The organism is Microbacterium hydrothermale, from assembly GCF_004854025.1.
In the GTDB taxonomy this organism is placed as follows: Bacteria; Actinomycetota; Actinomycetes; order Actinomycetales; family Microbacteriaceae; genus Microbacterium; species Microbacterium hydrothermale.
Genome location: NZ_STGM01000003.1, coordinates 1 through 56,774, shown reverse-complemented (window position 1 = coordinate 56,774; position 56,774 = coordinate 1). Strand labels below are relative to the sequence as shown.

General features: G+C 71.3%; 48 protein-coding genes, 1 tRNA gene and 1 pseudogene (1 of these 50 running past the window's edge). 30 read left to right on the top strand and 20 right to left on the bottom strand.

Annotated elements, in window-relative coordinates; all coding sequences use genetic code 11:
- Positions 1–532, bottom strand: partial view of an AAA family ATPase gene (locus FB047_RS07120; RefSeq protein WP_136586518.1) — the 5' portion only. The gene continues 230 nt to the left of window position 1, outside the view; the window shows 532 of its 762 coding nt (coding positions 1–532); its start codon is at positions 530–532; its stop codon lies off the left edge, out of view.
- A gap of 31 nt (positions 533–563) precedes the next feature.
- Positions 564–2,135 carry a dolichyl-phosphate-mannose--protein mannosyltransferase gene (locus FB047_RS07115; RefSeq protein WP_205822749.1) on the bottom strand — a complete coding sequence of 524 codons (1,572 nt, stop codon included), beginning with the start codon at positions 2,133–2,135 and terminating at the stop codon, positions 564–566.
- A gap of 23 nt (positions 2,136–2,158) precedes the next feature.
- On the opposite strand from FB047_RS07115, the gene rsmI reads away from it, so the two are divergent.
- Positions 2,159–2,977 carry a 16S rRNA (cytidine(1402)-2'-O)-methyltransferase gene (rsmI, locus tag FB047_RS07110; RefSeq protein WP_136586517.1) on the top strand — a complete coding sequence of 273 codons (819 nt, stop codon included), beginning with the start codon at positions 2,159–2,161 and terminating at the stop codon, positions 2,975–2,977.
- Positions 2,978–3,060: 83 nt separating this feature from the next.
- On the opposite strand, the gene FB047_RS07105 is transcribed toward rsmI, so the two are convergent.
- The 5 genes from FB047_RS07105 to FB047_RS07085 all read right to left on the bottom strand — a co-directional run bounded on the left by FB047_RS07105 (position 3,061) and on the right by FB047_RS07085 (position 11,336).
- Positions 3,061–5,286 (bottom strand): glycosyl hydrolase 53 family protein, encoded by a 2,226-nt coding sequence (locus FB047_RS07105; protein ID WP_136586516.1) that lies wholly within the window; start codon positions 5,284–5,286, stop codon positions 3,061–3,063.
- Positions 5,287–5,322: 36 nt separating this feature from the next.
- Entirely contained in the window at positions 5,323–6,222 is a 900-nt protein-coding gene (locus FB047_RS07100; protein ID WP_136586515.1) for a sugar ABC transporter permease, read from the bottom strand.
- Positions 6,219–7,853: an ABC transporter permease subunit gene (locus tag FB047_RS07095; protein ID WP_205822739.1), complete on the bottom strand. Its 1,635-nt coding sequence runs from the start codon at positions 7,851–7,853 to the stop codon at positions 6,219–6,221. Before FB047_RS07095 ends, FB047_RS07100 begins: the two co-directional genes overlap by 4 nt.
- Before the next feature lie 113 nt (positions 7,854–7,966).
- A complete protein-coding gene (locus tag FB047_RS07090; RefSeq protein ID WP_136586514.1) occupies positions 7,967–9,202 on the bottom strand; it encodes a sugar ABC transporter substrate-binding protein in 1,236 nt (411 codons plus the stop codon).
- Positions 9,203–9,311: 109 nt separating this feature from the next.
- Positions 9,312–11,336: a beta-galactosidase gene (locus tag FB047_RS07085; protein WP_136586513.1), complete on the bottom strand. Its 2,025-nt coding sequence runs from the start codon at positions 11,334–11,336 to the stop codon at positions 9,312–9,314.
- Positions 11,337–11,505: 169 nt separating this feature from the next.
- On the opposite strand from FB047_RS07085, the pseudogene FB047_RS07080 reads away from it, so the two are divergent.
- From FB047_RS07080 to FB047_RS07070, 3 genes and pseudogenes are all read left to right on the top strand, one after another.
- Positions 11,506–12,523, top strand: a pseudogene (locus FB047_RS07080) (LacI family DNA-binding transcriptional regulator).
- Between the two features lie 49 nt (positions 12,524–12,572).
- On the top strand, positions 12,573–14,147 hold the full coding sequence (gene metG, locus FB047_RS07075) for a methionine--tRNA ligase (RefSeq protein ID WP_136586512.1): 1,575 nt from the start codon (positions 12,573–12,575) through the stop codon (positions 14,145–14,147).
- A gap of 80 nt (positions 14,148–14,227) precedes the next feature.
- Positions 14,228–15,118, top strand: coding sequence for a TatD family hydrolase (locus FB047_RS07070; RefSeq protein ID WP_136586861.1), 891 nt, complete (start codon positions 14,228–14,230; stop codon positions 15,116–15,118).
- Between the two features lie 355 nt (positions 15,119–15,473).
- On the opposite strand, the gene FB047_RS07065 is transcribed toward FB047_RS07070, so the two are convergent.
- The gene (locus tag FB047_RS07065; RefSeq protein WP_136586511.1) at positions 15,474–16,934 is read right to left on the bottom strand and encodes a sugar porter family MFS transporter; all 1,461 of its coding nucleotides are present in this window, start codon (positions 16,932–16,934) and stop codon (positions 15,474–15,476) included.
- 66 nt (positions 16,935–17,000) lie between these two features.
- Here FB047_RS07065 and rsmA point away from each other — a divergent pair, with 66 nt between their 5' ends.
- Positions 17,001–17,840, top strand: a complete 840-nt coding sequence (gene rsmA / locus FB047_RS07060; RefSeq protein WP_136586510.1) for a 16S rRNA (adenine(1518)-N(6)/adenine(1519)-N(6))-dimethyltransferase RsmA — start codon at positions 17,001–17,003, stop codon at positions 17,838–17,840.
- 263 nt (positions 17,841–18,103) lie between these two features.
- Positions 18,104–19,042: a phosphodiesterase gene (locus FB047_RS07055; protein ID WP_136586509.1), complete on the top strand. Its 939-nt coding sequence runs from the start codon at positions 18,104–18,106 to the stop codon at positions 19,040–19,042.
- Here FB047_RS07055 and FB047_RS07050 read toward each other — a convergent pair.
- Entirely contained in the window at positions 18,993–20,573 is a 1,581-nt protein-coding gene (locus tag FB047_RS07050; protein ID WP_136586508.1) for a stealth conserved region 3 domain-containing protein, read from the bottom strand. The genes FB047_RS07055 and FB047_RS07050 overlap by 50 nt on opposite strands.
- Positions 20,574–20,814: 241 nt before the next feature.
- Here FB047_RS07050 and FB047_RS07045 point away from each other — a divergent pair, with 241 nt between their 5' ends.
- The 7 genes from FB047_RS07045 (at position 20,815) to FB047_RS07015 (ending at position 27,813) form a co-directional block, all read left to right on the top strand.
- A complete protein-coding gene (locus tag FB047_RS07045; RefSeq protein WP_136586507.1) occupies positions 20,815–21,747 on the top strand; it encodes a 4-(cytidine 5'-diphospho)-2-C-methyl-D-erythritol kinase in 933 nt (310 codons plus the stop codon).
- A 336-nt stretch (positions 21,748–22,083) separates the two neighbouring features.
- Entirely contained in the window at positions 22,084–22,386 is a 303-nt protein-coding gene (locus FB047_RS07040; RefSeq protein WP_136586506.1) for a DUF427 domain-containing protein, read from the top strand.
- 13 nt (positions 22,387–22,399) lie between these two features.
- Positions 22,400–23,224 (top strand): ABC transporter ATP-binding protein, encoded by an 825-nt coding sequence (locus FB047_RS07035; RefSeq protein WP_136586505.1) that lies wholly within the window; start codon positions 22,400–22,402, stop codon positions 23,222–23,224.
- Positions 23,221–23,904, top strand: a complete 684-nt coding sequence (locus FB047_RS07030) for an ABC transporter permease (RefSeq protein ID WP_136586504.1) — start codon at positions 23,221–23,223, stop codon at positions 23,902–23,904. Before FB047_RS07035 ends, FB047_RS07030 begins: the two co-directional genes overlap by 4 nt.
- Positions 23,901–24,662 carry an ABC transporter permease gene (locus FB047_RS07025; RefSeq protein ID WP_136586503.1) on the top strand — a complete coding sequence of 254 codons (762 nt, stop codon included), beginning with the start codon at positions 23,901–23,903 and terminating at the stop codon, positions 24,660–24,662. The genes FB047_RS07030 and FB047_RS07025 overlap by 4 nt, the downstream gene beginning before the upstream one ends.
- A 38-nt stretch (positions 24,663–24,700) precedes the next feature.
- Positions 24,701–25,618 (top strand): ABC transporter substrate-binding protein, encoded by a 918-nt coding sequence (locus FB047_RS07020; protein WP_136586502.1) that lies wholly within the window; start codon positions 24,701–24,703, stop codon positions 25,616–25,618.
- A gap of 401 nt (positions 25,619–26,019) precedes the next feature.
- Positions 26,020–27,813, top strand: coding sequence for an ABC-F family ATP-binding cassette domain-containing protein (locus FB047_RS07015; RefSeq protein WP_136586501.1), 1,794 nt, complete (start codon positions 26,020–26,022; stop codon positions 27,811–27,813).
- 58 nt (positions 27,814–27,871) lie between these two features.
- On the opposite strand, the gene FB047_RS07010 is transcribed toward FB047_RS07015, so the two are convergent.
- Together FB047_RS07010 and FB047_RS07005 are read right to left on the bottom strand one after the other, a co-directional pair.
- Entirely contained in the window at positions 27,872–28,384 is a 513-nt protein-coding gene (locus FB047_RS07010) for a hypothetical protein (RefSeq protein WP_136586500.1), read from the bottom strand.
- Positions 28,381–28,833, bottom strand: coding sequence for a MarR family winged helix-turn-helix transcriptional regulator (locus tag FB047_RS07005; protein WP_205822837.1), 453 nt, complete (start codon positions 28,831–28,833; stop codon positions 28,381–28,383). The genes FB047_RS07010 and FB047_RS07005 overlap by 4 nt, the downstream gene beginning before the upstream one ends.
- Before the next feature lie 128 nt (positions 28,834–28,961).
- On the opposite strand from FB047_RS07005, the gene FB047_RS07000 reads away from it, so the two are divergent.
- The 7 genes from FB047_RS07000 (at position 28,962) to FB047_RS06970 (ending at position 35,847) form a co-directional block, all read left to right on the top strand.
- Positions 28,962–29,033, top strand: a tRNA-Gln gene (locus FB047_RS07000).
- A gap of 1 nt (position 29,034) precedes the next feature.
- The gene (gene glmU, locus FB047_RS06995) at positions 29,035–30,483 is read left to right on the top strand and encodes a bifunctional UDP-N-acetylglucosamine diphosphorylase/glucosamine-1-phosphate N-acetyltransferase GlmU (protein WP_136586498.1); all 1,449 of its coding nucleotides are present in this window, start codon (positions 29,035–29,037) and stop codon (positions 30,481–30,483) included.
- On the top strand, positions 30,473–31,507 hold the full coding sequence (locus FB047_RS06990) for a ribose-phosphate diphosphokinase (protein ID WP_058624431.1): 1,035 nt from the start codon (positions 30,473–30,475) through the stop codon (positions 31,505–31,507). The genes glmU and FB047_RS06990 overlap by 11 nt, the downstream gene beginning before the upstream one ends.
- Before the next feature lie 301 nt (positions 31,508–31,808).
- Positions 31,809–32,306: an FMN-binding protein gene (locus FB047_RS06985; protein WP_136586497.1), complete on the top strand. Its 498-nt coding sequence runs from the start codon at positions 31,809–31,811 to the stop codon at positions 32,304–32,306.
- Between the two features lie 5 nt (positions 32,307–32,311).
- Entirely contained in the window at positions 32,312–33,208 is an 897-nt protein-coding gene (locus FB047_RS06980; RefSeq protein ID WP_136586496.1) for an FAD:protein FMN transferase, read from the top strand.
- A gap of 31 nt (positions 33,209–33,239) precedes the next feature.
- Positions 33,240–34,793 carry an FAD-dependent oxidoreductase gene (locus tag FB047_RS06975; RefSeq protein WP_136586495.1) on the top strand — a complete coding sequence of 518 codons (1,554 nt, stop codon included), beginning with the start codon at positions 33,240–33,242 and terminating at the stop codon, positions 34,791–34,793.
- Between the two features lie 43 nt (positions 34,794–34,836).
- Positions 34,837–35,847, top strand: a complete 1,011-nt coding sequence (locus tag FB047_RS06970; protein ID WP_136586494.1) for a S41 family peptidase — start codon at positions 34,837–34,839, stop codon at positions 35,845–35,847.
- A 4-nt stretch (positions 35,848–35,851) separates the two neighbouring features.
- Here FB047_RS06970 and FB047_RS06965 read toward each other — a convergent pair whose 3' ends face one another.
- The 6 genes from FB047_RS06965 to FB047_RS06940 form a co-directional block, all read right to left on the bottom strand.
- On the bottom strand, positions 35,852–37,291 hold the full coding sequence (locus FB047_RS06965) for a sensor histidine kinase (protein WP_136586860.1): 1,440 nt from the start codon (positions 37,289–37,291) through the stop codon (positions 35,852–35,854).
- 110 nt (positions 37,292–37,401) lie between these two features.
- Positions 37,402–38,136 carry a response regulator transcription factor gene (locus FB047_RS06960; protein WP_136586493.1) on the bottom strand — a complete coding sequence of 245 codons (735 nt, stop codon included), beginning with the start codon at positions 38,134–38,136 and terminating at the stop codon, positions 37,402–37,404.
- A 5-nt stretch (positions 38,137–38,141) separates the two neighbouring features.
- Complete coding sequence (locus tag FB047_RS06955; RefSeq protein WP_276606272.1) at positions 38,142–38,567, bottom strand: VanZ family protein; 426 nt, start codon at positions 38,565–38,567, stop codon at positions 38,142–38,144.
- Positions 38,568–38,617: 50 nt separating this feature from the next.
- The gene (gene gndA / locus FB047_RS06950; protein ID WP_136586491.1) at positions 38,618–40,213 is read right to left on the bottom strand and encodes an NADP-dependent phosphogluconate dehydrogenase; all 1,596 of its coding nucleotides are present in this window, start codon (positions 40,211–40,213) and stop codon (positions 38,618–38,620) included.
- A gap of 86 nt (positions 40,214–40,299) precedes the next feature.
- On the bottom strand, positions 40,300–40,818 hold the full coding sequence (locus FB047_RS06945) for a gluconokinase (protein ID WP_136586490.1): 519 nt from the start codon (positions 40,816–40,818) through the stop codon (positions 40,300–40,302).
- A gap of 27 nt (positions 40,819–40,845) precedes the next feature.
- On the bottom strand, positions 40,846–41,541 hold the full coding sequence (locus FB047_RS06940; RefSeq protein ID WP_136586489.1) for a FadR/GntR family transcriptional regulator: 696 nt from the start codon (positions 41,539–41,541) through the stop codon (positions 40,846–40,848).
- A gap of 144 nt (positions 41,542–41,685) precedes the next feature.
- On the opposite strand from FB047_RS06940, the gene FB047_RS06935 reads away from it, so the two are divergent.
- From FB047_RS06935 to FB047_RS06925, 3 genes are read left to right on the top strand one after another with little or no spacing between them, the layout of a single operon-like run.
- Complete coding sequence (locus FB047_RS06935) at positions 41,686–43,074, top strand: GntP family permease (RefSeq protein WP_136586488.1); 1,389 nt, start codon at positions 41,686–41,688, stop codon at positions 43,072–43,074.
- Complete coding sequence (locus tag FB047_RS06930; RefSeq protein WP_136586487.1) at positions 43,071–43,850, top strand: SDR family oxidoreductase; 780 nt, start codon at positions 43,071–43,073, stop codon at positions 43,848–43,850. Before FB047_RS06935 ends, FB047_RS06930 begins: the two co-directional genes overlap by 4 nt.
- Before the next feature lie 19 nt (positions 43,851–43,869).
- Positions 43,870–44,871, top strand: a complete 1,002-nt coding sequence (locus FB047_RS06925; protein WP_136586486.1) for a zinc-binding dehydrogenase — start codon at positions 43,870–43,872, stop codon at positions 44,869–44,871.
- A gap of 53 nt (positions 44,872–44,924) precedes the next feature.
- Here the strand turns inward: FB047_RS06925 and FB047_RS06920 are convergent, their stop codons facing one another.
- Positions 44,925–45,836, bottom strand: a complete 912-nt coding sequence (locus FB047_RS06920; protein ID WP_136586485.1) for an NAD(P)-dependent oxidoreductase — start codon at positions 45,834–45,836, stop codon at positions 44,925–44,927.
- 99 nt (positions 45,837–45,935) lie between these two features.
- Here FB047_RS06920 and FB047_RS06915 point away from each other — a divergent pair, with 99 nt between their 5' ends.
- The 4 genes from FB047_RS06915 (at position 45,936) to FB047_RS06900 (ending at position 50,354) form a co-directional block, all read left to right on the top strand.
- Positions 45,936–46,991 (top strand): D-2-hydroxyacid dehydrogenase, encoded by a 1,056-nt coding sequence (locus FB047_RS06915; protein ID WP_136586484.1) that lies wholly within the window; start codon positions 45,936–45,938, stop codon positions 46,989–46,991.
- A 37-nt stretch (positions 46,992–47,028) separates the two neighbouring features.
- Positions 47,029–47,823 carry an IclR family transcriptional regulator gene (locus tag FB047_RS06910; protein WP_136586483.1) on the top strand — a complete coding sequence of 265 codons (795 nt, stop codon included), beginning with the start codon at positions 47,029–47,031 and terminating at the stop codon, positions 47,821–47,823.
- Positions 47,824–48,166: 343 nt separating this feature from the next.
- Complete coding sequence (locus FB047_RS06905; protein WP_136586482.1) at positions 48,167–49,582, top strand: MFS transporter; 1,416 nt, start codon at positions 48,167–48,169, stop codon at positions 49,580–49,582.
- 37 nt (positions 49,583–49,619) lie between these two features.
- Positions 49,620–50,354: a fumarylacetoacetate hydrolase family protein gene (locus FB047_RS06900; protein WP_136586481.1), complete on the top strand. Its 735-nt coding sequence runs from the start codon at positions 49,620–49,622 to the stop codon at positions 50,352–50,354.
- A gap of 70 nt (positions 50,355–50,424) precedes the next feature.
- On the opposite strand, the gene FB047_RS17365 is transcribed toward FB047_RS06900, so the two are convergent.
- Positions 50,425–50,550, bottom strand: a complete 126-nt coding sequence (locus tag FB047_RS17365; protein ID WP_264631692.1) for a hypothetical protein — start codon at positions 50,548–50,550, stop codon at positions 50,425–50,427.
- Positions 50,551–50,846: 296 nt separating this feature from the next.
- Between FB047_RS17365 and FB047_RS06895 the strand changes: the two genes are divergently transcribed.
- Both FB047_RS06895 and pth read left to right on the top strand, forming a co-directional pair.
- The gene (locus FB047_RS06895) at positions 50,847–51,494 is read left to right on the top strand and encodes a 50S ribosomal protein L25/general stress protein Ctc (RefSeq protein ID WP_136586480.1); all 648 of its coding nucleotides are present in this window, start codon (positions 50,847–50,849) and stop codon (positions 51,492–51,494) included.
- 108 nt (positions 51,495–51,602) lie between these two features.
- Positions 51,603–52,187, top strand: a complete 585-nt coding sequence (gene pth, locus FB047_RS06890; protein ID WP_136586479.1) for an aminoacyl-tRNA hydrolase — start codon at positions 51,603–51,605, stop codon at positions 52,185–52,187.
- Positions 52,188–52,242: 55 nt separating this feature from the next.
- On the opposite strand, the gene FB047_RS06885 is transcribed toward pth, so the two are convergent.
- Positions 52,243–52,731: a hypothetical protein gene (locus FB047_RS06885; RefSeq protein WP_136586478.1), complete on the bottom strand. Its 489-nt coding sequence runs from the start codon at positions 52,729–52,731 to the stop codon at positions 52,243–52,245.
- Between the two features lie 98 nt (positions 52,732–52,829).
- Here FB047_RS06885 and mfd point away from each other — a divergent pair, with 98 nt between their 5' ends.
- Complete coding sequence (gene mfd / locus FB047_RS06880; RefSeq protein ID WP_136586477.1) at positions 52,830–56,417, top strand: transcription-repair coupling factor; 3,588 nt, start codon at positions 52,830–52,832, stop codon at positions 56,415–56,417.
- Positions 56,418–56,774: the final 357 nt, after the last annotated feature.

Below are 56,774 nucleotides of genomic sequence, written 5' to 3'. Positions count from 1 at the left end.
ACGACAGGGCGGCCTCGGGTTCGTCGAGGCAGGCCAGCCCCGCGACGTAGCGTTCGTGGTCGAGGGCCTCGTCGAGCAGGCTGTTGAACGACTCTCCGTGGCTCATCGCGTGCAGATCGCGGGCGCCGTCGCGCAGGTCCTCCCGCCACGAGTAGTAGCCGTGCATGGTCTCGGCGCGGAGGAAGAACCCCCAGCGCGGAGCGCGGGGGCTGCGCTCGATGCGCAACCACTCGCTCAGCGGACTCTCGGTGCGACGGGTCTCGCCGCCGCCATTGGTCGATCCGCCCTCGGCGGGCAGTCCCGCGGCCTCCGCGATGCCCTCGATGAGCGTCGACTTGCCCGACCCGTTCTCCCCGACGAGGAAGGTCACGCCGGGGCCGAACTCCCATCCGTCTCCGGCGGCGACGTCGAGGAACTGCGCCACCGCGGGGACGGTCGCCGGCCACGCGTCGCGATCGACCGGGGCGTCGGAGAAGAGCCTGACCCGCTGCACCGGCCGCGGGTCGTGCAGCCAGTCGTCGCCTCGTGTCACGCTCGCCCCCTCGGCATCCGTCCCGATCCGGTCAGATCCAGGTGGGCAGCCAGTTGTGCAGGCGCCAGAACTCGTACGGCACGGGAAGTCCCGCCCAGACCGGGTACCAGAACGCCGAGACGACGACGCACAGCGCGAGGAAGGCCAGCACGACGGTCTGCCCACCGGCGCGCGAGCCGCCCCTCACCCCCCGCGCGATCTCTCGCAGCGCGAAAGCCAGCGCGAGCACGAGGAAGGGCAGCATCGCGACCGTGTAGAACTGGAAGATCGTGCGCTCGGGGTACAGCAGCCACGGCACGTAGGTCGCCGCGAGGCCCGTCAGAATGAGGGCGTACCGCCAGTCGCGCACCATGACGAAGCGCACGAGCAGGAAGAGGGATGCCGCGATCCCCGCCCACCAGATGATCGGGTTCGCGATGCTCGAGATCGCCTCGGTGCACCCGGTGGGAAGCGTGCAGCCGTTGACGCCCGCGTCGTCCTGATGCCAGTACATCGAGGTGGGACGGATGAGCAGCGGCCACTGCCACGCGGGGCTCGCGTAGCTGTGCGGGGTGACGAGCCCGACGTGGAAGTTGTACATCTCCTGGTGGTACGCCCACAGCTGTCGGAGCGGCTCGGGCACCCACCCCCAGATGCCCGTCGCGGCGACCGGGGTGCCGCGCATCCACCCGCCGTTCGTGAACAGCCAGCCCGACCAGCTCGACACGTACGCGACGACAGCGACCGGCACGAGCAGCACGAACGACGCGAGGCCCTGGCGCACGGCATCCATCGGCCACTGGACCACGCCCGCCCGGCGGCGCGCGAGGGCGTCGGAGACGACGGCGTAGATGCCGACGGCGGCGATCACGTACAGTCCCGACCACTTCACGGCGGTGGCGGCTCCCACGGCGACGCCGGCGGCGAGCAGCCACGGGCGGTTCCACAGGATCGGTCCCCACATCGGGGGCTCGTCCCCGCGCGCGGCGACGAGGGCCGTGAGCCGATCGTTCGAGCGCCGGTGGTCGAGGGCGACGAACCAGAACGTCAGCACGACGAAGAACGTCAAGAAGATGTCGAGCAACGCGATGCGGCTGAGCACGATCCCGAGGCCGTCGATGGCGAAGAGTCCGGATGCCACGGTGGCCAACGGGAGGGAACCCGTGAGCGTGCGCGCGAAGAGGTAGATCACCAGCACGGTCAGCGTGCCGAAGACGGCGGCCGAGATGCGCCAGCCGGTGGCGGAGTCGGGTCCCAGGAGGGCCATGCCCGCCCCGATGAGGATGCGACCGAGCGGGGGATGCACGACGTAGCTGCCGATGCCGGTGAACACGTCGGTGTCGCCCGCTGCGAAGCTCGCGTCGGCGCCATCGGGCCACGTGGAGGGGAAGCCGAGCACCCACTGGCTCCACGCGTCTTTGACGTAGTAGGTCTCGTCGAAGACGAGCTGGTGCGGATTGCCGATGTCGATGAGACGGAGCACCGCGGCGAGGAGGGTGACGAGGGTCGGAGCGAGCCAACGCCACAACCTCATGCCCCGCGGGGTCGCGAGCAGCGCGTCGCGCCAGCGATCGAGTCGCGTCCGCTCGGCGGCGGGGAGCAACGGAGGGACGGCGGTGGTCACGGCCCCCAGCCTAAGGTGGAACGGTGATCATCCTCGCGGCGACTCCCATCGGCAACCTGGGCGACGCCTCGAAGCGTCTGATCGAGGCCCTCGAGAACGCCACGGTGGTCGCCGCCGAGGACACCCGCACGACGCAGCGCCTGCTCGCGGGTCTCGGCGTCGAGAACCGCCCGCGCCTGATCGCCCTGCACGACCACAACGAGAAGGACCGGGCGGCCGAACTCGTCGAGCTCGCCCGCGAGGACGACCTGCTCGTCTTGAGCGACGCCGGGATGCCGACCGTCAGCGACCCCGGCTTCGGGCTCGTCGCCGCAGCCGCCGCCGCGGGGGTCACGGTCACCGCGATCCCCGGGCCGAGCGCGGTCGTGACGGCGCTGGCCGTCGCGGGTCTCCCCACGGACCGGTTCGCCTTCGAGGGCTTCCCCCGTCGGAAGCCCGGCGAGCGTCGCAAGGCTTTCGCGCAGCTCGCCTCGGAGGAGCGGACCCTCGTGTTCTTCGAGTCGCCGTCTCGGCTGGCATCCACTCTCGACGACCTCGCCGCGGCCTTCGGCGCCGACCGTCCCGCCGCGGTCTGCCGCGAGTTGACGAAGCTCTACGAAGAGGTCAAACGCGGAACGCTCGCCGACCTCGCGGCCTGGGCGGCCGAGGGCGTGCGCGGGGAGATCGCGATCGTGGTGGGCGGTGCGTCGGCGCGCGAGGTGGCGTTCCCGGATGCCGTGACCCAGACCCTCGAACTCGTGCGCAGCGGGACGCGGCTGAAGGAAGCCGCCGCCGAGGTGTCTTCTCAGACCGGGCACTCGTCGCGCGAGCTCTACCAGGCGGCACTCGCGGTCAAGCGCTGAGCGTGCCGCCGGTGTGAGGGGCCGGGGAGCGTCGCCGCGTGCGCGGCGCGGCGACGTCGTCCGACCCCTCACCCGAGCGGCCCTCAGGAGCGGCGGCGACGTCGCCGCAGCACGGCGCCGGTCGCGAGCGCGAGCACCCCCGCGGCGAGCAGACCGAGCGGAACGCTCGTTCCGGTCTCGGCGAGCCCCGGTCCCGCAGCCGATCCCGGGGCGGTCGTGGCGCTCGGCGCGGCGGGAGCGGGTGCCGGACCGCTCGGCAGGGGAGTGGGGGCGGGCTCCGTCGGTGCGGGCGTCGGAGCCGGGGTGGGCTCTCCGGGCGTCGGCTCACCGGGCGTCGGCTCACCGGGCGTCGGCTCTCCGGGGTCGCCCGGGGCGGGGATGGGGTCGCCGATCCGCTCGAGCACGAGGTCGTCGATGGTCCCCCACGCTCCGGCGGGGAGGTCGGCATCCACGCGAACCGTCAGGGCCTCGCCCTCGGCGATCTCGATCTCCGCCGTGCGCGGCTCCGACCACACGCGCCAGCCGGCCGCGGTGAACGGCGCCGTGGCGCTGTCGTCGTCCGAGGTCAGCGAGAGGGTCGCCGAGCCGTCGCCGAACGCGCCGCCCTGCAGAGCCCCCGCCGCGACGTAACGGCCGGCGGGCAGGCCCTCGACCCGCTGCGCGAGCGAGAAGGTCGCGGCGGCGGCGGCGAAGAAGTGCGCGGAGCGTTCCCCGGAGCGCGGGTCGTCGGTCGCCCGCAGCGACAGGGGGCCCTCGACCGACCACATCGAGACGTCGTCCTGCTCGAAGCCGGGGTTCGTCAGCAGGTTGACCGCCGAGACGGTCACGACGGCGAGGGCGTCCGCCCCGGCGTCGGTGGTACCGGCGATCTCGAAGACGCCCGGCACCGAGAGATCGGGCAGGGGCGACCAGGTCACACGCTGCTGCTCGCTCGTCCCGTCGCTGAAGCGGACGGTGACCTGCGCGGGCAGCACGACCGCGTCGCCGACGGTCACGGACAGCCGCACGGTGTCGACGCCGGTCACCTCGCGGGGCGCCACGGCGCCGGTGCGGACGTAGGCGAAGGTGCGCAACGACTCCAGCGGTGTGCCGTCCACGTCGAAGAGCGACTGGTTGTCCCACGCCGATCCGCCGAAGTACTCCCCGGCGTCTTCGGGGTCGTACTCGCCCGCGAAGCTCGTCGCCCAGCCCGAACCGTCGCGCTCCCACAGCACGCGGTTCTGCGCGAGCTGCTCGGGCGAGCCGACGGGCAGCCACGCGGGCTCCCAGTAGTAGGCGCCGATACCGGCGTCGCCCACGTCGGCGACGGCTTGGACGACGTCGTGCAGCGCCGTGGCCTGACCCTGCACGCTCACCGGGTAGGCCTCGGCCTCGGAGGCCGTGTCGATCACGTCGGGGTGACCGTCGGCGTCGTCGAGAGTGCGCACCCACGACGTCTCGGCGACCATGACTTTCTTGTCGTAGGTGTCGGCGACCTGGCGCAGCACCGCGGTGAGGTTCTCGGTCGTGCCGTGCCAGAACGGGTAGTACGACGATGCGAACACGTCGTAGTCGACGTCGTTCGCCGCCAGCTCCGCGGCGTACGCGGCGTAGTGTCCGGGCCGCTCGGGGTTCGTGACGTGCACGGCGACGAGCGCGTCGGGCGTCACCGCGCGCACCGCGGCGGCTCCCGCCGAGAACACCTGCGCCATGTCGGGCCAGCCGGTCACCCCGGCCACCCCGCCGTTGGTCTCGTTGCCCACCTGCACGAGCTGCACGTCGACGCCCGCGGCGACGAAGGCCGACAGCGCGTCGCGCGTGAAGTCCCCGACCGCGGCGGCGGTCTCGGCGGCATCCATCCCGGCCCACGCCTTCGGGGCCTTCTGCTTGACGGGGTCGGCCCAGAAGTCGGAGTAGTGGAAGTCGACGGCGACGCCCAGACCCGCGGCGGTCGCGCGCTCGCCGATCTCGACGGCCCGGTCGACGTCGACGCTTCCGCCGCCGTACCCCCGGCCTCGGGCGTCGAACGGGTCGTTCCACACGCGCACGCGCACGTCGGTCACGCCGTGCTCGGCGAGCACCTCGAACAGGTCGGCGGGGGAGCCGTCGTCGTCACGGAAGACGACCCCCGACGCCTCGAGGGAGAGCACCGATGACACGTCGACGCCGAGGGCGAAGTCGGATGCCAGGCCCTCGACGCGCGGGACGGTGATCCCCGCCTCGACCGGCTCGTCAGCGGGTGCGGCCTGGGCCGCCGTGAGGGGCGCCACCGCGAGGGCGGCGCCGAGGGTCATGGCCGCGAGGGCCGTGGGGCGGGGGTGTTTCGGCATCCGGATCTCCATCGATCGGGGCGGGGCGGTCGGGGCTCAGCCCTTGACCGACCCCTGGGTGAGGCCGCCGACGATGTAGCGCTGCAGCGACAGGAACAGGGCGAGGACGGGGATCGAGGCGAGCACCGAGCCCGCCGCGAACAGGCCCCACCGGGAGGTGAGCTGATTCGAGACCCACTGGTACATGCCGACGGCGAGCGTCCAGTTGTCCTCGGAGACGAGGATGATGCGCGCGAGGATGTAATCGCCGAAGGCGGCGATGAAGGCGAGCAGGGCCACGACCGCGAGGATCGGCGTCACGAGCGGCATGATGAGCCGCCAGAAGATCTGCGCGTGGGTCGCGCCGTCGATCTTGGCGGATTCGTCGATCTCGATCGGGATCGTGTTGAAGAAGCCGTACATGAGGAAGGTGTTCGCGCCGAGCGCGCCGCCGAGGTAGACGCAGATGAGCGCGAGCTTCGAGTTGATGCCGAGCGCGGGGACGACCTCGCCGATGGTCAGCAGCATGAGGAAGATCGCCACGAAGGCCAGCGCCTGGGGGAACATCTGCACGATCAGCAGTCCGGTGAGGCTCGCCCGCCGACCCGAGAAGCGGAAGCGCGAGAACGCGTAGGCCCCCGCGGCTCCCATCAGCACCGCGCCGACCGAGGCGACGCCGCCGACGAGGAGGGTGTTGCCGACCCACGTCCAGTAGCTCGTGCCCGAGAGGGCGGCGTAGTTGGAGAAGTCGACCGCCGAGAAGAGGGCGCTCGACGACGCGAGGCTGCCGCGCGGGTTCAGCGAGGCCGACACGACGTAGACGAGGGGGAACAGTGCGTAGAAGGCCACGAGAGTGGCGACGGGGTACTTCCAGCCGACCTCGGCGAGCCAGCGGCGCTTCTTCGCGGGGGTGGCGCGAGCGGTGTCGCGCCCGGTGCCGCGTGCGGTGACGGTCATGCGAACTCCTCCAGCTTGCGGGTCTGACGGAAGGCCAGCGCAGAGATGGCGCCGACGACGACGAACACGACGATCGACAGGGCGCTGGCGAGGCCGTAGTCGGCGGCTCCGCCCGAGACGCCGGAGATGTCGTAGATGGCCGAGATGAGGATGTCGGTCGAGCCCAGCGCGTAGGGCGCGCCGGGTATCGCCGGCCCGCCGTTGTTGAACATGTAGATGACGGTGAAGTTGTTGAAACTGAACGCGAACGACGAGATCGCCAGCGGCGCGGTCGAGACCAGCAGCAGCGGCAGCACGATCGACCGGAACGAGCGCCAGCGCCCGGCGCCGTCGAGCTGCGCCGCCTCGAGAGTGTCGGAGGGGAGGGCCTGCAGAGCTCCCGTGCACACGAGGAACCAGTACGGGTAGCTGAGCCACACGTTCACCCACAGCACGGCGAGCTTGGCCAGGACGGGGTCGCCGAGCCAGTTGATCGGCAAGCCGAAGAAGAAGACGTCGTTGATGACGCCGAACTCGGAGTTGAACATGCCGCGGAACAGTAGCGCCGACATGAACGCGGGGAACGCGTACGGGAGGATGAACAGGGTCCGCAGGAACTTGCGCGCCCGCACGCGCGGGTCGTTGAAGATCAGCGCGAAGAGGAGTCCGAGCCCGAAGCTCAGGGCCACCGACAGGATCGCGAACGCGAAGGTCCACCCCGTCACCGACAGCAGCGGAGCGACGAGAGCCGTGTCGGTGAAGACGCGCAGGAAGTTTTCGAATCCCACGTTGACGTACCAGCCGGTCGGCAGGCTCTGCCCGTCCGCCGACGTGAAGGTGCCCCGGTCGGTCGCGGCGTAGACGGTGCCGGTCGAGGTGTCGGTGATGGTCTGGGCGTCCTCGTCCCAGACGAGGGTCGAGGTGTACACGGTCGCGGTCGACCCGTCGCGCGTGCGCAGGGCCCCGTCGTTGGGGTCGTCCGACAGGGGGACCCGCAGCGCGGCGGCCGTGCTCTGCAGCTCGGGATCGGTGAGCAGCTCGGCGCGGGGGACCACGGTCCACCCCGCGACCTCGGTCGGCGCTCCATTGCGTCCGACGGCGCCGTCGACGGTGGTGAGCGGTTCGTCGGGGGTTCCCACGCGCACGACGTCGTCGTCGGCGATGGCGAGGCCGTACTGGCCGAGGCGCTCGACCACGACCATGGGGTAGCTGGGCGAGTCGTCGACCCGGCGCTCGCCCTGGATGAGGGTGGCATCCACCGCCTGCGACTGCGAGCCGGCGTGACCGGTGCCGTAGTTGGTGAAGGCGATGTACGCGGTGTAGCCGAAGATGAAGACCTGGAACGCGAAGAGGAAGATCAGCCCGGGCAGCAGGTACTTCAGCGGCAGGGCGCGACGCGTGAAGTAGACGACGTCGGCGGCGACGAGCAGGACGGCCGTGATCGTGGCCAGCAGCCACGAGTCCGCGCCGACGGCGGTGAGGATCGTCAGGATGCCGAAGGCGTTGACGATCGCCATGATCGCGAGCTTCACGAGGAAGCCGACGCCGATGCCCCGCCACGCGCGGGCGTGCGACTCGCGGCGGGGTGCCGGCAGGGGTGCGGGGGCGCTGGGGGCGGCGCCCGGGGGCGCGACGGGTGGGGTGGCCGACATGGATGCTCCGGATTCGTCGGGACGGTGCGGTGCGGGGCCGGAGGGGCCCTGCGGTGTGGTGCGGTGCGGTGCCGTGGGCGGTCGCGGAGGATCGCGACCGCCCACGACGATGGTCAGCCGGCCAGCGTTCCCTGCAGGTCGGTGATCATGCGGTTCCACGTCGAGACGGGCTCGGCGCCGGAGATGATCTGCGCCTCAGCGGCGTTCCACAGGTCCCAGACCGACCCCATCTCGGGGATCGAGGGCATGGGCACGCCGTTCTGCGCCGAGGCGAGGAAGCCCGCGATGACGGGGTCGCTCGCGACCTCCTCGCCGAGGGCGGTGTAGGCGGGGATGCGCGGGTCGGCCTCGTAGAGGGCGCGCTGGGCGTCCTCGGTGCCGAGGTAGTTGACGAGGAACTCGGTCGCCAGCAGCGCGTTCTCGCTCTGCGCGCTGAGGTAGAAGCCCTGCACGCCCACGAAGGGAGCCGCGGTCTGTCCGCCCGCGCTCGGGATCGGGTTGACCGCGACGTCGATGCCGTCGAAGGCGCTGATCGCCCACGGGCCCTGGATCGTGTAGGGCGCCTTGCCGGTCGCGAACAGCTCGTTGTTGATGTCGTAGTCGATCGTGGTCGAGAGGTACCCGGCCTGACCGTTGGTCGAGAGCCACTGCGCGAACGACTCGCCCGCGGCGCCGCCCATCCCGACCTCCGAGGTGTACGACCCGGTGGCGTCCTGCACGAAGACGGGGGCGCCGAACGAGGTCTGCAGTCCGTACATGGTGTATCCGTCGCCGGTCTCGCCGGCGGTGTTGATGACGAAGGGCCGCTCGGCGCCCGAGGCCTGGCCGCGCTGGATCATGTCGTCCCACGTCGCGGGGGCCTCGGTGCCGACGAGCGCCGTGTTCTGCACGAGCGCGACTGTCTCGAGCGAGTAGGGCAGGGCGTAGAGCTGACCGTCATAGGTCATCGCCTCGAGGGCGACCGGCTCGAAGTTCGCCGCGGTGTCGCCGAGGTCGATCGTGTCGACGACGCCCGCCGCCACGAGGGCACCGAGCCAGTCGTGCGCGCCCACGGTGATGTCGGGGCCTTCGCCGGTGGGCACCTGGGCGATGAAGTCGTTGCGGAGGTCCTCGAAGTTCTTCTGCACGAGGCGGACGGTCGCGCCCGTCTCCTCCTCGAAGGCCGCAGCCGCGTCGGTGATGGCCTGCTCGCGCTCGGCATCCGTCCAGACGACGATCTCCGGGCCGTCTCCGGCCGGGGCGGCGTCCGTGCCCGAGCCGCTTCCGGTGCAGCCGCTGAGAGCGAGGGCCGAGACGGCGAGGATGCCGGCCGATCCGAGCAGTGCACGTCCGTGTGCTGTCATGCGCATGGGAATCCCTTTCTGTGCGACCGCAGCCGTTGCGGTCGGGTTCGGTTCGCCCGCGAAGGTCGCGGTCGAGGGTGGTGCCCGGGATCCGCGTCGGCACGGATCCCGGGGGTCAACGGGTGGCTGCCTCCGGGAGTGCGGAGCGGACCACGGCGATTCCGCCGGCGGGAACCGTGACCACCCCGTCGGTGGCTGCTCCGGTGAGCAGTTCGACCCCGTCGAGGTCGAGGGTCACGGCGTCGTCGCGGTGGTTCACGACGAAGGTGAAGTCGTGCGCGGCGCCGCGGCGCACCACGACCTCGCATCCCGCCGGAACGGAGGATGCCGACACCCCGGCGTCCGCGTAGGCGGCGGCGAACGTCGCGGCGAGGCCCGCGGCGTCCAGGCTCGTCGAGACGTACCAGCCCGTGCCCTCGCCGTGACGGTGACGCGTGATCGCGGCCCGACCCGCGGCGGGGCCGTCGGTGTAACGGGCGACGGTCTCGGCGCCGGCGACCACGAGGTCCTCGGTCCACGACCGTGCCGTCAGGCGAGTGCCGTCGGCGCGCTCGAGCGAGACGGTCTCCCCCTCGCGCAGGGGCAGGAACTCCTCCACGCGCACCCCGAGCACCTCGGCCAGCGGCGCGAGGTAACCGCCCGCGTGGACGGCGTCGTTCTCGTCGACGATGCCCGAGAAGAACGACACCACCAGGGTGCCGCCGCCGGCGACGTAGGACGTGAGGTTCGCGGCATCCGCCGTCGTGAGGAGGTACTGGGCCGGGACGACCACGAGGCGGTACCCCGACAGATCGTGGCCGGGCAGGGCGAAGTCGGCGGTGACGCCGTCGCGCCAGAGCTGCTCGTACGCGGCGCGCACCTGGGCCTGGTGCGTCACCTCGATCGAGGGGCGCCATTCGAGGTCCTGTGCCCAGAACGACTCGAAGTCCCACAGCACCGCGGCCTCGGCCTGCACGCGCGCTCCGCGCACCTCTCCGAGGCGGCCGAGCGCCGCGCCGAGGTCGACGACCTCCCGCCAGACGCGGGACTCGGTGCCGGCGTGGGGAAGCATCGCGGAGTGGAACTTCTCGGCCCCCGAGCGCGAGGCGCGCCACTGGAAGAAGAGGATCGCGTCGGCGCCGCGGGCCAGGTGGGTGAGAGAGTTGCGGGCCATCTCGCCCGGGCGCTTCGCGACGTTGCGCGGCTGCCAGTTCACCGCCGAGGTGGAGTGCTCCATGAGGATCCACGGTGCGCCGCCGCCCACCGATCGCGAGAGGTCGGCGGCGATCGCGAGACCGACGTGGCCGTCCGGATCGGCGGCCCACAGGTAGTGGTCGTCGGAGACGATGTCGACCTCGCGGCCCCACGCCCACAGGTCGGTGGTCCAGCTCTGGTTGGCCATGAAGTTGGTGGTGATGGGCTGCGTGGCGTGCGCGCGGATCGCGTCGCGCTCGATGCGGAAGCACGCTCGCAGCTGCGCGTCGGTGAAGCGCGCGAAGTCCAGGCGCTGCGCGGGATTGACGACGCTGGGCGCGTCGGCGGGGGCGCCCACGTGCTCCCACGCGGTGTAGTGCTGGCCCCAGAACGCGGTGCCCCAGGCGGCGTTGAGGCCGTCGAGAGAGCCGTAGCGCTCCGCCAGCCAGGCGCGGAACGCGGCGACGGAGGCGGGGGAGTAGTCCTCGCCGACGGGGACGCCGTACTCGTTGTGCACGTGCCACAGCACCACGGCCGGGTGCGCGGCGTAGCGGGCCGCCAGGGCGTCCGCGATGCGGGCGATGGCCGCGCGGTACGCGGGGGACGAGTGGGAGGCCATCCCGCGCGAGCCGAAGCCCATGGTGCGCCCGTCCCGGGTCAGCACGCGCGCCTCGGGGTGGGCGTGGAAGAACCACGCGGGCGGCGACGCGGTGGGCGTGCCGAGGTCGACGTGGATGCCGTTGGCGTGCAGCAGATCGAGAAGATCGTCGAGCCACGCGAAGTCGAACACGCCCTCGGAACGCTCCAGCAGGGCCCACGAGAAGATGCCGACGCTGACGAGGTTCACGCCCGCCTCGCGCATGAGTCGGACGTCTTCGTCCCAGACCGCGCGGTCCCACTGCTCGGGGTTGTAGTCACCGCCGTAGGCGATGCCGTCGAGAGCGGGCCAGGGGGTAACGCGGGTCATGACACTCCATCGGATCGTGGGGCGGCCCAGACTGGGACCGGTCACAGCCTCCGTCGTCCGTGGTGGCGCCCGCAACGTCGGACGCGGCTTCGTTACGCAACTGTGACCGGTCCCAGTCCCGGGCGCGTTCCGGTGATCCGCCGCGCGCGCGGGCCGATAGCATTCCCGCATGGAGCAGACCCCGACCGTGCGTCGCAAGCCGACGATCCGCGACGTCGCGGCGGCCGCGGGGGTGTCGCGCGGCACCGTCTCGCGCGTCATCAACGGCGGGCACTGGGTGTCGCCCGACGCGCGGGCGGCCGTCGAGGACGCCATCGAACGCACCGGCTACACCGCCAACCACGCCGCGCGCAGCCTCGCCACCGGTCGCGCGGGATCCCTCGCGTTCCTCATGACCGAGCCGCAGCACCTGCTCTTCGACGATCCGACCTTCGCCCTCCTGCTGCGCGGCGCCGCCGAGGCGCTGTCCAAACGCCAGATGACCCTGGTGCTCCTCATCGCCGGCACCCCCCGCAGAGCGCGCGAATGTCGCGCACTACGTCAGCGCCGGGCACGTCGACGGCGTCCTGCTCATCTCCTCGCACGAGGCCGACCCCCTGCTCGAGTCGTTGCTGGATGCCGGCATCCCGACCGTCGCGTGCGGGGTGCCCCTGGGGCACCGCGCCGAGGTGCTCAGCGTCTCGGTCGACGAAGCCGGGTCGGCGCGCACGATGACGGCGCACCTGCGAGCGCAGGGGCACCGGCGCATCGCGATGATCGCCGGACCCGACGACACCCCCGGAGGACGATTCCGCCTGGTCGGGTTCCGCGACGAGATGGGCGACGACTTCGACCCCGCTCTCGTCGAGGTCGGGGACTACTCGCTCGATTCCGGCGCTCTCGCCATGGAGCGGCTGCTCGAGCGCGCCCCCGACGTCGAGGCCGTGTTCGCGGCATCCGATCTCATGGCCGCCGGGGCGGTGCAGACGCTGCGCCGCGCGGGGCGTCGGATTCCCCACGACGTCGCCGTCGCGGGCTTCGACGACTCGGGCCTCGCCGCGACGCACGAGCCTCCGCTCACGACGATGCGACAGCCCTGGGAGCAACTGAGCGAGCGCATGGTCACCCTGCTGCTCGACGCGATCGACGGGCGCGAGGTCGAACCGGTGGTGCTGCCGACGACCCTCGTCGTGCGCGGCTCGGCCTGAGCGCCGTCATGCGGTCGGCCGTGTCGGTGGCCGCCCGTAGAATCTCCAGGTGACTTCCGGCCGATCCTTCTACATCACGACGCCGATCTACTACCCCAGCGACCTGCCCCACATCGGGCACGGGTACACGACGGTGGCCGTCGACGCGCTCGCACGCTGGCACCGCCAGGCGGGCGACGACACCTGGATGCTGACCGGCACCGACGAGCACGGGCAGAAGATGCTGCGCGCCGCCGCGGCCAACGGCGTCACCCCGCAGGAGTGGGTCGACAAGCTGGTCACCGAGTCCTGGTTCCCTCTGCTCGAGACCCTCGACGTCGCCAACGACGACTTCATCCGCACGACGCAGCCGCGCCACGAAGAGCGCGTGCAGGAGTTCGTCAAGGCGCTCTACGACCGCGGGTACATCTACGCCGGCGAGTACGAGGCGCTGTACTGCGTCGGATGCGAGGAGTTCAAGCCCGAGGCCGAGATCGTCGACGGCACGGGCCCCTTCGAGGGGCTCAAGGTCTGCGCGATCCACTCCAAGCCCCTCGAACTGCTGCAGGAGAAGAACTACTTCTTCAAGCTCAGCGAGTTCCAGGACCGCCTGCTCGAGCTGTACAAGACCGAGCCCGACTTCGTGCGCCCCGAATCGGCGCGCAACGAGGTCGTGTCGTTCGTGCGCAGCGGTCTCAAAGACCTCTCGATCTCGCGCTCCGCGTTCGACTGGGGCATCACGGTGCCGTGGGATCCCTCGCACGTGATCTACGTGTGGGTCGACGCGCTGCTCAACTACGCCACCGCGGTCGGCTACGGCACCGATCCGGAGCAGTTCGCGCGCCGCTGGCCCGCGTTCCACGTGGTCGGCAAAGACATCCTCCGCTTCCACGCCGTCATCTGGCCCGCCATGCTCATGGCCGCGGGTCTCGACGTGCCGCGCGGGGTCTTCGCCCACGGGTGGCTGCTCGTCGGCGGCGAGAAGATGTCGAAGTCGAAGCTCACCGGCATCGCGCCCACCGAGATCACCGACGTGTTCGGCTCCGACGCCTACCGGTTCTACTTCCTGTCGGCGATCGCCTTCGGCCAGGACGGCTCCTTCTCGTGGGAAGACCTCTCCGCCCGCTACCAGGCCGAACTCGCCAACGGCTTCGGCAACCTGGCATCCCGCACCGTCGCGATGATCTCGAAGTACTTCGACGGCGTCGTCCCGCCGGCCGGGCCCTCCACCGACCTCGACGCGGCGATCCACAAGATCGTGGCGGATGCCGCGACCGCGGCCGACGCCGCCATCGAGCGGTTCCGCATCGACGAGGCCATCGCGGCGATCTGGACGATCGTCGACGCCCTCAACGGCTACATCACCGAGAACGAGCCGTGGGCGCTCGCGAAGGACGAGGCTCAGCGCGAGCGTCTCGGCACGGTGCTGTACACCGCGGCCGAGGGCCTGCGCGCCCTCGCCGTGCTGCTGTCGCCGGTCATGCCGGAGTCGACCGCGAAGCTCTGGGTCGCGCTCGGGGCTGAGGGCTCGATCGGTGCGCTCGCCGACCAGCCGATCCGCGACGCGGGCACCTGGGGCGTGCTGCGCCCGGGGTCGTCGGTCGAGGCGCTGACGCCGCTGTTCCCGCGCGTCGAGCAGGCGTGACCACGGCGGCCTCCGCACCGGGTGAGGGGTCGGTGCCCCGCCCGGCCGGCTCGACCCCCGTCGACCGCCCCCGAGACACGATCCAGGGCGGCGACCCGAGTCAGTACGTGCGCGAGCGCTCCGCCGACGGTCGCCGCGACGTCAGATATCCGCCGGCGCCCGAGCCCCTCGGCATCCCCGTCTACGACAACCACACGCACCTCGAGATCGAAGACGGCGAGACCGGACTCTCCCTCGACGAGCAGCTCGAACGCGCTCTCGCGGTGGGCGTGCACGGGGTCGTGCAGGCCGGCGGCGACGTCGACTCCTCGCGGTGGTCGGCGTGGGCGGCGCGCTCGCATCCGCGCGTGCTGGCGGCCGTGGCGATCCACCCGAACGAGGCTCCCGTCTACGAGCAGGCCGGAGAGCTGGATGCCGCGATCGCGGTGATCGACGAACTCGCGGCCGAGCCGCGGGTGCGGGCGATCGGCGAGACGGGTCTGGACTTCTTCCGCACCGAGGCCGACGGCATCCCCGCGCAGATCCGCTCGTTCGAGGCGCACATCGCCCTCGCGAAGAAGCACGACATCGCGATGCAGATCCACGACCGCGATGCACACGACGCCGTGCTCGAGACGCTCGAGCGCGTGGGGGCGCCCGAGAAGACGGTGTTCCACTGCTTCTCGGGAGACGCCGCCATGGCGCGCATCGCCGCCGACCGCGGGTACTACCTGTCGTTCGCCGGCAACGTCACCTTCAAGAACGCGCAGAACCTGCGTGACGCCCTCGCGGTCACCCCGCGCGAGCGCATCCTCGTCGAGACCGACGCCCCCTTCCTCACCCCGGTTCCCTACCGCGGACGCCCCAACGCGCCGTACCTCATCCCGGTGACGCTGCGCTTCCTCGCGGCGGAGCTCGGGACGGATGCCGACGAGCTCGCGGCCCAGGTCGCCGCGAACACGCTGCGCGTCTACGGCGCCTTCGAGGACTGAGCGCGCCCACGGCCGGCGCAGGTTCGCGGCCCCCGCGCGCCCGCGTCGTTCGCGCATCGTCGGTGATTCGCGCATCCTCAGCCGCGGGGCCCCGGATGCCGCTGAGGTTGTGCGGATCACGGAGGCTGTGTCGCGCGGCCCGCGGCGCCGCGGCGTTCGCACATCGTCAGTGATTCGCGCATCTTCAGCCGTGGGCCCCCGGATGCCGCGGAGGTTGTGCGGATCGCTGACGCTACGCCCCAGCCCGCCCGCCCCGGGAACGACGAAGGCCGGCACCCCGTGGGGCGCCGGCCTCTCGGCATCCGGGGACCTCGCCGGCCGGGACGCGCCCCGGCCGGCACGCATCCCGCCGGGATCAGGCCTTGGCCGCGTCCTTCGGCTTGCGGACGAACAGGGTCTCGGTCTGCTCGAGCTCCATGCCCTTGGTCTCGGGGATGCGCAGCAGCACGTAGAAGAACGACAGTGCGGCGAACAGGGCGTACATGCCGTAGGTGAGCGGCAGCGACCAGCTCGACATCGCCGGGAACGACACGGTGATGGCGAAGTTCGCGATCCACTGCGCTCCCGCGGCCACGCCGAGGGCCTTGCCGCGGATGCGGCTCGGGAAGATCTCGCCGAGCAGCACCCACACCAGCGGGCCCCACGAGGCGCCGAAGCCGACCACGAACACGTTCGCGGCGACGAGCGCGACCGAGCCCCACGGCGCGGGGAGCGAGACGTCCTGGCCCGAACCCGTGGCGAACGCGAACGACAGCGCCATCGCGCCGAGCGAGAGGGTCATCAGCAGCGAGCCGGTGATGAGGATGGGCTTGCGGCCCACCCGGTCGACCAGGAAGATCGCGACGAAGGTGACGACCACGTTCGTGACCGAGGTGATGACCGAGATCAGCAGCGAGTTGCTCTCGTCGAAGCCGACGGCCTTCCAGAGGGTCGTGGAGTAGTAGAAGATCACGTTGATGCCGACGAACTGCTGGAACATCGACAGCAGGATGCCGGTCCACACGATCCCCTGCAGACCCAGCACGGGCCCGCGCAGCGACACGTTCTTGTTCTTGCGGTCGGCCTCGATGGTGTTCGACAGCTCGTTCATCGTCTTGTCGAGATCCGCGGGCGGCACCAGACGCGCGAAGATCGCCTTCGCCTCGTCGCGCTTGCCCTTCGCGAGCAGATAGCGCGGCGATTCGGGAACGGTGAACGACAGGATGCCGTAGACGGCGGCGGGGATCACGCCCACGAGGAACATCCAGCGCCAGGCCTCCAGGCCGAGCCAGAACTGGTTCGCGGCCCCGCCGGCGGAGTTCGCCAGGAGCGCGTCGGAGAGCAGGGCGCCGAAGATGCCGAGCGTGATCGCGAGCTGCTGGAGCGACGCGAGCGAACCGCGGATCTGGCGGGGGGCGACCTCGGCGATGTAGGCGGGAGCGACCACCGAGGCGATGCCGATGCCCAGTCCGCTCAGCACGCGCCACAGGATCAGGTCGGGCACGCTGAAAGTGAGCGCCGCACCGATCGACGACACGAAGAAGAGCACCGCGCCGAGCAGCATGACCTTCAGGCGGCCCCAGCGGTCCGAGAGGGCGCCCGCGATGATGGCTCCCACCGCGCAGCCCAGCAGGGCGACGGCGACGACGAACCCGGTGAGGACCTGCCCCAGCTCGAAGTTGCCGTCGACCGCGTCGACCGCGCCGTTGATCACGGAGGAGTCGAATCCGAAGAGGAAGCCGCCCACCGCGGCCGCGACCGAGAGGCCGATGGCGCGGCGCCCGTAGGGGCTTCGCAGGGTGAAGGCGTTTGCGGGGATGGACTGCGTTTGACTCACCTGTCCACGCTACTCCCGGCGTGCTCGCAGCAAGGGTTCTGGCGGAGCCCTGACTACAGTGGAACAATGCCCGTTTCCCTCCTCGGTGCCGCCGAGATCCGTCGGCTCGCCGCCGACCTCGACGTGACCCCGACGAAGAAGCTCGGGCAGAACTTCGTCGTCGACGCCAACACCGTCCGCAAGATCGTGCACGCGGCCCGGGTCACGGCATCCGACCGGGTCGTCGAGATCGGGCCGGGGCTCGGATCCCTCACCCTGGCGATCCTCGAGACCGGCGCCTCGATGGTCGCGGTCGAGATCGACCACCGCCTCGCCGAGCGGCTTCCGTCGACCGTCGCGGCCCACGGCGTTCCCGCCGATCGCCTCACGGTCATCGACGCCGACGCGTTGCGCGTCACCGAGCTCCCCGGCGCGCCCGAGGTGCTCGTCGCGAACCTCCCGTACAACGTCTCGGTTCCCGTGCTGCTGCACTTCCTCGAGACCTTCCCGTCCTTGCACCGCGGCGTCGTCATGGTGCAGGCCGAGGTGGGGGAGCGGCTCGCCGCCCCTCCCGGGTCGAAGATCTACGGCGCCCCGAGCGTGAAGGCCGCCTGGTACGGGCCGTGGCGCCTGGCCGGAACCGTCTCGCGCCAGGTGTTCTGGCCCGTTCCGAACGTCGACAGCGTGCTGGTCGGCTTCGACCGCGACGCCGAGCCGCGCGGCACCGAGGAGCACCGGCTCCGCACGTTCGAGATCGTGGATGCCGCGTTCCAGCAGCGTCGCAAGATGCTGCGGCAGGCGCTCGCCGGCGTCCTGGGCGGCACGGCGGCGGAGGCGTCCGCGCGCCTGGAGGCGGCGGGCGTCGACCCCACCCTTCGCGGCGAACAGCTCACCGTCGACGACTACGCCCGCGTCGCGGCATCCTGACCCTCGCGCGTCCCGCCCACCGCCCACGCGAGTCGCCGCCCGTTCGCGTGAGTCGCTGCCCGTTCGCGTGAGTCGCCAAGAACTGTCGCTTCGGGCTGCGCTCGAGCGACAGTTCTTGGCGACTCGCGCTGATCGCCGTGTCGGGGCGGGCGAATTCTCGTCGTGTTCATCGTGCGTTCCTGAAACATGCCGGTAACATTTCGAGCCAACCGGGAGCATCACGCCGGTGACGAGGTCGTACCCGACGGCCCGAGAGGAACGAGATGCGTTACGCCGAGTACCCCCGTGCCGAGCGGGTGCTGCTGCACCTGAGCGACACCCACCTCCGTGCCGGCGGTGCGCCGCTGTACGACGACGTCGACTCCGAGGCCTACCTCGCCCGGGCCGTCGCGTCGATCGAGGCCTCCGGCATCCGTCCGAACGCCCTCGTCTTCACGGGCGACCTCGCCGACTTCGGCGAGACCGACGCGTACGACCGCGTGCGCGCCCTCGTCGAGCCGCTCGCGCAGCGACTCGCCACGCGCGTGGTCTGGGTCATGGGCAACCACGACGACCGTGCGGCCTTCCGCTCGCGGCTGCTGCCCGGTGACGACGCGACGGAGCCGACCGCCCCGGTCGACCGCGTCGACGAGTTCGACGGACTGCGCATCGTCACCCTCGACACCTCGGTTCCGGGAGCCCACCACGGCGAGGTCACCCCGGCGCAGCTGCGCTGGTTGGCCGAGGTGCTCTCCACCCCGGCGCCGCTGGGCACCATCCTCGCGATGCACCACCCGCCGGTGCCGAGCGTCCTCGACCTCGCCGCCTCGGTCGAGCTGCGCGACCAGCGCAGCCTCGCGCAGGTGCTGCGCGGCACCGACGTGCGCGCGATCCTCGCCGGGCACCTGCACTACTCGACCTTCGCGACGTTCGGCGGCATCCCCGTGTCGGTGGCCTCGGCCACCTGCTACACGCAGGACCTCATGGTCCCCGTGGGCGGGACGCGCCCTCAGGATGCCGCGCAGGGGTTCAACCTCGTGCACGTGTACGACGAGACCGTCGTCCACTCCGTGGTTCCCCTCGCGGCGAGCGCCGCGCTGCAGTACGTCGACGCCGAGGAGTCGCAGCGTCGCCTGCACGAGGCGGGGATCGCCGTCCCCGCGTCGCGCGAGCTCAGCGGACGGGTGTCGCCGCCGACGACGCCGCTGCCGATCCTGCGCTGACCGCCGGCTTCTCCCACGGCGCGGCGACCGGGAAGTACCGCTCGAGGCACGCGCGCAGGGCGGGAACGCGCACTTCCTCGGGGATCTCGGGGACGCTGCCGTCGTTGAGGCAGAACATGTCGGTGTCGCGGCGCGAGACCAGGCGCTCCATGGTGCGCAGCGAGTCGAGCTGCGTCGTCTGCACGTAGCGGGTGCGGGGCTCGGTGGTAACGATCGCGCGACCGGTGGCCAGCGCGTAGTAGTGGTAAAGGCTGTTGGTCACCGAGATGTCGGTCGCCGAGCGGAATCGGCTCGCCGCGGTGCGCGCGTAGTCGTCGGCGAACTCGCGCTCGAGCTCGAACGCGACGGAGCGGCGAAGCGGGGTCGCGCAGTGCTCGAGGTCGAGGGTGATGACTCGACCGAAGCGCTCCTTCAGCAGGGCGCGGTTCACGCGGAGGCCGTTGTCGTGGCCCGAGCGCTCGACGTGCGCGGGGCCGCTGCCGATGCGGACGCCGCTCTCGACGAACCGGCTGACCCCGCCGCCGCTGAAGAAGAGCTCGGGGGTCACGGGGCGGCCGAAGAACATGTCGTCGTTGCTGTAGAGGAAGTGCTCGGCCAGGCCCGGGATGCGGTGCAGCTGCGCCTCGACGGCGTGCGAGTTGTGCGTGGGCAGCACCGAGGGGTCGGCGAAGAACTCTTCGCTGCGCACGATCGTCACCTTCGGGTGGTCGGCGAGCCACTCGGGCGTGGGGGAGTCGGTCGCGATGAAGATGCGGCGCACCCACGGCGCGTACATGTGGACGCTGCGCAGGGCGTAGCGCAGCTCGTCGACCTGGCGGTAGCGGGCGGCGTTGTCGTCGCCGTCGCCGACGACGTAGCCCTTCATGCGGGCGGCGCGCTGCCGCTGGAACTCGCTCGAGGAGCCGTCGACCCACGAGAACACCATGTCGACCTCGGCGGTGAACTCGTTGGGGTGCGGGTCGAACATGCCCGACACGGTCGTCCAGCGACGGCCGTAGCGCTCGATCTCGACGAGGTCGAGGTCGGCCGCGGCGAAGCGGCGGCGGGTGAGGGCGCTGGGCCGCGGGGCCTCGATGGTCTTCTCGCCGAACCGCCAGAGCTCGAGGCGCGGCGCGAGCGCGGCGCCGTAGCGGTACGAGCCCTCGGTCGAGGTGCGCGGACGGAAGACCGCGTACGCCTGCACCGAACCGGTCGACGGGTGCACGCTGTGCGCGGGCACGGGGTCTTCGCCGCGCGCCTTGAGGTAGAACGGCCCCAGTTCGGGGTCGCGCAGCGCGGTGAGCGCGGCCTCCGCGTCGGCGGTGTCGACGACGAGCTTGGGACGGCGGTTGGCGTCGCGCACCAGGAGCACGCGGACGCCCGCTTCCTCGATGGCGGATGCCGCGGTCAGCAGGTCGTCGCTCTCGGCGATCGAGGGCGTCGAGTGGTCGTCGACCACGTGCAGGATGCCGTCGTGCATCCGGATATCGGAGCGGGAGAGCAGCGCGCGCCAGGGGTCGGTGTCGATCGACAGGGGGACCATCGGGCGCATACTGCCTCCTCGGGGGATAGGTGACGGGTTCCGGACACCGTAGGGTTCCGGGGTTACGAAGACGTTTCGGCGGCGGCGCCGAACGGCGGGGAGCGGAGCGCTACTGTCGAAGAGTGACTTTCATCGCTCGCTCCGGCCCGGTCTTTCCCGAACCGCCGTACGAGCGACGGCGGGAAGCGGGCCGACGTTCCAGTTTCGCACACGGCGGGGCGGGTCGGCGCACGAGCGGACGGGGCCGTCGATGAGCCTCGCGACGCCCGCGTCCGTGCGCGTGCGCGCGCCCGGGAAGATCAACGTCTTCCTCGAGGTCGGCGACGTCCAGGCCGACGGGTACCACGAGCTGGCCACGGCGTTCCAGGCCGTCTCGCTGTACGAGGAGATGGTGGCGACGCCGTCCGACGACATCACCCTGTCGGTGACGGCGAAGGGACCGGTCGACATCGAGGGCGTGCCCACCGATGACCGCAACCTGGCCGTCAGAGCAGCCCGTCTGCTCGCGCGCACGGCCGGCGTCGACCGCGGAGCGCATCTTGCGATCCGTAAGTCCGTACCGGTGGCGGGAGGCATGGGCGGGGGCTCCGCCGACGCCGCCGCCGCGCTCGTGGCGTGCGATGCGCTGTGGGGACTCGGAACGCCGACGTCCGAGCTCGCGCACCTGGCCGCGCAGCTCGGCGCCGACGTGCCCTTCGCCCTCCTCGGCGGAACGGCGGTGGGCACCGGTCGCGGAGACGAGCTCAGTCCGGCGCTGGCGCGCGGGCGCTTCGACTGGGTGCTGGTGCCGAACGAGGTCGGCATGTCGACGCCCGTGGTCTACGGCGAGCTCGACGCCCACCGCGAGCGGCACGCCGTCGACATCGGTCCGGCTCCGCGGGTGCCGGGGGTCGACCCCGCGGTGCTCCACGCGCTCCGACAGGGGGATGCCGAGATGCTGGCCCCCGCGCTCCGCAACGACCTGCAGGCACCCGCGCTGCACCTGCGCCCGGATCTCGCCCGCGTGCTCGAACGGGGCGAGAGCTCCGGAGCGCTGGCCGGGATCGTCTCAGGATCCGGCCCGACTCTGGCCTTCCTCGCCGCCGACGAGGCGTCGGCGATCGATCTGCAGGTGACGCTGAGCGCGGCGGGGCTCGTCGCCCTCCACGTCCACGGTCCCGTGCCCGGGGCGCGCGTCGTCTGAGGGCTCCGCGGCTCCCGGTCCCTTCGACGAGCTCAGGGACCTCGGATGCGGCGGAGGTGGCTGAGCCTGTCGACGCCACCGGTAGTCGTGCGCTCCCGGTCCTTTCGACAAGTTCAGGAACCTCGGATGCGGCGGAGGTGGCTGAGCTTGTCGAAGCCACCGGGGCGCGGCACGGCCACCGTCGCCGTCGCGGGCCCCGGCAGCCGCGGCACCATAGCCCAGGTCGACACACGGGGCAATCTTCGTTCCGCGGCGCCTCGCGATCGCTAGCCTCGACCGAGGTGGAGCGCCACCGCTGGGTGCCGTGCCCGCGGGGTTCCACGAAGGGGGTTTCCCATGAAGGCAGTGCTCGACGGCGTCGTGATCGCCGAAGCCGACCGCGACGACCTGGCCTCGATCGAGGGCAACTGGTACTTCCCGCCGCAGGCGGTGCGCGAGGGGGCCCTGCAGAAGAGCCCCACGGCCTACACCTGCCCGTGGAAGGGTGCCGCGCAGTACTGGAACGTCTCCCTCGACGGTGCGGAGCTCACGGACGGCGCCTGGTCGTACCCCGACCTGCGCGACGGCGCGGTCGAGCGGGTCGGAAAGGACTTCGCCGGCTACGTGGCCTTCGACCGCAAGGTCGTGGTCTCCGACTGAGGCGGCGATTCGTATGATCGAGTTCTCGGCCGTCTCCAAGGTCTTCCCCGACGGCACCCGGGCCGTCGACGATTTCCACCTCGTCATCCCCTCGCGCAAGACGACGGTGTTCGTCGGGTCGTCCGGATGCGGCAAGACCACCCTCCTCCGCATGATCAACCGCATGGTCGAGCCCTCGTCGGGCACGATCTCGATCGACGGCGACGACATCGGCGGCAAGCCCGCCGTGCAGCTGCGGCGCAGCATCGGCTACGTGATGCAGAACTCCGGACTCCTGCCGCACTTCACGGTGGCCGACAACATCGCGACCGTTCCCGTCCTGCAGGGGCAGAACCGCAAGACGGCGCGCACGCGCGCCCTCGAGCTCATGAAGACCGTCGGCCTCGACACCGCAATGGCAGACCGCTACCCGAGCCAGCTCTCGGGCGGCCAGCAGCAGCGCGTCGGCGTCGCCCGCGGTCTCGCCGCCGACCCGAACATCCTGCTGATGGACGAGCCGTTCGGCGCGGTCGACCCGATCGTGCGCGACGAACTGCAGCAGGAGCTGCTGCGCCTGCAGAGCGAGATCGGCAAGACCATCGTGTTCGTCACGCACGACATCGACGAGGCGTTCCTGCTCGGCGACCAGGTCGTGATCTTGGAGAAGGGCGCCAAGATCGCCCAGGTCGGCACGCCGAGCGAGATCGTGGAGAACCCCGCGAGCGACTTCGTGGCGAGCTTCATCGGCGCGGTCAAGGGCAAGCGCGCCCTCCACCTGAAGCAGACGGCGACCGGCACGGTCGTCGTGGACGCCGAGGGGCGCACGCAGGGCTCCCTCGTGGAGGACGCGCGCCCGTGAACTGGGTCGGCAACAACCTCGACCTGATCGGTCAGCTGACGCTGGTGCACCTGCGTCAGAGCCTGATCGCGCTCGTCGTGGGCTTCGTCATCAGCATCCCGCTCGGCTGGGTCGCCTGGCGCTACCGCCTCGTGCGCAGCGGCGTCATCACCATCACGGGACTGCTGTACACGATCCCCTCCCTCGCCCTGCTCATCCTCGTCCCCGTGGTGACCGGCTGGTACAGCATCGTCAGCGAGACCAACCTCATCGTCGCCCTCGCCATCTACGCGGTGGCGATCCTGGTGCGCGCGGTGGCCGACGGACTCGATTCGGTGGATGCCGGGGTGCGCCAGGCATCCACGGCGATCGGCTACGGCTCGTTCCGCCGCTTCGTCGCGGTGGAGTTCCCGCTTGCCGGACCCGTGGTGCTCGCGGGTCTGCGCGTGGCCTCGGCGAGCACGATCGCACTGGCCACGGTCGGCATCCTGGTCGGCATCCAGAACATCGGCTACCTGTTCACCAACGGTCTGCAGCGGCGCATCATCCCCGAGGTGTTCGCGGGGGTCGTCGCGGTGGTGGTGCTCGCGCTCGTCATCGACCTGGTGCTCGTGCTCGCGGGGCGCCTGCTCATGCCGTGGACCCGGCGCGTGTCGGCCGCGCCGTCGCGTCGGCGCGCACGGACGGCGGTGCCCGCATGAACCTCCTCGGAGACGCCATCGGGTGGATCTTCTCCGGCGACCCCGGTCGCGGATTCGACGCCATCCCGCTCGCCATCGGCGTGCAGCTGCTCTACACCCTGATCGCCGTCGTCATCGCGGGCGTCATCGCTATCCCGCTCGGGTGGTACATCGGCCACACCGGCAAGGGGCGCGAGATCGCGGTCGCCATCTCGGGTGCGGCGCGCGCCATCCCCTCGTTCGGCCTGCTCATCCTGCTCACCCTGCTGCTGGGCGTGCTGCACAAGCCCGAGGCCGCCGTCATCTCGTTCGTCGTCCTCGCGATCCCGTCCCTCCTCGCCGGTGCGTACACGGGGTTCGAGGCGATCGACCGCCGCGTCATCGACGCCGGCCGGTCGATGGGCATGACCGAGGCGCAGATCCTGTGGCGCATCGAGGTGCCGCTGGGCCTGCCGCTGCTGGTCGGCGGCATCCGTGCGGCGACGCTGCAGGTGCTGGCGACGGTGACCATCGCCGCCTACATCGGTCTCGGCGGGCTCGGGCAGTACATCATCGCCGCGATCCCGCTGCGCCGCTTCGACATCCTCATCGGCGGCGCGATCCTCGTGGCCGTGCTCGCCCTCGTCATCGACGGACTGTTCGCCCTGCTCCAGCACCTCGTCGTGCCCCGCGGCATCCGTGCCGCCGGTTCCGCGCAGCCGCAGCGGCGCTCCGCCCGCCAGCGCCGTGCCGAGGCCATCGCCGTCGGTGCGCCCGCCGCACCCGCCACGACTCCCTGACCCACCCGAATCCCGCATCACCAGAAAAGAGAGCACCCATGTTCACAGCACGAACCCGGAAGGGCCTCGGCGTCTTCGCCGGCCTCGCTGTCGCCTCCGTCGCCCTCGCCGGCTGCAGCGGCGGCTCCAGCGACCCGCTGAGCAACGGCGGCGGAGACGCGTCGGCGTCGTCCGACACCATCGTCGTCGGCTCGCAGGCCTACTACTCGAACGAGATCATCGCCGAGATCTACGCGCAGGCCCTCGAGGGCGCCGGCAAGACGGTGACCCGCCAGTTCCAGATCGGTCAGCGCGACGCGTACATCCCGCTGCTCGAGGACGGCACCGTCTCGGTGTTCCCCGAGTACACGGGCAACCTCCTGCAGTTCTTCGACGCCGAGACGACCGCCCGCACCGCGGACGACGTCTACGCGGCACTGCCCGCGGCACTGCCCGAGGGCCTCGAGGTCCTCGACCAGTCCGAGGCGACCGACCAGGACTCGTACACCGTGACGAAGGCCTTCGCCGACGCGAACGGCCTCACGAGCATCGCCGACCTGTCCAAGGTCACCTCGGGTCTGACCCTCGGCGGCAACGCCGAGCTCGCCGAGCGCCCCTACGGCCCCACCGGACTGCAGTCCACCTACGGCGTGAACGTGCAGTTCTCGCCCACCGGTGAGACCACGGTCGACGACCTCGTGGCCGGCACCATTCAGGTCGCCAACGTCTACACCGCCGACCCGCGCATCCAGACCGACAACCTCGTCACGCTGACCGACCCGAAGGGCCTGTTCCTCGCGTCGAACGTCGTGCCGGTGGTCAACTCGAGCATCGCGTCCGACGTGTCCGACGTGCTGAACAAGGTCAGCGCGGCGCTGACCCCCGAGGGCCTCGTCGAGCTGAACGTGAAGTCGACCGTCGACCAGGAGTCGACGCCCGACATCGCCAAGGAGTGGCTCGCCGCCAACGGCTTCTGAGCCCCTCCACCCGCCACGGGGCCGTCCGGTTCGCCGGGCGGCCCCGTCGTGGTTGCGGCGGAGTGCCGTCCGGTTCGCCGGGCGGTCCCGTCGTGGTTGCGGCGGTAGCGCCCGACGTGCGCGAGACGGCGTTCTGCTGACATTTCGGCGGCATTCTGCAACCGAGTTGTCGGGGCGATGCTGTTTCGCGGGCTGACTGCTCCGCCCCGCCCCGCCCCGCCCCGGCTGCGCCGAGCCCCGCCCCGCCCCGTCCTGCTCCGCCGAGCCCCGCCCCGCGCAGCTCCGCCACCGAGCCCCCCCGCCCCGCACCGCGCTCGCGCCCGCCGCACTGCGGACGGGGGAGCGGATGCCGCGACCGCGGCGCTCGGCCGGGCCCGCTGACCGCGTAGCCTGGGACGGATATGGCACATCTGCTCGGGGGCGAAGCCCTGCACCTGGAATACCCGACCAAGGTCGTCTTCGACTCCGTCTCGCTCGGCGTGAACGAGGGCGATCGCATCGGCATCGTCGGCCGCAACGGCGACGGCAAGTCGAGCCTGCTCGGCATGCTCGCCGGCATCCGCGAGCCCGACGGCGGGCGCGTGACGGTGCGCGGCGGGGTGACCGTGGGGGTGCTCGACCAGCAGGACACCCTCGACGACGACGACACGATCGGCCACGCGGTGGTCGGTGACCGGCCCGAGCACGAGTGGGCGGGCGACGCCCGCACGCGCGACGTGATCGCGGGGCTCCTCGGCGACCTGCCCTGGGACGCGCGCCTCGGAGACCTGTCGGGCGGCCAGCGCCGCCGCGTCGCGCTGGCGAAGCTGCTGTCGGGCGACTGGGACGTGCTGTTCCTCGACGAGCCGACCAACCACCTCGACGTCGAGGCCATCACGTGGCTCGCCGGACACCTCAAGAAGCGGTGGGCGCCGTCCGCGGGCGGGCTGCTGGTCGTCACGCACGACCGGTGGTTCCTCGACGAGATCTGCACCGCCACCTGGGAGGTGCACGACCGCATCGTCGAACCCTTCGAGGGCGGGTACGCGGCGTACATCCTGCAGCGTGTCGAGCGCGACCGTCAGGCGGCATCCATCGAACAGCGCCGACAGAACCTCGCCCGCAAAGAGCTCGCGTGGCTTCGCCGCGGAGCCCCGGCGCGCACGTCGAAGCCGAAGTTCCGCATCGACGCGGCCAACGAACTCATCGCCGACGTGCCCGAGATCCGCGACAAGGTCGCCCTGCAGTCCCTCGCGGTCGCGCGCCTCGGCAAAGACGTGGTCGATCTGCTCGACGCGGGCGTCGCGTTCGGCGACAAGACGGTGCTGAAAGACGTCGAGTGGCGCATCGCGCCGGGGGAGCGCACCGGCATCCTGGGTGTCAACGGCGCGGGCAAGTCGACGCTGCTGAACCTCGTGACCGGGTCGCTCGAGCCCACGTCCGGGCGGGTCAAGCGCGGGAAGACCGTCAAGGTGGCCACGCTGAGCCAGCGTTTGGACGAACTCGACCAGCACCTGAACGACCCGGTGCGCGTGGTGATCTCTAACCTCCGCACCACCTATGCCTTCGGAACCGGATCGAAGGCGCAGGAACTGACTCCCGGGCAGCTGCTGGAGCGTCTCGGCTTCTCGAGCGCCCAGCTCTCCACCCCGGTCAAGGATCTCTCCGGTGGGCAGAAGCGCCGCTTGCAGCTGCTGCTCGTCATCCTCGACCAGCCCAACGTGCTCATCCTCGACGAGCCGACCAACGACCTCGACACCGACATGCTCGCGGCGATGGAAGACCTGCTCGACTCGTGGTCGGGCACCCTCATCGTCGTCTCGCACGACCGGTACTTCCTCGAGCGCGTCACCGACCAGCAGTACGCGATCCTCGACACGAAGCTCCGCCACCTCCCCGGGGGAGTCGACGAGTACCTGCGCCTGCGGGCGCTCCAGGATGCCGAGCCCTCCCGCCCCGCGGCATCCGGTGCTCCGACGGCCCCCGCGGGCCTGCAGGGGGCCAATCTCCGCGCCGCGCAGAAGGAGGCCTCGGCCGCCGAGCGCAAGATCGAGAAGCTGCAGCAGCAGATCGATCGGGCCAAGGCCGCCCTCGCCGACCACGATCAGGCCGACTACGTCGGTCTCGGCAAGGAGATGGAACGCATCGGCGCGATGGAGGCCGAGCGCGACGAGCTCGAAGGGCGCTGGTTCGAACTCACCGAGGCGATCGGCTGACGCCGCCTCGCGGGAGACGTCGGCGCGATCCCGGGCCGCGCGCGGTCGCCGCGGGCGGTCAGTGGATCGCGTACTCGAGGACGGCGATGAACACGCCCAGGCACGCGGTCGCGAACGCGCCGAGCAACCGCACGGGCAGGCGCGCACCACGGCGACGGTACGCGCTGTAGCCGAGCAGGCCGAGGACGATGAAGGTCGACCACATCGACAGGTCGGCGGCGTCGTCGATCGAGACGCCGGTCAGACCCGCCCACACGAGCACCAGCACCGACGGCACCGACGCGTAGAGCATCCCGGCCCCGTGACGCATGCCCTCGCGGGTGGCGTGGCGCAGGCCGTGGTCGGCGTGCTCGGTGAGGGTGTGCGCGAACACGTGCGCGATGAAGAAGACGATGAGCGAGGTCGACGCGCTCAGCAGCACCTCCCACACCGATTCGGCGTGGTCGTCGGCGATGGTGACGAAGGCCGCGAACACGATCAGGCCGTAGATCGCGGCGGGGGAGCGGAAACGCACGTCGAACCAGGCGCGCACGCGCGCCCACCGCGACGGGGTCGTGGCCGACGCGCTCACGCGTCGAACCCGAGGCTGAGCTTGCGCAGCAGGGTCGCCAGGCGCTCGCGGTCGCTCTTGGCGAGGCCGTCCAGCAGCAGGGCCTCGGCGTCGACGAGGCGGGTGATCGCGGCATCCACCCGCACGCGTCCGTCGTCGGTGAGGGTCACCAGGATGCTGCGTCCGTCACCGGGGTCCGCTTCGCGGCGCACGAAACGTCGGGCGACGAGCCGGTCGATGCGGTTGGTCATCGTTCCGCTCGAGACGAGGGTCTGCTGCAGCAGCTGCTTGGGGCTCAGCTGGTACGGCTCGCCGGCGCGTCGCAGCGCCGACAGCACGTCCCACTCCCACGACTCGATGTCGCTGCGTCGGAAGGCCTCCTTGCGCGCGATGTCGAGGTGGCGCGAGAGGCGGGCGACGCGCGAGAGCACCTCGAGCGGCGAGAAGTCGAGGTCGGGTCGCTGCCGCATCCACGCGTCGACGATGCGGTCGACCTCGTCGCTGTCCCGGCTCACGGTCTCATTATGGCCTTCGCCGCCGCGCGGACCGTCGCGAGGGGGCGGTGTCTGGCAGACTTGACCGGTGCCCGCGGGCACGGTCCGCCGTGGTGTAACGGCAGCACGACAGCCTTTGGAGCTGTTAGGTCCAGGTTCGAATCCTGGCGGCGGAGCATGACATCACCGACCGAGTTGGCCGTCGTCGTCCTCGCTGCGGGTCAGGGCACCCGCATGCGGTCGCGTCTCCCCAAGGTGCTGCACCCGGTGGGCGGTCGACCGCTCGTCGGGCACGTGCTCGACACCGCGGCATCCCTCGATCCGGCGCGCATCGTCGTGGTCGTCCGGCACGAGCGCGAGCTCGTCGCCGAGACGGTCGCGGAGCTCGCTCCCGGCGTCGTCGTGGTCGACCAGGACGAGGTCCCGGGCACGGGGCGCGCGGTCGAGGCCGCCCTCGACGCGCTCGACGGGTTCGAGGGCGACGTGCTCGTGCTCAGCGCCGACGTGCCGCTGCTCGAGACCGGCACCCTGACCGAGCTTCTCGCCACGCACCGCACCGGCGGAACGGCGGTCACCCTGCTCAGCGCCCGCGTCGACCAGCCCTTCGGCTATGGCCGCATCCTGCGCGACGAGACCGACGGGGTGCGCCGCATCGTGGAGCAGAAGGATGCCACGGCCGACGAGGCCGCGGTCACCGAGATCAACGTCGGCGTCTACGTCTTCCAGGCGGCGCCGCTGCGCGCTCAGCTCGCCCTCGTCGGCACGGCCAACGCGCAGGGCGAGAAGTACCTCACCGACGTGATCGGCCTCCTGCGCGACGCGCAGCTCGGGGTCGCGGCATCCGTCACCTCCGACGCCGCGGCGGCGCTCGGCGTGAACGACCGCGTGCAGCTGTCCGAGGCCGGACGCACGCTGAACGCCCGCACCGTGCGGCGGTGGCAGCTCGAGGGCGTCACGGTCGTCGACCCGGCGACGACCTGGATCGACGTGACCGCGACGCTCGCCCCCGACGTGACGATCCTGCCGAACACGCACGTGCGCGGGGCCACGGTCATCGCCGCGGGCGCGACCATCGGTCCCGACACCAGCCTCGTGGACTGCGAGATCGGCGAGGACGCCACCGTCACCCGCACCGACGGCACGCTCGCGGTCGTCGAGGCCGGCGCGACGGTGGGCCCGTTCGCCTACCTCCGTGCGAACGCGCGGGTCGGCGTCAACGGAAAGGTCGGCACCTTCGTCGAGGTGAAGAACTCCTCGATCGGCGAGGGCAGCAAGGTCCCGCACCTGTCGTACATCGGCGACACCGAGATCGGGCGCGGGGTCAACCTCGGCGCCGGCGCGATCACCGCGAACTACGACGACATCGCCAAGCACCGGACGGTGATCGGCGACGAAGTGCACAGCGGATCGCACAACGTCTTCGTGGCGCCGGTTACGATTGGAGCCGGTGCCAAGACGGGTGCCGGGGCGGTGATCCGCAAGGACGTTCCGGCCGGTGCTCTGGCGCTCAGCGTGTCCCCCCAGCGCAACATCGAGGGGTGGGTCGAGAAGAACCGACCGGGCACCGCGGCGGCCGACGTGGCCGCGCGGGCTCGGGCTGAACAGGAAGCGGCCGATGGCTCGTAAGAAGAATCGTGTAGACCTCGACCGCGACAACGGGATCGCCCCCGGACTCGTCGCCAAGACCAAGAAGCGGCTCGTCGTCGCCTCGGGCCGCTCGCACCCCGAACTGGCCGCGCAGGTCGCCCAGCACCTGGGGACGGAGCTTGCCCCCACCGAGCACCGCACCTTCGCCTCGGGCGAGATCTACACCCGTTTCGAGGTGTCGATCCGCGGATGCGACGTGTTCGTCGTGCAGTCCTTCGGCCCGCCCGTGAACGAGTGGCTCATGGAGCTGCTCATCATGCTCGACGCCCTCAAGCGCGCCTCGGCCAAGCGCATCACGGTCGTCGCCCCGTACTTCCCGTACTCGCGTCAGGACAAGAAGGGCCGCGGTCGCGAGCCGATCAGCGCGCGCCTCGTCGCCGACCTGCTCAAGACCGCGGGCGCCGACCGCATCATGAGCGTCGACCTGCACGCCGCGCAGATCCAGGGCTTCTTCGACGGCCCCGTCGACCACCTCTTCGCCAAGCCCGTGCTGCTCGAGCACTTCGAGCAGGGCCTGACCGGTGAAGACCGCGAGACCCTGACCGTCGTCTCTCCCGACATGGGCCGCGTGCGCGTCGCCGACACCTGGTCCGACAGCCTCGGCGCGCCGCTCGCGATCATCCACAAGCGCCGCGACCCGAAGGTCGCGAACCAGGTCTCGGTGCACGAGATCGTCGGTGACGTGAAGGGCCGCACCTGCCTCCTCGTCGACGACATGATCGACACCGGCGGAACGATCCAGAAGGCCGCGCAGGCCCTCAAGGCTTCCGGCGCCCGCAAGGTCATCGTCGCCGCGACCCACGCGATCTTCAGCGACCCCGCGACCGAGCGTCTGCAGGATGCCGCGATCGACCAGGTCGTCGTGACCGACACGGTTCCGATCCCCGAGGAGCGCCGTTTCGAGCGGCTCGAGATCCTCCCGATCGCGCCGCTGCTCGCGCGCGCGATCCACGAGGTCTTCGAGGACGGCTCGGTCACGAGCATGTTCGGCGGCGACGCGTAAGCGCGTATCTCCCCTTCTGTGGCGCAGCCGTCTCCCCTCGGGAGGCGGCTGCGCCCGTTCTCCGGCCGGGCGCGGGCGAAAGCCGGCGCGCTCCGCACGTGCCGTCGTGCCGAGTCCGCCGGCGACACGCCGTCTCCGGATGCCGCGGCCCGGCGTGTCGGGTGGGATCTTCGCAGGACGGAAGGGGGACGGCCCGCCCACGCTCATAGCCCGCACAAAACAATGAACCGGGGAGCGGTGAAGGTCGTGTCCCTACCGTGAGCACGAACGCGCCGCGAGGCACGACCGAAGGAGGACCCTCATGATCCGCACCACAGCCGTACCCCGTCCCGTCCGCGTCGGCACCGCCCTGCTGGGCGTCGCCGGCATCGTCACCCTCGCCGGGTGCTCGACGGGCGCGTCGGACGCCGCCGCTCCCGCCCCGGCCGAGACGACGACCGCCCCCACCGCGTCGTCGGCCCCGAGCGCGAGTGCCGCGGACTCCACCAGCTCCGCCTCCGGCACCTACACGGACGGCACCTACGAGGCGACGGGGCAGTACTCCACCCCCGAGAGCGTCGAGACGATCGACGTGACCCTCACGATCGCCGGCGACACCGTCACGGCGGTCGAGGTGACCGGCGACCCGCAGGCGGCCGAGTCGAAGCGCTATCAGAGCGAATTCATCGGCGGCATCCAAGACGAGGTCGTGGGCAAGAAGCTCGACGAGATCTCGGTGAGCAAGGTCGCGGGATCGTCGCTGACGAGCGGCGGCTTCACCAAGGCCGTCGACACCATCAAGACCGAGGCGAAGGCCTGACCGACATGAGCACTCCGACCGCGACGGGATCCACCTGGACCTTCGACGCGATCGGCACGTCGTGGGCGATCGATTCGGCCGCACCGCTGCCGTCGGTCGCCCGCGACGCGGTCTCCGCCGTGATCGAGCGCTTCGATCACGCGTGGTCGCGCTTCCGCGACGACTCGCTCGTGACCGCCCTCGCGGAGGGGCGCGCGGCATCCGTCGCCCTGCCCGTCGAGACGGATGCGGATGCGGATGCGGATGCGATGTTCTCGCTGTACGACGAGCTCGACCGGGCGACCGCCGGTGCGGTGAACCCCCTCGTCGGAGACTCCCTCGCCCGGCTCGGGTACGACGCCCGCCTCACCCTCGCGCCCCGGGGGGACGCCCGCCCGGCCGCCGCGTGGCGCGACGTGCTGTCGTGGTCGGACGGAGAGCTCGCGCTCGCCCGCCCGGCGACCGTGGACGTCGGCGCGGTGGGCAAGGGGCGGCTCGTCGACCTCGTGCTCGCGGCCCTGGCCCCTCACGTCGACGGCGACCTCGTCGTCGACGCCTCGGGAGACCTCGCGGTGCGCGGGGCGGCCGTGCGGATCGGTCTCGAGCACCCCTACGACCCCACGCGCGCGATCGGCGTGGTCACGGTCGAGAACGCGGCGTTGTGCGCCTCGGCGATCAACCGGCGAGCCTGGGGCGACGGGCTGCACCACGTCCTCGACGCCCGCACCGGTGTCCCCGTGCGCGCGTACGCGGCGACCTGGGCGCTCGCCGACACCGCGATGCGCGCCGACGCCCTCGCCACGGCGCTGTTCTTCGACGGAGGGCCCGAGCTCGCGGCATCCTGGAACGCGCCCTGGGTGCGCATGAGCACCGACGGGCGCGTCGAATGGTCGCCCGGTTTCCCGGGCGAGATCTTCTCCTGACCCTCTTCACCCCTCGGAAGGGATCCCTGTCATGAGCACCACGCTCACCGCCGGTTCGACCCGCGTGCTCGGCGTGATCGGCCGCGTCTCGATGTACCGCTTGATCCTGTCGTCGCTGGGGCTGCTCGCCGTCATCGCCCTCGTGCTCTCGTTCGCGGGGCTGGTCGTGCCCGACCCGCTCGAACTGGTCGTGAGCGCCGTCGTGCTGGTCGCCGTGTGCGCGGTGACCGATCTCGTCGCGCAGGGCCTGCTCCGCTCCCCGCGTCGCCTCGAGTCCTCGCTCATCACGGCCGCGATCCTGCTGTTCGTCCTGCGCCCCACCGTCGAGCCGCTCGGGCTGGCCGGTCTCGCCCTGGCCGGGGTGGTGGCATCCGGATCGAAGTACCTGCTCGCGTGGCGCGGGCGCCACCTCTTGAATCCCGCCGCGACCGGCGCGAGCGTGCTGACGATCGTGAGCATCTGGGCTCCCGACCTGGGGTCTTCGGCGTGGTGGGTGGGTTCCCCGTGGCTGGCCGCCCCGGTGATCGTGCTGGGCGTCCTGCTGCTCCTGCGTACCGACAAACTCCCGATCGTCGCGACGTTCTGGATCGTGGCGATGGCGGTCGCGTTCACACGCACGACGATCCAGTTCACGTCGGCCGGCTTCCCGGTCGACGTGCCGGCGGTGCTGCTGCAGGTGGCGTTCTCGTCGCCCTTCCTCTTCCTCGGTGCGTTCATGCTGTCGGAGCCGCTGACCCTGCCGCCGCGGCGCGCCCAGCAGATCGTCGTGGCCGTGGTCGTCGGCATCCTGGCCGGCTGGCCCCTGCCGGTCGGCGACATCACGCTCGGCCAGGAGCGCGCCCTGCTGGTGGGCAACCTCGTGGCGTTCCTGTTCTGCCTGCGTCAGGCGGTGCGTCTGCGCGTCGAGCGTCGACGCGATCTGACCCCCACGGTGCGCGAACTCACGTTCCACGCGGCGCGTCCCTTCTCGTTCGCGCCCGGCCAGTACCTCGAGCTCGACGTGCCGCATCGCCGCCCCGACCGCCGCGGCACGCGGCGCGAATTCTCGATCGCCTCGGCCCCCGAAGACCTGCCCGAGGTGCGCATCGCCTATAAGGACGGGTCGCAGTCGTCCTACAAGCGCGCCCTCGCCGCCGTCGAAGAGGGCTCGACTCTCGCGGTCACGGGGGTGTGGGGGGACTTCGTGCTGCCCGCGCGTCCGACCACGCCGGTGCTCCTGGTGGCCGCCGGTATCGGCGTGACCCCGTTCGTCGCGCAGCTGCGCCACCTCGTCGCCTCCGGCCAGGAGCGCGACGCGGTGCTGGTGTACGTCGTCTCGGAGGCGGCGGAACTCGCCTTCCGCGACGACATCGCCGCCAGTGGCATCCCGGTCGTCGTCTTCTCGCGCGACGAGCCGCGAGACCTCCCGTCGGGCTGGACGTGGGCGGGGCCGGAGCGGGTGGATGCCGAGGCGCTCGTCCGCGTCGTCCCCGACCTTGCCGAGCGCGCGGCCTACGTCTCGGGTCCGCCGCGGCTGATCTCGGCGCTGTCGCCGGCGCTCGCGAAGGCGAAGTCGCTGACGACCGACGCCTTCGCGGGGTACTGACCCGCGGGTGGCGGTGCGGGACGGGGTCGACGAGAGTGGGGGGATGGATCCCCGCGCCGCTGACCCTGCCCGAACCGCGACGCGCGCCCGCCGTCGACTCGTCGTCGCGGCGATCCCCGCACTCGCGGCGGTGGTGCTCGGCGGATGCGTCTCGTCACCCGACGACGACGTCGCCGCCTACGTCGACCGCGCGATCATCGAGATGCGCGACGGCCTCCACGGCGACACCCCCGAGTTCGAGGATGCCGTCGCGGTGGCCTCGGCCGAGCTGACGGCCCGCGAGACGATCGACGACACGCATGCCGGCCTCGCAGATCTCGCGGTGGCGGCGGGCGGCATCCATTCGTTCTTCCTCACCCCTGCGGAGGTCGTTGCGTGGCAATCGGTGGATCAGCCGGGGGCGACGTTCCCGGTGCCGTCGGTGTCGACCTTCGACGGGATCTCGACCGTCACCCTTCCGTCGTTCCGAGGCCAGTCCGTCGAGGCCGTGGAACGCTATCGGTCCGCGGGGCTGTCGGCGATGAGGCGGGCGAGCGAGGCCACCACCTGCGGGTGGATCGTCGACCTGCGCACGAACGGCGGGGGCAACGCCTGGCCCATGCTCGCCGTCGCGGCCCCGCTCCTCGACGACGGCGACGTCGTGGGTCTGCGTTCGCGAGAGGGTGAGACGGCGTGGGCGCGGATCGAGGGCGGCGGTGTCGTGGCCACGCCCGGAGGGCCGGGCACCGAGACGCCGGGCGGCTTCACGATCGACGCTCCCGTCGCCCTGCTGACGTCGACGGCCACCGCGAGCGCCGCCGAGATCGTCGCGATCGCCTTCGCCGGCCAGGCCGACACCGTGCGGGTGGGGGCTCCGACCGCCGGGCTGACCACGGGGAACGAGATCCGCGAGCTCAGCGACGGGGCCTGGCTGGTGCTGACCACCTCGTACGATGTCGACCGCACGGGCCGCGTGTACGACGGCCCCCTCGAGCCCGACGTCGTCGCCCCGCCGGGCAGCGTCCCGAGCGACCTCGAACGCGCGCGCGACGCGCTGCGCGCGCGCTGCGCCTGACGCGTCACACCGGGTCGGCGGGCTTCGCCGGCAGGCGCACCTCGAAGGTCGTGTCGCCGGGGGAGCTGCGCACGGTGATCGTTCCGTTGTGCGCGTCGACGATCGCGCGGGCGATCGAGAGCCCCAGGCCCGTGCCGCCGGTCTTGCGGTCGCGCGAGCGGTCGGCGCGCGCGAAGCGCTCGAACAGCTGCGAGGCCACGGAGGGGTCGATGCCGGGACCGTCGTCGTGCACGCGCAGCACCGCTTCCGAGCCCTCGTGCGCGACCGAGACGGTCACGGTGCTGCCGGCGGGGGTGTGGGTGCGGGCGTTGGCGAGCAGGTTCGCGATCACCTGGTGCAGTCGTGAGGCGTCGCCGGCGAGTTCGACGGGCTCGTCGGGGACGTCGATGCCCCACGAGTGGTCGGGGCCGGCCGGGCGAGCGTCTCCCACGGCTTCGACGGCGAGCTGCGTGAGGTCGACCGAGCCGTAGACGAGCTCCTGCCCCTCGTCGAGCCGGGCGAGCAGCAGCAGGTCTTCGACGAGCGTGGTCATGCGCAGCGACTGCGCCTGGATCCGCTCGAGCGACTGCTCCGTCGTCTCGACCGCGAGGGCGGTGCGCTGGCGGCTCTCGTCGTCCTGGGCCTGCCGCATGGCGCGCAGCGACAGCTCGCTGAACCCGCGGATGGATGCCAGGGGCGTGCGCAGCTCGTGACTGGCATCCGCCACGAATCGGCGCATGAGCTCCTCGTTGCGCTGGCGGGCGGTGAGCGAGGCGTCGACGCGGTCGAGGAGGGTGTTCAGGGCGAGGCCGACCTGTCCGATCTCGGTGTGGTCGTCGACCTGCTCGGCGGGGACGCGCTCGGTGATCGAGACGTCGCCCTGGTCCATGCGCAGCGAGGCGACGCGCGTGGCGGTCTCGGCGACCGCGCGGAGGGGCCGCAGACCGAGACGGATGACGATGGCGATGACGACGGCGAGCAGCAGCAGGCCGCCGGCCGTGACGAGAGCCACGGTGGTCAGGATCGACCCGATGTAGCCGGTCACCGTCGACAGGGGCAGTCCCACGAGGAACACCCCGTCGCCGCCGGGCGTGCGGTAGGAGCGCACCAGGTACTCGCCGAGGTTTGGGAGATCGACCGTCTGAGTGGCCGGGTCCGCCGACTGCAGGGAGTCGGCGATCCCGCTCAGGTCGTCGGCCGTGAGCGCGCGCGTCTGCCCGTCGGCGACGACCGCGCCCGTGATCGTCGAGCGCGAGTTCATCACCAGCAGGGTGCCCGGCTCGCGGGGGCCCGACTCGAGCACGTCTTCGGCGGTGTTCTGGAAGGCGATCCGCGACTGCACCGCCGACGCGGCATCCGTCACCGAGGCGTCGAGGTTGTAGTACAGGATCTGGCTGAGGATCGCGCTGGTGGAGATGCCGATCATCACGAGGATGAACGCCACCATTCCGATGACCGCCGTCATCAGGCGCGCCTGCAGCGTCCAGGGCCGGCGCCGCAGACGCTGCAATCGGGTCTCGGCGGCGGGGGCGGGCGCGGCAGGGGGGACCGGCGGGGCCGGCCGCGGGGGCAGGGTCACTGGGGGGCTTTGATCATGTAGCCGACGCCGCGGACGGTGTGGATGAGCGGTTCGTTGCCGGCGTCGATCTTCTTGCGCAGGTACGAGATGTACAGCTCGACGACGCTGGAGCGGCCGCCGAAGTCGTAGTTCCAGACGCGGTCGAGGATCTGCGCCTTCGACACGACGCGGCGCTGGTTGCGCATGAGGAAGCGCAGCAGCTCGAACTCCGTCGCGGTCAGCTCGATCTCTTTGCCGCCGCGCACGACCTCGTGGCTGTCCTCGTTGAGCGACAGGTCGCCCACGCGCAGGATCGGCTCGGAGTCGCGGGTGAGGGCGGTGCCCGCCCGACGCATCAGGCCGCGCAGGCGCGCCACGACCTCTTCGAGGCTGAAGGGCTTGGTGACGTAGTCGTCGCCGCCCGCGGTGAGGCCGGCGACGCGGTCGGCCACGGCGTCCTTGGCCGTGAGGAAGAGCACGGGCACGTCGTTGCCCGAGTGACGCAGGCGCTGCAGCACGGCCATTCCGTCGAGGTCGGGCATCATGATGTCGAGCACCATGGCATCCGGTTCGAAGTCGCGGGCGGCTGAGAGCGCGTCGAACCCGGAGCCGGCGGTCTTCACCTCCCAGCCCTCCATGCGCAGGGCCATCGACAGCAGGTCGGTGAGCATCTGCTCGTCATCGACGACGAGCACGCGCAGCGCGCTCCCGTCGGGGCGGGTGAAGGCGGGGGCGGCGGCGGTCGCGGTCATGGAACTCATTGTGCGCTCGTATCTATGAGCTTTCTATGGCGCGGCTTATGGGATTCCTGAGAACGCGCGATCCGGCGGCTGAGCACCGTCGCCACGGCGACGCCGAGGGCCGCTCCCAGCGTGTTCGCGACCACGTCGCGCACGTCGGCGACCCGGGTCGGCAGGAACATCAGCTGTATCGTCTCGATCGACGCGCTCGCGACCATCCCCGCCAGGATCCCCTGCCACCAGGGGCGGCGCCATGCGACGGCCAGCATCCCCAGCGGGGCGAACATCAGCACGTTCGCCGCGAACTCCACCCCGTCGAAGGTGACCCACGCCGTGACGGGCCACGACCCCAGCGCGCGCAGGACGCTGTTCAGGATGCCGCCCACCCGGTCGTCGTAGATCGAGGGGCGCAGCGTCATCCACCACACCGCGAACGCGTACACGCACGAGGCGGCGACGAGCAGTGCCCGCCGCCGCCTCGCCCGACCGATGGTCAGTGGGTGTCTTCCGCCTCGATCTCGGTGCGATCGCCCGACCAGAGGGTGTGGAAGGTGCCCTCCTTGTCGATGCGGCGGTAGGTGTGCGCGCCGAAGAAGTCGCGCTGGCCCTGGATGAGCGCGGCCGGCAGACGCTCGGCGCGCAGGCCGTCGTAGTACGCCAGCGACGAGCTGAAGGCGGGGGCGGGGATGCCGCTCGCCGCCGACAGCGAGACGATGTGGCGCCAGGCGTCCTGGGCGCGGCCGAGGGCCTCGACGAAGTACGGGGCGGTCAGCAGCACGGGCAGTTCGGCCTCGGCGTCGTACGCCTCGGCGATGCGGTTGAGGAACTGCGCGCGGATGATGCAGCCGCCGCGCCAGATCTTCGACACCGCGCCGAGGTCGATGTTCCAGTCGTACTGCGCGGCGCCCGCGCGGATCTCGTCGAAGCCCTGCGAGTAGGCGACGATCTTCGAGGCGTACAGCGCCAGGCGCACCTGCTCGATGAACGCGTCGGCATCCTCGCCCGAGAGCACGTCGGTGCCCGAGGGGCCGGGGAGCTCGCGCGAGACCTCGCGCTGCTCGGGGTGGCTCGACAGCGACCGGGCGAAGGTCGCCTCGGCGATGCCCGAGACCGGCACGCCCAGATCGAGGGCGGTCTGCACGGTCCACGCTCCGGTGCCCTTGGCGCCGGCCTGGTCGAGGATGACGTCGACGAGGGGCTTGCCGGTGTCGGCGTCGGTCTGACGCAGCACCTCGGCGGTGATCTCGATGAGGTACGACTCCAGCTCGCCGCGGTTCCACTCGGCGAACACGTCGGCGATCTCGGCGGGGGTCTTGCCCGTGGCACGGCGGATGAGGTCGTAGGCCTCGGCGATGAGCTGCATGTCGGCGTACTCGATGCCGTTGTGCACCATCTTCACGAAGTGGCCCGCGCCGTCGTGGCCGACGTGCGTGACGCACGGCTCGCCCTCGGCGACCGCGGCGATCGACTTCAGGATCGGGCCGAGCGTGGCCCAGGCCTCGTCGGAGCCGCCGGGCATGATCGAGGGGCCGCGCAGGGCTCCCTCTTCGCCGCCCGAGACGCCCATGCCGACGAAGTTGATGCCCGTGTCGCGCACGGCCTTCTCGCGGCGGATGGTGTCGGTGAACAGCGCGTTGCCGCCGTCGACGATGATGTCGCCGGGTTCGAAGACCTTGACGAGCTCGTCGATGACGAAGTCGGTGGGGCGACCGGCCTTGACCATGATGATCGCGGTGCGCGGCTTCGACAGCGAGGCGGCGAAGTCCTCGTACGAGAACGACGCGACGAAGTTCGCCTCGGGGTGCTGCTCGAGCACGTGATCGGTCTTGTCCTTGCTGCGGTTGAAGATCGCGACCGTGTTGCCCTCGCGGCTGGCGAGGTTGCGGGCGAGGTTCGAGCCCATGACGGCCAGGCCGACGACGCCGATGTTGGCGCGGCCGTCGCCCTCGCCGGCGGGACGCGAGCCCGCGTCGGCGGTGGGGCGGTCCACCTCTTCGATGCCGGGGGCGCCCTCGTGCACCTGTGCGGCCTGGTGCGGGGCCTGGTCCTGATCGTTCGAGGGGCCGGTCGGGGGAGTGGTCGACGTCATGCGTTGCTCCGTATTCAGGTGCGAAGGGGGTGGGCGGGCTCACGCGGGCCGCCTCCGTCACTTTATCGGCTCGGCCCGCGTGTGGTTCAGGACGGGGTGTGCGTGAGCTGGAGGCGGTCGACGACCTCCTGCACCTGCTCACCCGGGGTCAGGTCGAGGTCGACGCGGATCGCCTGCTCGTCGGCATCCGGCATCTCCAGCGTCTCGAACTGCGACGTCAGCAGCGACGGCGGCATGTAGTGCCCCTGTCGGCGCAGCAGGCGCTCGAGCACGAGCTTCGGGTCGCCCATCAGCAGGACGAAGGTCACGTCGTCGCGCCGCAGCACGTCGCGGTAGCTCCGCTTGAGCGCGGAGCACGTGACGATCCCGGGCCGCCCGGCGGCGATCTGCTCGTCGATCCATCCCGCGACCCGGTCGAGCCAGGGCCAGCGGTCGTCGTCGTTCAGCGCGTGACCGGAGGCCATCTTCGCGACGTTCTCGGCGGGGTGCAGGTCGTCGCCCTCTTGGAAGTCCCACCCGAGGCGACCGGCGAGCATGCCGGCGACGGTGGACTTGCCGGTGCCGGCGGGGCCCATGAACACGAGGACGGGGACAGGGACGGTCATGGCTTCTCTCTTCGTCGGGGGAAGGGGTCAGATGGTCAGGCGGACTTCGCTGAGGACGGCCGCGACGTATCGTCGCGTGTGCTCCTCGGCGGCGTCGGCGTCGGCCCGGGCGATCGCGGCGGCCGTCGCCACGTGGTTGTCGAGCGCGTCGGGGTTCGGGATGCCGGGCGTCAGTCCGTGCATCGCGCGTCCCTCGATCGCGGCGGCGATGGGGGCTCGTGCCGCCGCGAGCATGAGGTTGCCGCTGGAGAGCAGGATCAGGTCGTGGAAGGCGATGTCGGCCGCAAGGTACTCGGGGGAGTTCCCGAGGCCGGCGGCTCCGAGCCTGTCGAGCTCCTCGGCGAGGCGGAGGATCTCGCCGCGCTGCAGGTCGGTCGCGCGGCGGGCGCTGAGGCGCGCGGCCACGGGCTCGATCGCGGCCCGAAGCTCGGTCGTGTTGACGATCAGCTGGTCGCGGCGACGCCCAGCCAGCTGCCAGCCGATCAGCCGGGTGTCCAGGGCGCTCCAGTGGGCGGCCGGGCGCACGGTGATCCCGACGCGGCGGCGCTGCTCGAGCATGCCCATGGCCTCGAGCACGCGCACGGCCTCGCGTACGACGGTCCGCGAGACGGCGTACTCCTCTTCGAGGGCGGCGAGGGTCAGCACGTGACCGGCGGGGAGGTCGCCGTCGACGACCCGCATGCCGATGGCATCCACCAGCGATCCGTGTGAGGCGCGGGCCATGACCCCTCCTTAGGTCGGTTGATACGACCTTATCTTGTCAAAAATATGATCATTGTGTGAAGATGCCGTGACCGCCCCGGCGGACGCACGGCGTTCACAGCATGCCCGACCCCGCGTCCGACCGGCTGAATCAACGGAGATCTCTTGGACGACTGGACCCAGACACTCGGCACGGCGCCCCTGCTCGCCATCGCCGCGGGCGCGATCGCGCTCATCCTCGTGCTCATCATCTGGCTGAAGGTGCACGCCTTCCTCGCGCTCATCATCGTGTCGCTCGTGACGGCGTTCGTCGCCGGCATCCCGGTGTCGACGATCGTGACGACCCTGACCGGAGGATTCGGAGGAACCCTCGGCACGGTCGCGCTGCTCGTCGCGCTCGGGGCGATGCTCGGCCGCCTCATCGAGCACTCCGGCGGCGCGCAATCGCTCGCCGAGACGTTCGTGCGGGTGTTCGGCGAGAAGCGGGCGCCCTTCGCGCTCGGCATCGTGTCGCTCATCCTCGGCTTCCCGATGTTCTTCGACGCCGGCCTGGTGATGATGCTCCCCATCATCTTCGCGATCGCCCGCCGCGTCTCGGGCAACAACGTGCTGCTGTTCGGCCTCCCGGCCGCCGCCGCCTTCTCGGTCATGCACGTCTTCCTGCCGCCGCACCCCGGTCCCGTCACCGCGAGCGGTCTGTACGGCGCCAACCTCGGCCTCGTCCTCATCGTCGGCCTGCTCATCGCCTTCCCGATCTGGTACCTCTCGGGTTACCTCTGGGGCAAGTTCATCGCGAAGCGCATCGTGCTGCCGGTCCCCGCGCTCTTCGGCGACGTCGACGCCGACCAGCCCGCCAACCCGCCCAAGCCGCTCACGGTCATCGCCGTGCTGCTGCTGCCGATGCTGCTCATCTTCCTCAACACGGGTCTCACGACCCTCGGCGCCGCCGGCGTCGTCCCCACCGACAACACGCTCGTGCAGGTGCTCATCCTGCTCGGCAACTCGCCCGTCGCCCTGCTCATCACCGTGCTCGTGGCCACCGTCGTGTTCGGCTTCCGCCGCGGTGAGAACGGCACGGCGCTCGAGAAGGTCGTCGACTCGGCCCTCGGCCCGGTCTGCTCGGTCATCCTCATCACCGGCGCCGGCGGCATGTTCGGTGCCGTGCTGCGCGCGTCGGGGATCGGCGATGCACTCGCCGACAGCCTGAGCGACCTCGGACTGCCGGTCATCGTCGCCGCGTACATCATCGCCGTGATCCTCCGCCTGGCCCAGGGCTCGGCGACCGTCGCCCTCGTCACCGCCGCGGGCCTCGCCGCTCCGGCCGTCATGGCGGGCGACTTCTCGCCGCTGCAGGTCGTGGCCATCACGCTGGCCACGGCGGCCGGATCCGTCTTCGCGGGTCACGTCAACGACTCGGGCTTCTGGCTCGTGGGTCGCCTGATGGGCATGGACGTCAAGACCACGCTGAAAACGTGGACCGTGCAGCAGGCGATCGAGTCGGTGCTCGGCTTCCTCGCCGCGCTGCTCGTCTTCGGCATCGGAGCCCTCCTGTGAGCGGCGCGAACGCCGACCTGTTCGACGTCTCCGACCGCCTCGCCCTGGTCACGGGGTCGTCCCGCGGCCTCGGTCGGGCGCTCGCCCTGACGCTCGCGCGCGGGGGAGCACGGGTCGTCGTGCACGGACGCGACGCGGCGGCCGTCGAAGACACCCGCGCCGAGGCCGAGGAGCTGTCGGGCCGTCCCGCGCACGCGGTCACGTTCGATGTGACGGATGCCGCGGCGGTCGAGTCCGCGGTCGGCGAGCTGCTCGCGCAGGTGGGCGTCCCCGACATCCTCGTCAACAACGCCGGGGTGCAGCGCCGGGCGCCGATCCACGAGTTCGTCGTCTCCGACTGGGACGACATCGTCGCGGCCAACCTCTCCGGGGTGTTCTACGTCTCGCGCTTCGTCACGCCCGCGATGGTCGCGCGCGGCTCGGGCAAGATCGTCAACGTCGCCTCGGTGCAGTCGCGCCTCGCGCGCCAGACGATCGCGCCCTACTCGGCGACGAAGGGCGGCGTCGCGCAGCTGACCGCGGGCATGGCCGCCGACCTCGCGCGCTTCGGCATCCAGGTCAACGCCCTCAGCCCGGGGTACTTCGCGACCGAGATGAACCGCGACCTGGTCGACGACCCCGACTTCACGCGCTGGTTGACCCAGCGCACGCCGGCCGCGCGCTGGGGCGACTTCGACGAGCTGCGGGGAGCCCTGCTGTTCCTCGCCTCCGACGCGTCGAGCTTCGTCTCGGGACAGAACATCTTCGTCGACGGCGGGATGACGGCGGTCGTCTGACCGCGGAGAGGATGCACCGATGAAATCGCTGCTGATCGAGAAGGCGCTCACCGCCGAGGTGCGCGAGGTGGCCGTGCCCGAGCCCGGCGAGGGGCAGGTGCGCCTGCGCGTGGAGTACGTCGGCATCTGCGGATCCGACCTGCACTACTACTACGAGGGCGCCAACGGGGCGTTCGTCGTGCGCGAGCCGCTGGTCCCCGGTCACGAGCTCTCCGGTCGGGTCGATCTCGACCCCTCCGGGGCCCTGGCGCCGGGGACGCCGGTCACCGCGCACCCCGCGCGCTTCGGGACGCCGCGCCCGGGCATCGAGGACGCGCCGCACCTGTGGCCGGGCGGGTCGTACCTGGGCAGCGCCTCGACCTGGCCGCACACGCAGGGCGCGGCATCCGAGTACCTCGTCGTCGAGGCCGACATGGTGCGCGTGCTGCCGCAGGAGCTGCCCGTGCGCCGCGCGGTGCTGGCCGAGCCGCTCGCCGTCGCCCTGCACGCGCTCGGCAAGGCCGGAGACGTGGAGGGGCTCGAGGTGCTCGTCACCGGGTCGGGACCGATCGGCCTGATGGCCGTGGCCGCCGCGGTCGCGGCCGGAGCCCGCGTCACGGCGACCGACGTCCTCGCCGGTCCGCTCGAGCGCGCCATGGCCCTCGGGGCGGCGGCCACTGTCGATGTCTCGACCGAGGCGGTCGAGGCGAACGCCTACGCCGTCGTGCTGGAGTGCTCGGGAGTGCCCGTCTCGATCTCGACGGCGCTGAAGGCGGTGCGTCCCGGCGGCACCGTCGTGCAGGTTGGAATGCTCCCCGACGATCCGCGCCCGGTGAACCTCGCCCCCTTCATCTCGAAAGAGGTGCGGTATCTGGGGGCGTTCCGCTTCCGCGACGAGATCGACCGCGCGGTGGAGCTGCTCGCGACCACCCCGGGCATCGAGAGCGCCCTGACGCACGAGTTCGCGGTGACGGATGCCGCCGAGGCCTTCGCCACGGCCCGTGACTCGCAGCGCTCCGGCAAGGTCGTCTTCGCGCTCTGAACGACGACGAACGCCCCGGTGGCCGCGGCCCCCGGGGCGTTCTCGTTCGCCCGTCAGTCGGCGCTGCGCTCGGCCGTGAAACGCCGGGTCACGGCGATGTCGCGCTCGCCGAGGCCGCGCTCGACGATCTCGTGGAAGGTCGCGCGCAGGGCGGGCAGCAGCGCGGGTCGCGTGTCGGTGGCCGCGGCCACGTCGGCGGCGAAGCCCAGGTCCTTCACCATGTACTGCGCGATGCCGCTGGGGGAGTCGTCGCCGTGCACGAGCTTGTCGCGGCGACTGGCCAGCAGGTTCGAGCCCGCGTAGCCGCCGCCGAGCAGGTCCCAGAGAGCCGCCGGGTCGACGCCCGAGCGGGCGGCGAGCTCGGTCGCTTCGCCGAGCGCGACGATGGTCGCCGCGACGACCATCTGATTGCACGCCTTCGCGACCTCGCCGGCGCCGAGCGGTCCGAGGCGCACCGGGGTGCCGCACGGCTCGAGGAGCGACGCGGCGAGGTCGGTGTCGGCCGTGTCGCCGCCGAGCATGATCGACAGGGTCCCCGCCGTCGCGCCGTCCTGCCCGCCCGACACGGGGCAGTCGACGACGCGGATGCCGTCCGGCAGGCGCTCGGCGAGCTCGCGCACGCCCACGGGCGACGAGGTGGATCCGATCATGAGGAGGAGCTCGCGCCCCTCGACGCCCGCGAGGAGTCCGTCCGGACCCTCGAGGTGCTCGTCGAGCTGGGGGAGGTCGGGCAGCATCACGAGGATCGCGTCGCACGCGGCGGCGAGGTCGCGGGCGGTGGGAGCCCAGTGCGCCCCGGCGTCGGTGAGCGCGCGCCGTTCGCGTCGGGCGTGCACGGTGAGCGACCCCCGTGCGTCGAGGAGGTGCCAAGCCATCGGCTCGCCCATCGCCCCCAGTCCCCAGACGCCGACGCGGACGTCGGAGGAAGCGGGGAGCGGGCCGGACTCGTCATCGAGGGTGGTCATGGCGGCATCCTATCGACTGGACAACAGGTTGAACAGAGTTCAGTATGGTGTACCACGACGAGGTGTCCGCGGACCGGGCCCCGACGGAGGGAGACGACGATGTCGACGAGCGAAAGCCTACGCGCGGTGGTGGCGGTGCCGCTGAGCGAGGAGCACTGCCGGCTGATCGAGCGCCTCGAACCGCGCCTCGAGCTCGTGCGCGACGCGTCCCTCGTGCGCCCGATGCGCGGCCCCGCCGACTGGTCGGGCGACCCGGCGCACGAACGCACCCCCGCGCAGCAGCAGGCCTTCGACGACCTGGTCGACTCCGCCGACGCTCTCTTCGGCATCCCCGACGTCGATCCCGCCGCCCTCGCGCGCACGGTCGCCGCCAATCCCCGCCTCAGGTGGGTCATGACCACCGCGGCCGGCGGGGGAGGGCAGGTGAAGGCCGCGGGCCTCGCCCCCGAGTCCCTCGACCGCATCGTCTTCACCACGAGCGCCGGCGTGCACGGCGGCCCGCTGGCCGAGTTCGCCGTGTTCGGCGTGCTCGCGGGCGCCAAAGACCTCCCGCGTCTCGCACAGCAGCAGGCCGACCGGCAGTGGACCGATCGCTGGGAGATGCGCCAGGTCGACGAGATGACCGTGCTGGTCGTGGGTCTCGGCGGCATCGGAGCGGAGTGCGCGCGCCGGTTCCACGCCCTCGGCGCGCAGGTCTGGGGGACCACCCGATCCGGCGCCCCCGTCGAGGGGGTCGATCGCCTGATCCCCCTCGACGATCTCGTCGCCGCCGTGTCGGAGGTGGATGCCGTCGTGGTCACCCTCCCGGGAACGGATCAGACCCACCACCTCATCGGCGCCGAGGTCCTCTCGGCGGTGAAGCCCGGCGTGATCCTCGCGAGCGTCGGTCGCGGCACGGTGATCGACGAAGAGGTGCTGCTCGACGCCCTCGACGACGGTCGCGTCGCGTTCGCCGCCCTCGACGTCTTCGAGACCGAACCCCTTCCGACCGACTCGCCGCTCTGGCGGCATCCGCGCGTGCTGGTCAGCCCGCACACCGCGGCGCTGAACCGCAAGGAGGAGGAGCGCATCGCCCGTCGCTTCGCCGAGAACGCCACGCGCCTTCTCGATGGCGAGCCGTTGCGCGCCGTTGTCGATACGGTCGAGTTCTACTGAGGCGCCGCGTGAGCGACGTCCGAGAACGGGAGTCCCGATGAGCGACGACGACGCGACCGCCTTCGCGCGCGATCCCGCCCCCGCGGTGGGTCGCAGCATCCGGCTGCTCGGCCTCCTCGCCGAGGCCGGACGCACGCTCACGCTGACCGAGCTCGCCTCCGGGCTGGGCCTGGCGAAGTCGTCGACCGCGAATCTCTGCCTCTCCCTCGAGGCGGGTCGCATGATCGAGCGTGTCCCGCTGGGGTATCGACTCGGCATCCGCACGGCCGAACTGGGCGGCGCCTTCGCCGCGCAGTTCAACCAGGTGCGCGAGTTCTACGCCGTCTGCGAGAGCTCTCCCGTGCTGCAGAACGAGCTCGTGCAGGTCGCCGTGCTCGACGACGCCGACGCGCTCTACCTCGCGCGGTACGAGGGGTCGCGCTCGGTGCGCCTGGGAACCCCGCTTGGGTCGCGACTGCCCGCGGCGCTGTCGGCGACCGGCCGTGCGCTGCTGATGACGCGTGCCGATGACGACGTCCGCTCCCTCCTGTCGCGCGAGGGTTCCGTGCCGAAGCTCACCGAGCACAGCACGGTCGACGTCGACGCGGTGCTCGCCAAGCTGGCCGCCGCGCGCGAGCGCGGGTGGGCGGTCGACGAGGAGGAGTCCTTCCGCGGCATCGTCGGCGTCGCCGTCCCGCTCGAGGGATGGGCGCCGGGAGATCCTCAGCTGGCCCTCGGCGTCGGCATCCCCGCCGCGGATGCCACTGCCGAGCGCGTCGCGCGCGTCGGTGCGGCGCTGCGCGAGGCCGCCGCGGCCCTGACGAACCCGTTCAGCGCGTCGCGCACGGCCTGACCCGCGCCCCGCCGCTGCCGCCGGCTGTGGCCCCGCCGCATCCGTGGGCTGCGCCCCGGCGCTGTCGCCCCGCCGCTCTCGCGACCTGTCGCGCCGCGGCCCTGCAGCCCCGCCGCGCGCGCGGGCTGCCGCCCTGCAGCTCCTCCGGTTCGGGGAGAATTCTGCCCCTCGCGGCGGACATCTCCCGTCCCAAGCGACGAATGACGCCCCAGACCCCCTCCGACGGCCGCCCCGCACCCCGCGGCCGCACCGACCGGCATCCTCATATCTGTTCAACATATTGAACTGTGTCCACTCCGTTGGTACAGTCGGCCTGTCGCAAGACCCCAGCCGATCGAAGGAGATGGCCGTGACCACTGCATCCACACCGACGCCGCAGCCGCAGGATGACCCCGAATACGCCGCGAACCTGCGCCGCGCGACACTCGCGTCGAGCATCGGCAGCGCGCTGGAGTACTTCGACTTCGCGCTCTACGGCCTGTCCACGGCGCTGATCTTCAACGTCCTGTTCTTCTCGCAGGACAACCCGGCCCTTGCCACGGTGGCCGCCTTCGCGACCTACGGCGTCGGCTTCCTCGCCCGGCCCTTCGGTGGACTGTTCTTCGGCGTCCTCGGCGACAAGCTCGGGCGCAAGTGGGTCCTCGTCATCACGATCCTGCTCATGGGCGGGGCGTCCACCGCGATCGGACTGCTGCCGACCTACGAGGCCGTCGGCATCCTCGCGCCGATCCTGCTCGTCCTCATGCGCCTGCTCCAGGGCTTCGGCGCGGGAGCCGAGCAGGCGGGAGCGACGGTGCTCATGGCCGAATACGCCCCGGTGAAGCGCCGCGGCTTCTTCTCGGCGCTGCCGTTCATCGGCATCCAGGCGGGAACCCTGCTCGCCGCCGTCGTGTTCAGCCTCATCTCGCTCCTGCCCGAGGATCAGCTGCTCAGCTGGGGCTGGCGCGTGCCGTTCCTGTCGTCGTTCGCGCTCATCCTCCTCGCGCTGTTCATCCGCATGCGTCTGCGCGAGACCCCGACCTTCATCGAGCTCGAGAAGAACGAGCAGATCGCCGAGCGCCCGATCCGCGACATCTTCACGCGCGGTCTCCCGGGCGTGATCGTCGGCATCGGCCTGCGCATGGCCGAGAACGGCGGCTCGTACATGTTCAACACGCTCGCGCTGACGTTCTTCGTGGCCTCGGTCGGCGGTCAGGCCGACCGCAGCCTGTTGACGTGGGGTGTCACCCTCGGCTCGCTGATCGGCATCTTCTCCGTGCCGCTGACCGGGGCGCTCTCCGACCGGATGGGGCGGCGCACGGTCTACCGCGCGGGAGCGGTCTTCATGCTTGTGTTCACGTTCCCGGCCTGGTGGCTGATGTCGCTCGGCAGCTACCCGATCACCATCGCCGTCATCGCGATCGGCATCGGCGTGGCCGTCAACTCGATGCTCGGACCCCAGTGCGCGATGCTCCCCGAACTCTTCGGCAACCGCCACCGCTACCTCGGCGTCGCGATGGCGCGCGAGATCTCCGCGGTCCTGGCCGGCGGCCTCGCCGGTGTGCTGGGCGCGTACATCATCGCGGTGAGCGGGGCGAACTGGCTGCTGCTGGCGATCTACATGGCGACGCTCGCGCTCATCACGACGGCGTCGACCTTCCTCGTCCCCGAGACCCTGCGCCGCGACCTCACGCGCACCGACGACGCGATCAAGGTGTCGCGCGAAGAAGCCGGCGAGGGCGTGGATGCCACGACCGTGACCGTGCGGACTATCCGATGAGCCGCGGAGCCCGTCGTCGTCGCGGGGCGTGGTCCTGATGCGCATCGCGCGCGTCGCCACCCTCGACGGCCCGCGGACCGTTCGGGTCGCCGACGAGGGACTCATCCCGATCACCGATCCCTACGCCGCCTTCGCGGCGGGTGTGCCGGTGCAGGATGCCGGCGATCCGGTGCGGGGGAGCCTGCTCGCTCCCTGCGTGCCCACCGTCGTGGTCGGGATCGCGCAGAACGGACCGGACCACGCGTCGCCCGTGCAGGCGTGGCTGAAGAGTCCGCGCACGATCGTCGGGCCGGATGCCGAGGTGCGGCTCCGCCGCGACGCGGGGGCGACGGTGGCCGAGGCGGAGGTGGCGGTCGTGATCGGCCGCCCGACCGCGGACCTGACGGCGCGCAACGCCCACGAGTTCGTGCTCGGGATCACCGCGGTCGACGATCTGTCGAGCCCCGAGCGCGCGGCATCCGATCCCCGCAACTTCGAGTCGAAGTCGGGGGCGGGCTACACCCCGCTGGGTCCCGTGATCGACACCGCTCTCTCGATCGACGACGACCTGCCCCTGGGGCTCGTGGTCGACGGGGTCGATCGAGCGGTCACGTCGGCGGGGCGACTGCCGATGTCGCTGCGGCAGTGTCTCGCGTATGTGGCGAACTGGAGCGAACTCGGGCCCGGAGACGTCGTCATGATGGGCGCCCCGTTCTCGCAGGCGCCGATCCGGGCCGGGCAGAGCGTCGAGGTGAGGGTCGGCGATCTGCGACTGCGCACGAGCACGGTCTGATCGCGACGGCGTCTCGCTCGACGGATGCCGAGTGCGCGGGCCGGCGGGAAGTGGTCGGTGCCGCGGCGGGTCAGTGCTTCTTGTAGGAGGCGTTGCGTCCGAGCGAGAAGAGGGCTCCGACGGCGGCGATGGCGCCGAAGGTGGCGAGGCCGCCGATGACCCAGAGCACGACGTGAGAGAAGAAGCCGCTGTCCATGATGATCCTCCGGGTCGGTGTGGCTCCTCGATCCTACCGTCGCCGCCGTGTGCTCCCGTCCGCCCGCGACGGCGACGGGTCGAGACGCGCCGCGGTCGCTGCTAGACTTCCGGGGTACTTCGGCGAGGGATGCCATCGCCGTGCGCCCGCAGGGTGCACCCGGCATCCGTGATCGACGCGGTGATGCAGGCTCCCGGCTTTCCTCACGCGCTCGCGTTCGAGTCGAATCCAGACCACACAGGTGCGGACACCGTCCGCTCACAAGCTGCGGGACACGAGCCCGCGAGGAGAACATCATGTCGGAAGACAACAAGGTCGTCGCGGAGCTCCGCGAGAACTTCGGCAAGGGCTTCGCCCGTCGCCTCCGCGCCGCGGGCAAGATCCCGGCCGTCATCTACGGTCACGGCACCGAACCCCAGCACGTCGCGCTGCCCGGCCACCAGGTCGCGCTGCTCATCCGCCGTGCCAACGCGCTGCTCGACCTCGACATCGCGGGCAAGGCTCAGCTCGTCCTGGTCAAGGACGTCCAGAAGGACCCCGTGCGCCAGATCATCGAGCACATCGACCTCATCGTCGTGAAGAAGGGCGAGAAGGTCCAGGTCGACGTTCCCGTCGTCCTCGTCGGCGAGCCCTTCCCCGGCACCGTCGCGATGCTCGACGCCACCTCGGTGTCGCTCGAGGTCGAGGCCACCCACATCCCCCAGAACGTCGAGGTCGACGTCGAGGGCGCCGAGGACGGCACGCAGATCACCGCCGCCGACCTGACCCTCCCCAAGGGCGCGACCCTGGTCACCGAGCCCGAGACCCTCGTCGTGGGCGTCTCGATCCCGCTCGACACGATCGCCGCCGACGAAGAGATCGCCGAGGCCGACGCCGAGGTCGCCGAGGAGCAGTCCGAAGAGGCCGAGACGGCCGAGTCGGACGCCGAGGGCGACGACAAGTAATTCCCGCACGGGCCGCGACAGCGGTTCGTCGACGACGAGGGGGCGCGTTCTCGCGCCCCCTCGTTGCTGTTCACGGGGTCCGCGCGCGGATCCGGAAGGATGGATGCCATGGCGGACACCTGGCTCATCATCGGTCTCGGCAATCCCGGCCCTCGGTACGAGGCGACGCGCCACAACATCGGGCAGATGGTGATCGACGAACTCGCCGCCCGACGGCGCGAGGGATTCCGCGCCCACAAGGCGAACGCGCGCGTCGCCGAGACCTGGGTGCGCCCGGGGGCGGCGAAGCTGGTGCTGGCGAAGCCGAACAGCTTCATGAACGTCTCGGGTGGTCCGGTCGCCGGTCTCGCCCGCTTCTACGGCATCGATCCCGACCGCGTCGTGGTGGTGCACGACGAGCTCGACATCCCCTTCGACACCGTGAAGCTCAAGACCGGTGGGGGCCACGGCGGGCACAACGGCGTGCGCGATGTCGCGAAGGCCCTCGGCACGGCCGAGTTCCCCCGCGTGCGCGTGGGCATCGGTCGCCCGGTCGGGCGGCAAGACCCCGCCGACTGGGTCCTCGACCCCTTCAGTTCCACCGAGCGCACGACGCTGCCGATCCTGGTCTCCGACGCGGCGGATGCCGTGGAGCTCCTCGTCGACGAGGGACTGCTCGCCGCCCAGCAGCGTTTCCACGCCCCGCGCGCCTGATCTTCGGCGTTCTGCGCACCGCCCTCGCGAGTGCGCGCCCGGGGCGGTCGCGGTCTCAGACGGAGACTCCGCCCGCACCCGGGAGGGTGGCCACCCCGCCGACGAGGGCGAGGGCCACGAAGAGCCCGAAGACGACGGGGCCCAGAACCCCGATGACGATGGCCGCGATGCCCGCACCGCGGCCGGCCCCGCGGACCGTCGCGATGATCCCCAGCACCACGGCCGTCACACCCACCACGGTCGCGACCCAGAAGGTGATCTCTCCCGCGAGCACCAGATCGCGGACCGGCGACAGCACGCGCAGGTCGATCGTGTCGGGCGTCGCGGCGAGCAGACCGGGGCCGGCGCCCCGCGCGATCCGGAAGGCCACGAAGCCGGCGATGGCGGATGCCAGCACCCCGGCGCACAGCGCCAGGACGAGCGCCCACGTGCCGAGCGGCCGGCGCCGACGGGGCGCCGGCGGGGGAGCGAGCAGGGTTCCGACCGGCGGGGCGACGTGGGGTGCCGCGAAGACGGGACCGTCCGGAGCGCTGGGGGTGGACATGCCGACACTCTACGCACGGGGCCGTCGGGGGAGCGGGGGAGGGAGACGACGCTGTCCAGCCCCGCCCGGTGTCGGTGGCCCCGCGTAGACTTTCCCGAGTGACAGTTCCCGGGATCGTCCGCGCCCTCGAGCAGGCTGAGTCGTACCGTGAGGCCGCTTCCGCGGCATCCGCCGACCTGTCTCTCTCCCTCGTCGACGGCCTCGACGCGCCCGTCATCGCGGGTCTCCTCGAGCGCCGTCGCTCCACGGCGAGCCCGGGCGCCGTGCTCGTGATCGCCCCCACGGGGCGTCGCGCCGAATCCCTCGGTCCGGCGCTCGAGGCCGTGCTCCCCGGCGCCCAGGTGCTGCACTTCCCGGCGTGGGAGACGCTGCCGCACGAGCGGTTGAGCCCCAGCCCCGAGACGGTGGGCCGCCGGCTCGACGTGCTCCGCCGCATCGCGGCCTGGACGGGCGACGCCCCCCTGGTCGTCACCGCCTCGGTGCGCAGCGCCCTGCAGCCCCTCGCTCCCGGCCTCGGCGACGTCGAACCGGTCGAGCTGTCGGTCGGCGGCCGCGGTCACGAACTCGAGAGCGTGACGACCCGCCTCGTCGAGCTGGCCTACCACCGCGTCGACATGGTGTCCCGCCGCGGCGAGTTCGCCGTGCGCGGTGGCATCCTCGACGTGTTCCCGCCCGTGGCCGACCACCCCTATCGCGTCGAGTTCTTCGGCGACGAGGTCGATCAGATCCGCGCCTTCTCGGTGGCCGACCAGCGTTCGCTGCCCGGCGAGGTCACCGGCGTCACCCTGGTGCCCAGCCGCGAACTCCTGCTGACCCCGCAGGTGCGCGCCCGCGCCGCCGCGCTGCGCGACGGCTACCCGGGGTTGCGCCAGCTGCTCGAGAAGATGGCCGAGGGCATCCCCGCCGAGGGCATGGAATCGCTCATCCCCGTGCTCGTCGACGATCTCGTCACGCTGGTCGACTACCTCCCCGGCGGCAGCGCCGTCGCCCTCGTCGACCCCGAGCGCTCGCTCGCGCGGGCGACGACGCTCGGCGACACGAACCGCGAATTCCTCGAAGCGGCGTGGTCGGCCGCGACGGCCGGCGCCGACACCCCGGTCGACCTCGACTCCGGCGACTTCGTCACCCTCGACGACCTCCACGGGCGCGCGAGCGGGCGCGGGGGCGTGTGGTGGCAGCTGAGCGCCTTCGACTCGGGAGCAGCGGATGCCGAGGACGAGGGCCTCGTGAGCGGCGACGACTCCGCGCACCGCATCAAGGCCGACGCGGTGCCCTCGTTCCAGGGCAACGTCGACGGCGCCACCGCGCACGTCGGGCAGCTGCTCGCCGACGGCTGGTCGGTCGTGGTCACGGCATCGGGTCCGGGCATGGTCGACCGCGCGCGCGACGTGCTCGCGGAGCGGGGGATCGCGGCGCGGCGGGTCGACGAGGTGCGTCTCCCGCCCGAGCCCGGGGTCGCGCACGTGGTGTGCGCCCCGCTCGAGCGCGGTTTCGAGCTCACCGAGGCGCGTTTCGCCGTCATCAGCGAGACCGAGTTCTACGGTCGCTCGGTCGGGGGCGACAACCGGGGTGCGAAGAAGCTCGCCTCCCGCCGCCGCAACGTCGTCGACCCGCTGCAGCTGAAGCCCGGCGACGTCGTCGTGCACGCGACGCACGGCATCGGCAAGTTCCTCGAGCTCACGCAGCGCGAGGTCTCCAGCGGTGGGCGCAACGCCGTGAAGACGACCAAGGAGTACCTCGTCCTCGAGTACGCGCCCGCCAAGCGCGGATACCCGGGCGACAAGCTCTTCGTCCCCACAGACCAGCTCGACCTGCTGTCGAAGTACGTCGGCGGCGAGGCGCCGACCCTGTCGAAGATGGGGGGCAGCGACTGGGCCGCGGCGAAGGGGCGTGCGCGCAAGGCGGTGCGCGACATCGCGGTCGAGCTCGTGAAGCTGTACTCGGCGCGCATGGCATCCAAGGGCTACGCCTTCGGCCCCGACACCCCGTGGCAGCGCGAGCTCGAAGAGGCGTTCCCGTTCGCCGAGACGCAGGATCAGCTGCAGACGATCGACGAGATCAAGGCCGACATGGAGAAGCCGATCCCGATGGACCGCCTGCTCTCGGGCGACGTCGGCTTCGGCAAGACCGAGGTGGCCGTCCGCGCGGCGTTCAAAGCCATCCAGGACGGAAAGCAGGTCGCGATGCTCGTGCCCACGACGCTCCTCGTCAAACAGCACCTCGAGACCTTCGCCGAACGCTTCGCCGGGTTCCCGGTGACCGTCCGGCCGCTCTCGCGCTTCCAGACCGACAAAGAGGCGAAGGCGACCCTCGCGGGTCTCACCGACGGCACCGTCGACATGGTCATCGGGACGCACCGCATCCTGACCGAGAAGGTGATTTTCAAAGACCTGGGTCTGATGATCATCGACGAGGAGCAGCGTTTCGGTGTCGAGCACAAGGACGCGCTGAAGAAGCTCAAGACGAACGTCGACATCCTCGCGATGAGTGCGACGCCCATTCCCCGCACGCTCGAGATGGCGGTGACGGGCATCCGCGAGATGTCGACGCTCGCGACCCCGCCCGAGGATCGGCATCCGATCCTGTCGTACGTGGGCCCGCGCAACGACAAGCAGATCGCGGCGGCGATCCGACGCGAACTGCTGCGCGAGGGGCAGGTGTTCTACGTGCACAACCGGGTCTCGTCGATCCAGCGGGTCGCGGCGCACCTCGCCGAGCTCGTCCCCGAGGCGCGCATCGTCGTGGCGCACGGACAGATGGGCGAGCACGCCCTCGAGCAGGTCGTCGACGACTTCTGGGAGCGCCGCGCCGACGTGCTGGTGTCGACGACGATCATCGAGACGGGCCTCGACATCTCGAACGCGAACACGATCATCATCGACCGCGCCGATAAGTACGGACTCTCGCAGCTGCACCAGCTGCGCGGACGCGTGGGACGCGGCCGCGATCGGGCGTACGCGTACTTCCTGTACGACGAGATGAAGCCTCTGTCCGAGACCGCGGCCGACCGCCTCGAGACAATCGCCGTCAACAACGACCTCGGCTCGGGAATGCAGGTGGCCCTGAAAGACCTCGAGCTGCGCGGGGCGGGAAACCTCCTCGGCGCCGAACAGGCCGGTCACATCGCCGGGGTCGGTTTCGACCTCTACCTGCGGATGATCGGCGAGGCCGTGTCGACGTTCCGCGGCGAGGACGTCGATGGCCCCACCGAACTGCGTCTCGAGCTCCCCGTCGATGCCCGTCTGCCGGAGTTCTACATCGACAGCGAGCGACTGCGACTCGAGGCGTACCAGAAGCTCTCGGCCGCGGCATCGGCCACCGCGAAAGACGACGCGATCGATCTCGTCGTCGAGGAGCTCCGCGACCGGTACGGCGAGCCGCCGGCCGAGGTCGAGGGTCTCGTCGCCGTCGCGCGCCTGCGGCGTCGGGCGGCGCAGGCGGGTCTCGCCGATGTCGTCGCGATGGGATCGAACCTGCGTATCGCCCCGGCGAACCTCGCGGAGTCGATGCGTGTCCGCCTCCAGCGCCTGTACCCGAAGGCGAAGCTCTTAGCGGGAGGCGACGCGATGGTCGTGCCCCTGCCTCAGGATGCCGCCGACGCGAACCTCATCGCCTGGGTGCGGCAGCTGCTCGATGCACTGTGGCCTCTTCCCGCGGAGAAGAGCGCCGAGACGGCGAACGCCTGAGCGCCTCCGCGCTCAGCGCCGCGTCCGGGGCCCGGTCGACGTCGAGTCGGCCGGGCCTCCGCGTTTCCGGCGTGTTTCCGCGGGATGACGGGTGCGACACGCCCGGGTGGTGGGGTGGATTCGACGGGTGGTCGGATCCCGCGTAAGTTATTACTTGTTCGCCCCACAGGGGAGAGCGGAGCGGCCGAAAGGCCCCGCAGCCCCTCACGTGACGAACCGCCCCCGACACTGGATGTTGAGAGTTTCGATTCTCTGGTCTACAGTTGGGGTTCTGCCGCTCGGCGCATGTCCTTGATTCTGCTTCTGTGAAGTGGTTTTCGTGGTGCGTGGGTGGCGTAGGTAGTGAACTGCCTCACA

Excerpts from the sequence above, each read along its gene's own strand:
- FB047_RS06975 (WP_136586495.1), top strand. The coding sequence starts at position 33,240 with ATGAGCACCACGCTCACCGCCGGTTCGACCCGCGTGCTCGGCGTGATC.
- FB047_RS06965 (WP_136586860.1), bottom strand. The coding sequence starts at position 37,291 with ATGACGGCGGTCATCGGAATGGTGGCGTTCATCCTCGTGATGATCGGC.
- FB047_RS07085 (WP_136586513.1), bottom strand. The coding sequence starts at position 11,336 with ATGACCCGCGTTACCCCCTGGCCCGCTCTCGACGGCATCGCCTACGGC.
- glmU (WP_136586498.1), top strand. The coding sequence starts at position 29,035 with ATGACATCACCGACCGAGTTGGCCGTCGTCGTCCTCGCTGCGGGTCAG.
- FB047_RS06985 (WP_136586497.1), top strand. The coding sequence starts at position 31,809 with ATGATCCGCACCACAGCCGTACCCCGTCCCGTCCGCGTCGGCACCGCC.
- FB047_RS06895 (WP_136586480.1), top strand. The coding sequence starts at position 50,847 with ATGTCGGAAGACAACAAGGTCGTCGCGGAGCTCCGCGAGAACTTCGGC.
- FB047_RS06910 (WP_136586483.1), top strand. The coding sequence starts at position 47,029 with ATGAGCGACGACGACGCGACCGCCTTCGCGCGCGATCCCGCCCCCGCG.
- FB047_RS06970 (WP_136586494.1), top strand. The coding sequence starts at position 34,837 with ATGGATCCCCGCGCCGCTGACCCTGCCCGAACCGCGACGCGCGCCCGC.
- FB047_RS07020 (WP_136586502.1), top strand. The coding sequence starts at position 24,701 with ATGTTCACAGCACGAACCCGGAAGGGCCTCGGCGTCTTCGCCGGCCTC.
- FB047_RS07055 (WP_136586509.1), top strand. The coding sequence starts at position 18,104 with ATGCGTTACGCCGAGTACCCCCGTGCCGAGCGGGTGCTGCTGCACCTG.
- FB047_RS07015 (WP_136586501.1), top strand. The coding sequence starts at position 26,020 with ATGGCACATCTGCTCGGGGGCGAAGCCCTGCACCTGGAATACCCGACC.
- FB047_RS07090 (WP_136586514.1), bottom strand. The coding sequence starts at position 9,202 with ATGCGCATGACAGCACACGGACGTGCACTGCTCGGATCGGCCGGCATC.
- FB047_RS07045 (WP_136586507.1), top strand. The coding sequence starts at position 20,815 with ATGAGCCTCGCGACGCCCGCGTCCGTGCGCGTGCGCGCGCCCGGGAAG.
- FB047_RS06920 (WP_136586485.1), bottom strand. The coding sequence starts at position 45,836 with ATGACCACCCTCGATGACGAGTCCGGCCCGCTCCCCGCTTCCTCCGAC.
- FB047_RS07050 (WP_136586508.1), bottom strand. The coding sequence starts at position 20,573 with ATGCGCCCGATGGTCCCCCTGTCGATCGACACCGACCCCTGGCGCGCG.
- FB047_RS07005 (WP_205822837.1), bottom strand. The coding sequence starts at position 28,833 with ATGCGGCAGCGACCCGACCTCGACTTCTCGCCGCTCGAGGTGCTCTCG.
- FB047_RS06990 (WP_058624431.1), top strand. The coding sequence starts at position 30,473 with ATGGCTCGTAAGAAGAATCGTGTAGACCTCGACCGCGACAACGGGATC.
- FB047_RS06960 (WP_136586493.1), bottom strand. The coding sequence starts at position 38,136 with ATGACCGCGACCGCCGCCGCCCCCGCCTTCACCCGCCCCGACGGGAGC.
- FB047_RS06900 (WP_136586481.1), top strand. The coding sequence starts at position 49,620 with ATGCGCATCGCGCGCGTCGCCACCCTCGACGGCCCGCGGACCGTTCGG.
- FB047_RS06980 (WP_136586496.1), top strand. The coding sequence starts at position 32,312 with ATGAGCACTCCGACCGCGACGGGATCCACCTGGACCTTCGACGCGATC.
- FB047_RS06945 (WP_136586490.1), bottom strand. The coding sequence starts at position 40,818 with ATGACCGTCCCTGTCCCCGTCCTCGTGTTCATGGGCCCCGCCGGCACC.
- FB047_RS06915 (WP_136586484.1), top strand. The coding sequence starts at position 45,936 with ATGTCGACGAGCGAAAGCCTACGCGCGGTGGTGGCGGTGCCGCTGAGC.
- FB047_RS06885 (WP_136586478.1), bottom strand. The coding sequence starts at position 52,731 with ATGTCCACCCCCAGCGCTCCGGACGGTCCCGTCTTCGCGGCACCCCAC.
- FB047_RS06905 (WP_136586482.1), top strand. The coding sequence starts at position 48,167 with ATGGCCGTGACCACTGCATCCACACCGACGCCGCAGCCGCAGGATGAC.
- FB047_RS17365 (WP_264631692.1), bottom strand. The coding sequence starts at position 50,550 with ATGGACAGCGGCTTCTTCTCTCACGTCGTGCTCTGGGTCATCGGCGGC.
- FB047_RS07040 (WP_136586506.1), top strand. The coding sequence starts at position 22,084 with ATGAAGGCAGTGCTCGACGGCGTCGTGATCGCCGAAGCCGACCGCGAC.
- rsmA (WP_136586510.1), top strand. The coding sequence starts at position 17,001 with ATGCCCGTTTCCCTCCTCGGTGCCGCCGAGATCCGTCGGCTCGCCGCC.
- FB047_RS07105 (WP_136586516.1), bottom strand. The coding sequence starts at position 5,286 with ATGCCGAAACACCCCCGCCCCACGGCCCTCGCGGCCATGACCCTCGGC.
- FB047_RS06940 (WP_136586489.1), bottom strand. The coding sequence starts at position 41,541 with ATGGCCCGCGCCTCACACGGATCGCTGGTGGATGCCATCGGCATGCGG.
- FB047_RS07025 (WP_136586503.1), top strand. The coding sequence starts at position 23,901 with ATGAACCTCCTCGGAGACGCCATCGGGTGGATCTTCTCCGGCGACCCC.
- pth (WP_136586479.1), top strand. The coding sequence starts at position 51,603 with ATGGCGGACACCTGGCTCATCATCGGTCTCGGCAATCCCGGCCCTCGG.
- FB047_RS07095 (WP_205822739.1), bottom strand. The coding sequence starts at position 7,853 with ATGTCGGCCACCCCACCCGTCGCGCCCCCGGGCGCCGCCCCCAGCGCC.
- FB047_RS07035 (WP_136586505.1), top strand. The coding sequence starts at position 22,400 with ATGATCGAGTTCTCGGCCGTCTCCAAGGTCTTCCCCGACGGCACCCGG.
- FB047_RS06925 (WP_136586486.1), top strand. The coding sequence starts at position 43,870 with ATGAAATCGCTGCTGATCGAGAAGGCGCTCACCGCCGAGGTGCGCGAG.
- gndA (WP_136586491.1), bottom strand. The coding sequence starts at position 40,213 with ATGACGTCGACCACTCCCCCGACCGGCCCCTCGAACGATCAGGACCAG.
- FB047_RS07100 (WP_136586515.1), bottom strand. The coding sequence starts at position 6,222 with ATGACCGTCACCGCACGCGGCACCGGGCGCGACACCGCTCGCGCCACC.